At 49.0% G+C, this 40,925-nt stretch carries 37 protein-coding genes, 2 tRNA genes and 1 riboswitch (1 of these 40 only partly in view); of the genes, 22 read left to right on the plus strand and 17 right to left on the minus strand.

From position 1 onward, the window contains the following. A tRNA-OTHER gene (locus HMPREF3091_RS06085) sits at positions 1–33 on the plus strand (it extends 53 nt beyond the left edge of the window). Positions 34–136: 103 nt separating this feature from the next. On the opposite strand, the gene HMPREF3091_RS06090 is transcribed toward HMPREF3091_RS06085, so the two are convergent. Beyond that, a complete protein-coding gene (locus HMPREF3091_RS06090; protein WP_035502616.1) occupies positions 137–427 on the minus strand; it encodes a DUF1435 family protein in 291 nt (96 codons plus the stop codon). A 301-nt stretch (positions 428–728) separates the two neighbouring features. Here HMPREF3091_RS06090 and HMPREF3091_RS06095 point away from each other — a divergent pair, with 301 nt between their 5' ends. The 9 genes from HMPREF3091_RS06095 (at position 729) to HMPREF3091_RS06135 (ending at position 11,889) form a co-directional block, all read left to right on the plus strand. Continuing rightward, positions 729–1,793: a GGDEF domain-containing protein gene (locus tag HMPREF3091_RS06095; protein WP_070714792.1), complete on the plus strand. Its 1,065-nt coding sequence runs from the start codon at positions 729–731 to the stop codon at positions 1,791–1,793. Positions 1,794–2,062: 269 nt separating this feature from the next. After that, positions 2,063–2,854: a siderophore-iron reductase FhuF gene (gene fhuF / locus HMPREF3091_RS06100; protein WP_083321375.1), complete on the plus strand. Its 792-nt coding sequence runs from the start codon at positions 2,063–2,065 to the stop codon at positions 2,852–2,854. A gap of 113 nt (positions 2,855–2,967) precedes the next feature. Beyond that, positions 2,968–3,357 (plus strand): DUF805 domain-containing protein, encoded by a 390-nt coding sequence (locus HMPREF3091_RS06105; protein ID WP_070714793.1) that lies wholly within the window; start codon positions 2,968–2,970, stop codon positions 3,355–3,357. A gap of 106 nt (positions 3,358–3,463) precedes the next feature. Continuing rightward, on the plus strand, positions 3,464–3,841 hold the full coding sequence (locus HMPREF3091_RS06110; RefSeq protein WP_035502615.1) for a DUF805 domain-containing protein: 378 nt from the start codon (positions 3,464–3,466) through the stop codon (positions 3,839–3,841). A 462-nt stretch (positions 3,842–4,303) separates the two neighbouring features. Next, the gene (locus tag HMPREF3091_RS06115; protein ID WP_070714796.1) at positions 4,304–6,478 is read left to right on the plus strand and encodes a TonB-dependent siderophore receptor; all 2,175 of its coding nucleotides are present in this window, start codon (positions 4,304–4,306) and stop codon (positions 6,476–6,478) included. 189 nt (positions 6,479–6,667) lie between these two features. Then, positions 6,668–8,008, plus strand: a complete 1,341-nt coding sequence (locus HMPREF3091_RS06120) for a lysine N(6)-hydroxylase/L-ornithine N(5)-oxygenase family protein (protein ID WP_004846702.1) — start codon at positions 6,668–6,670, stop codon at positions 8,006–8,008. Beyond that, positions 8,005–8,607 (plus strand): GNAT family N-acetyltransferase, encoded by a 603-nt coding sequence (locus tag HMPREF3091_RS06125; protein ID WP_070714798.1) that lies wholly within the window; start codon positions 8,005–8,007, stop codon positions 8,605–8,607. The genes HMPREF3091_RS06120 and HMPREF3091_RS06125 overlap by 4 nt, the downstream gene beginning before the upstream one ends. Continuing rightward, positions 8,604–10,439, plus strand: coding sequence for an IucA/IucC family protein (locus HMPREF3091_RS06130; RefSeq protein WP_070714799.1), 1,836 nt, complete (start codon positions 8,604–8,606; stop codon positions 10,437–10,439). Before HMPREF3091_RS06125 ends, HMPREF3091_RS06130 begins: the two co-directional genes overlap by 4 nt. A 229-nt stretch (positions 10,440–10,668) precedes the next feature. Next, positions 10,669–11,889 (plus strand): MFS transporter, encoded by a 1,221-nt coding sequence (locus HMPREF3091_RS06135; protein WP_070714800.1) that lies wholly within the window; start codon positions 10,669–10,671, stop codon positions 11,887–11,889. Between the two features lie 115 nt (positions 11,890–12,004). Here the strand turns inward: HMPREF3091_RS06135 and ygiD are convergent, their stop codons facing one another. Continuing rightward, the gene (gene ygiD, locus HMPREF3091_RS06140; protein ID WP_070714802.1) at positions 12,005–12,790 is read right to left on the minus strand and encodes a 4,5-DOPA-extradiol-dioxygenase; all 786 of its coding nucleotides are present in this window, start codon (positions 12,788–12,790) and stop codon (positions 12,005–12,007) included. A 252-nt stretch (positions 12,791–13,042) separates the two neighbouring features. Here ygiD and zupT point away from each other — a divergent pair, with 252 nt between their 5' ends. Continuing rightward, on the plus strand, positions 13,043–13,816 hold the full coding sequence (gene zupT, locus HMPREF3091_RS06145; protein WP_004846692.1) for a zinc transporter ZupT: 774 nt from the start codon (positions 13,043–13,045) through the stop codon (positions 13,814–13,816). A 61-nt stretch (positions 13,817–13,877) separates the two neighbouring features. Here the strand turns inward: zupT and ribB are convergent, their stop codons facing one another. Then, positions 13,878–14,531 carry a 3,4-dihydroxy-2-butanone-4-phosphate synthase gene (gene ribB / locus HMPREF3091_RS06150; RefSeq protein ID WP_004846689.1) on the minus strand — a complete coding sequence of 218 codons (654 nt, stop codon included), beginning with the start codon at positions 14,529–14,531 and terminating at the stop codon, positions 13,878–13,880. Positions 14,532–14,650: 119 nt separating this feature from the next. Then, positions 14,651–14,830: riboswitch (FMN riboswitch) on the minus strand. Between the two features lie 206 nt (positions 14,831–15,036). Here ribB and HMPREF3091_RS06155 point away from each other — a divergent pair. Further along, positions 15,037–15,312: a ubiquinone biosynthesis accessory factor UbiK gene (locus HMPREF3091_RS06155; RefSeq protein WP_035502660.1), complete on the plus strand. Its 276-nt coding sequence runs from the start codon at positions 15,037–15,039 to the stop codon at positions 15,310–15,312. A gap of 92 nt (positions 15,313–15,404) precedes the next feature. On the opposite strand, the gene yjeH is transcribed toward HMPREF3091_RS06155, so the two are convergent. Together yjeH and hldE are read right to left on the minus strand one after the other, a co-directional pair. Next, complete coding sequence (yjeH, locus tag HMPREF3091_RS06160) at positions 15,405–16,649, minus strand: L-methionine/branched-chain amino acid transporter (protein WP_070714804.1); 1,245 nt, start codon at positions 16,647–16,649, stop codon at positions 15,405–15,407. Between the two features lie 30 nt (positions 16,650–16,679). After that, positions 16,680–18,110, minus strand: a complete 1,431-nt coding sequence (gene hldE / locus HMPREF3091_RS06165; protein ID WP_008814969.1) for a bifunctional D-glycero-beta-D-manno-heptose-7-phosphate kinase/D-glycero-beta-D-manno-heptose 1-phosphate adenylyltransferase HldE — start codon at positions 18,108–18,110, stop codon at positions 16,680–16,682. Positions 18,111–18,217: 107 nt separating this feature from the next. On the opposite strand from hldE, the gene HMPREF3091_RS06170 reads away from it, so the two are divergent. Further along, positions 18,218–19,147 carry a Kdo(2)-lipid IV(A) acyltransferase gene (locus HMPREF3091_RS06170; RefSeq protein ID WP_004846680.1) on the plus strand — a complete coding sequence of 310 codons (930 nt, stop codon included), beginning with the start codon at positions 18,218–18,220 and terminating at the stop codon, positions 19,145–19,147. Between the two features lie 57 nt (positions 19,148–19,204). Here the strand turns inward: HMPREF3091_RS06170 and HMPREF3091_RS06175 are convergent, their stop codons facing one another. From HMPREF3091_RS06175 to HMPREF3091_RS06190, 4 genes are all read right to left on the minus strand, one after another. Continuing rightward, positions 19,205–19,525, minus strand: coding sequence for a CcdB family protein (locus HMPREF3091_RS06175; protein WP_004846678.1), 321 nt, complete (start codon positions 19,523–19,525; stop codon positions 19,205–19,207). Then, on the minus strand, positions 19,525–19,770 hold the full coding sequence (locus HMPREF3091_RS06180) for a type II toxin-antitoxin system CcdA family antitoxin (RefSeq protein ID WP_070714805.1): 246 nt from the start codon (positions 19,768–19,770) through the stop codon (positions 19,525–19,527). The genes HMPREF3091_RS06175 and HMPREF3091_RS06180 overlap by 1 nt, the downstream gene beginning before the upstream one ends. Before the next feature lie 78 nt (positions 19,771–19,848). Beyond that, a complete protein-coding gene (gene glnE, locus HMPREF3091_RS06185) occupies positions 19,849–22,698 on the minus strand; it encodes a bifunctional [glutamate--ammonia ligase]-adenylyl-L-tyrosine phosphorylase/[glutamate--ammonia-ligase] adenylyltransferase (RefSeq protein ID WP_083321376.1) in 2,850 nt (949 codons plus the stop codon). A 124-nt stretch (positions 22,699–22,822) separates the two neighbouring features. Then, positions 22,823–24,127 (minus strand): CYTH domain-containing protein, encoded by a 1,305-nt coding sequence (locus tag HMPREF3091_RS06190; protein WP_210403546.1) that lies wholly within the window; start codon positions 24,125–24,127, stop codon positions 22,823–22,825. 159 nt (positions 24,128–24,286) lie between these two features. Here HMPREF3091_RS06190 and HMPREF3091_RS06195 point away from each other — a divergent pair, with 159 nt between their 5' ends. The 4 genes from HMPREF3091_RS06195 (at position 24,287) to HMPREF3091_RS06210 (ending at position 28,545) form a co-directional block, all read left to right on the plus strand. Next, on the plus strand, positions 24,287–24,967 hold the full coding sequence (locus HMPREF3091_RS06195; RefSeq protein ID WP_004846674.1) for a TIGR00153 family protein: 681 nt from the start codon (positions 24,287–24,289) through the stop codon (positions 24,965–24,967). A gap of 52 nt (positions 24,968–25,019) precedes the next feature. Then, the gene (locus HMPREF3091_RS06200) at positions 25,020–26,285 is read left to right on the plus strand and encodes an inorganic phosphate transporter (RefSeq protein WP_004846673.1); all 1,266 of its coding nucleotides are present in this window, start codon (positions 25,020–25,022) and stop codon (positions 26,283–26,285) included. A 220-nt stretch (positions 26,286–26,505) separates the two neighbouring features. Beyond that, positions 26,506–27,123: a TIGR04211 family SH3 domain-containing protein gene (locus HMPREF3091_RS06205; RefSeq protein WP_004846672.1), complete on the plus strand. Its 618-nt coding sequence runs from the start codon at positions 26,506–26,508 to the stop codon at positions 27,121–27,123. Positions 27,124–27,294: 171 nt separating this feature from the next. Continuing rightward, on the plus strand, positions 27,295–28,545 hold the full coding sequence (locus HMPREF3091_RS06210; RefSeq protein WP_070714809.1) for a multifunctional CCA addition/repair protein: 1,251 nt from the start codon (positions 27,295–27,297) through the stop codon (positions 28,543–28,545). Positions 28,546–28,608: 63 nt separating this feature from the next. Here the strand turns inward: HMPREF3091_RS06210 and bacA are convergent, their stop codons facing one another. Then, a complete protein-coding gene (gene bacA, locus HMPREF3091_RS06215; RefSeq protein ID WP_070714811.1) occupies positions 28,609–29,427 on the minus strand; it encodes an undecaprenyl-diphosphate phosphatase in 819 nt (272 codons plus the stop codon). A gap of 137 nt (positions 29,428–29,564) precedes the next feature. Next, positions 29,565–29,921, minus strand: coding sequence for a bifunctional dihydroneopterin aldolase/7,8-dihydroneopterin epimerase (gene folB, locus HMPREF3091_RS06220; protein WP_004846669.1), 357 nt, complete (start codon positions 29,919–29,921; stop codon positions 29,565–29,567). Positions 29,922–30,074: 153 nt separating this feature from the next. Between folB and plsY the strand changes: the two genes are divergently transcribed. Continuing rightward, positions 30,075–30,734, plus strand: coding sequence for a glycerol-3-phosphate 1-O-acyltransferase PlsY (gene plsY, locus HMPREF3091_RS06225; protein ID WP_070714813.1), 660 nt, complete (start codon positions 30,075–30,077; stop codon positions 30,732–30,734). Positions 30,735–30,791: 57 nt separating this feature from the next. On the opposite strand, the gene tsaD is transcribed toward plsY, so the two are convergent. After that, positions 30,792–31,805: a tRNA (adenosine(37)-N6)-threonylcarbamoyltransferase complex transferase subunit TsaD gene (gene tsaD / locus HMPREF3091_RS06230; protein ID WP_035502604.1), complete on the minus strand. Its 1,014-nt coding sequence runs from the start codon at positions 31,803–31,805 to the stop codon at positions 30,792–30,794. Positions 31,806–32,085: 280 nt separating this feature from the next. On the opposite strand from tsaD, the gene rpsU reads away from it, so the two are divergent. The 3 genes from rpsU (at position 32,086) to rpoD (ending at position 36,363) form a co-directional block, all read left to right on the plus strand. Further along, positions 32,086–32,301: a 30S ribosomal protein S21 gene (rpsU, locus tag HMPREF3091_RS06235; protein ID WP_001144069.1), complete on the plus strand. Its 216-nt coding sequence runs from the start codon at positions 32,086–32,088 to the stop codon at positions 32,299–32,301. 215 nt (positions 32,302–32,516) lie between these two features. Then, positions 32,517–34,265 carry a DNA primase gene (dnaG, locus tag HMPREF3091_RS06240; protein ID WP_004846663.1) on the plus strand — a complete coding sequence of 583 codons (1,749 nt, stop codon included), beginning with the start codon at positions 32,517–32,519 and terminating at the stop codon, positions 34,263–34,265. Between the two features lie 265 nt (positions 34,266–34,530). Beyond that, complete coding sequence (gene rpoD, locus HMPREF3091_RS06245) at positions 34,531–36,363, plus strand: RNA polymerase sigma factor RpoD (protein WP_004846659.1); 1,833 nt, start codon at positions 34,531–34,533, stop codon at positions 36,361–36,363. Between the two features lie 66 nt (positions 36,364–36,429). Here rpoD and mug read toward each other — a convergent pair whose 3' ends face one another. Continuing rightward, positions 36,430–36,924 (minus strand): G/U mismatch-specific DNA glycosylase, encoded by a 495-nt coding sequence (gene mug, locus HMPREF3091_RS06250; RefSeq protein WP_004846656.1) that lies wholly within the window; start codon positions 36,922–36,924, stop codon positions 36,430–36,432. 139 nt (positions 36,925–37,063) lie between these two features. On the opposite strand from mug, the gene HMPREF3091_RS06255 reads away from it, so the two are divergent. Next, positions 37,064–37,139, plus strand: a tRNA-Ile gene (locus tag HMPREF3091_RS06255). Between the two features lie 172 nt (positions 37,140–37,311). Here HMPREF3091_RS06255 and HMPREF3091_RS22110 read toward each other — a convergent pair. The 4 genes from HMPREF3091_RS22110 to HMPREF3091_RS06270 all read right to left on the minus strand — a co-directional run. Further along, positions 37,312–37,530 (minus strand): ogr/Delta-like zinc finger family protein, encoded by a 219-nt coding sequence (locus tag HMPREF3091_RS22110; RefSeq protein WP_083321377.1) that lies wholly within the window; start codon positions 37,528–37,530, stop codon positions 37,312–37,314. Positions 37,531–37,596: 66 nt separating this feature from the next. Continuing rightward, positions 37,597–38,697: a phage late control D family protein gene (locus HMPREF3091_RS06260; RefSeq protein WP_070714815.1), complete on the minus strand. Its 1,101-nt coding sequence runs from the start codon at positions 38,695–38,697 to the stop codon at positions 37,597–37,599. After that, complete coding sequence (locus tag HMPREF3091_RS06265) at positions 38,694–39,158, minus strand: phage tail protein (protein ID WP_070714817.1); 465 nt, start codon at positions 39,156–39,158, stop codon at positions 38,694–38,696. The genes HMPREF3091_RS06260 and HMPREF3091_RS06265 overlap by 4 nt, the downstream gene beginning before the upstream one ends. Then, positions 39,158–40,925: phage tail tape measure protein (locus tag HMPREF3091_RS06270; protein WP_246839959.1), on the minus strand; the 1,768-nt coding region annotated here is incomplete at its 5' end. The genes HMPREF3091_RS06270 and HMPREF3091_RS06265, both read right to left, overlap by 1 nt.

A 40,925-nucleotide genomic window follows, 5' to 3' on the forward strand; every position in this document is an offset into this window, starting at 1 on the left:
GACGTGAGGGTTCAAGTCCCTCTCTTCGCACCAACAGATTGTTTCTTTCTTATCCTGCCTTATCCTTGCATATCCCAGAGCTTTAACAACTTCCCTCTCCTCTTTGTACACATGTATTTCAGTCTCCTCCCAGCAGTTAGACACCAAAGTAATTGTAATTTAAAGAAATTGTCGCAAGTCCTCCCGCCAGAGCTAAACCGGACGGCAGTAAAATATAATCGCGCAAGCGTGGATTAAACAGCATAGCCAGCGTTGTTAGCATAGCTAGAACCATCATGCCTTTTAAAAAAGATAAATTCAGATTCGAGACGATCAGCAAGGGTAAAACCAATGTTGGTAGACTAATCCCCCAAATCCCGCTCAATGATCGCCATGCCCATAGGCTTATCCCCCACACCGCCAGCAACGCTATCGATACTATCAGCATAAATCGCACCATAGATGATAATGATTCCCAATATCATAAACTGAGATTTTTTAATTTTCACCCATGAATTCTGTATGTGTACCCACTCTCATCGCGCATAGAGGCAAAAAAGTGATGATTTTTTATCCACTTCATTTCCCTGTAACCCACATTAATTACAAGCACATGACTTCTCCGATCAAAACTGTTACTTTTATCGCCGAATAAGAATAATCTCAGAAGATTTTTTCTAATACTGAGAACATCCAGTCATTTCAAATTCCTAATCCGAGCAATATTGACAGCCACGAGCCCATTTTTAATGAACGCAAAAAGTTACGATGAGTTATTAAATAGCAAAAGCCATATGACCTTCCTGCTATTTATTCTGTTAAATGGTGCGACATCATTTTATGCGTTGCTGAACCCATTACAAACAGATCCACCGTATACGATTGCAGGAATCGGCATTTTCGTTTTTTGCCTATTTTCTGCCATATCGCTGATATGGCATCGTGAAAAATACCTGTTAAAGCTCAATATTGCTGCACTGTTATTGGGGGTACTGTGGTCATTTCATATTGCAGTAAAATATCGGCACGTCGATGTAAGCGGGCACGAATTTTTATTAATCAATTTGTTTAGCGTTTTTTTTATTGCTGCGGTGACTCTTTCTGACAATTTATTGGCCTTTTGCCTAAATGCTATCCCTGTGGCGATTACCGTTATTATTTTGGAGGACTTCCATAATATGACGCGTATCTTATTCGTGCTGGCATTACCAATTATGGCGCTATCCCTTCACCACGCCATAACCCGCAGACGCGAGGCTTTCACTCGTCAATTAGTAAACCAACTTGAACGCGATAAGGCCCGCTTCAGCGACCTCAGCATGATTGACCCACTCACTGCGTTACTCAATCGTCGTGGTCTGGAGTTTCAATTTCATCACATGAGCAACGACTGCACTGCTGAACACAAACATTTTGTTGTGATGATAGACATCGATTTTTTTAAGCTTTATAACGATCATTATGGCCATCAGTATGGTGATACCGCATTGACGGCCATTGCTCAGATTATCAAAGAAGCCGTACGCAGCAGAGATTTAGCTGTTCGCTACGGCGGCGAAGAGTTTTTACTTATTTTACGCGATGCTTCTGAGACGTTAGCCATCCAAATCTGTGAACATATTCGTTCACATGTGGAACAATTAGCACTGATAAATGAATACCAGCCAAATGGGTACAGCGTAGTCACCGTTTCAGCGGGTCTTTCAGAGATGTACAATAATAATTTAGAGAATGCTATCGCTCGCGCCGATCAGGCACTGTACCTATCTAAGCAGAAAGGTCGTAATAGAGTTTCACTGCAAAAAGAGGCCTAACTGTTTATATACGCTACGGATATGACAGCGAGTCAATCGATCAAATATAGACTGCGGCACCGACGCTTAAATTATTCTATTTTGTATAATACCAAATAGAAATATGTCTACTTTTTCTATATCCGCAGCGCTATGCGGCCAAGGACACACTCTTAGCCGCCAATCTTTCTCCTTTTCTACCCTCACCGCATTTTTCGCTTCGCATTCTTGCGATTGATAATAGTTATCAGTATTATTGCGTTTTTATCCCTGCTATCTAGGATGCTTTGGTGAAGATAACTGCGCTGACTGAGCTCGATGCCTACCTTCCTGCGGTATTTCCCGCTTTTCCGCCAGAAGCGGAAGAGTTAACCGCGCTTTTCAGCCAGCATTATCCTCATTTCCTGACAACGTTTTTGATTGATGAAACTGCATCTAGCCATGATTTATCCGCAATGCAGTGGTCCGCTACGGGAACGTACGCCAAGCTTATGTCGCGTTATCAGCATGAACACTACGCCGAGTTTCCAGACAAAAGCCCAGAAGCCAAACCGTTAGAATCACTGTGGGCTCAGTGGTATTTTGGGTTGCTGGTGCCGCCCATGATGCTGCTGTTACTCCAGCATTCTGCCCCTTTAGATCCACATATCCGCCAGTTCAAAGTTCGCTTCCACGAAAGTGGACGGCCTGAGGCATTTATCTATTATCCAAAACTGATATCCAGCGAGACTCGCAATAGCACACCTCTGCAGAGGATCGTGTCACTGGTTGAACGTCATTTGCTTCCGGCAGTCAATGCGATTGCACGGCAGGGTGTTTTAAACGCCAAGCTCATGTGGAGCAACATTGGTTATGTGATGCATTGGTATTTGGGGGAACTTCGCCCTCTGCTCGGCGACGTCACCTTTTCTCAGCTAGAACATGCGCTATTCTTTACGGCGGTATTCCCAAATGGGCAAGAGAATCCACTCTATCGTACTGTTCTGATGCGTAACGGTACGATTCAGCGCCGCACCTGCTGCCAGCGCTATAAGCTGCCTAAAATGAAAGAGTGTGGTGATTGCCCATTAAATTTAGGGTAATTATTTTTGCGTTAAAAATGCCATTATAAATAGCGGGCTTATTGATCAATATCAGGCTTATTGGTTACCTGTCGAGTATCCTATCCCCTCTTTAAATCAAGGGATTTGATTCAATGAATTCGTATATTCATGCGTTGAAAAATTACGCAGAGTTTAATGGCCGTGCTAGCCGTAGAGAGTACTGGATGTTTTCACTTTTCCATATGCTTATACTGGCACTCATTCTATGGCTTTCTATAACAATTGAAACTGATATTTCGGGTCTCACTGCTATTCTCTCCATACTGTATATGCTTTTAACGCTAATTCCACATCTAGCCGTTCTCGTCAGAAGGCTACACGATACAAACCAGTCCGGTTGGTTTTACTTAATTTCTTTCATTCCATTTATTGGCCCTATCGTTCTGTTTGTATTTCTCTGCAAAAAAGGCACATGCGGCGATAATTGTTATGGGCCCGATCCAAAAGCAGAACGTCCAGAAACTAACTTTATCGTTCAATAAGATATGGTTATTTAAGCATTGCTTCACGTTGAAATAAGCAAAACTTCTTTAAAAAAAAACTATTATATCCATGATATTTCAACTTACTCGCAAGGAAGTTTTGTACATGGAATGGTTTCTCAAAGTAGTCAAAGAAAATTACGCTAATTTCAATGGTCGTGCTCGCCGCAAAGAATATTGGATGTTTACCCTGTTTTCATCCATTATCAGCGTTGTGTTATTTGTGTTAACGAGTATATTCTCAGATAGTATGCTGGGCATTATCTTTAGCATCTTAGCGATAATTTATGCATTAGCCATACTTGTTCCAAGTATAGCTCTCATTGACAGAAGACTGCATGACACCGACCATTCAGGCTGGTTTTATTTCATTGCTCTGATACCACTTGTTGGCCCTATCATTCTACTGATTACTCTTTGCAAAGAAGGTACTCGTGGAGACAACAAGTATGGTGCCGATCCAAAAACAGGTGATTTGATCTAGTCAGACTGGCATCTCTGAGCTCTTGTTCATTCAACGGTGAACTAAGCTTGCTTTGATATAGGTTGATATCGTCAACCTATATCATCGTAACTCGTTTATATTTCGTATCTCCCCCCTTCTCTTGTTAGTTTATCTCCCAGCATGCATTTCCTCAGCTAAAGCCATATTCCCTTAGATTAAAAACACATTAAGATATCGCGTTTTAATGACAGCAACTCATTAAATTCAATGATATTTATAAGGTTAATCATGATAAACAATGATTAATATGTGACAAAGATCACAAAGAAAAATAGTTTTCCCCTTTTTCCCTGAAGAAAAGCTACCAAAGCTAACGAGAATAATTATCATTCTGTATCGCATTTGATGAAGCGATGTCATTGACTGGTTAACAACCAGTGATGACCAGAGTGCTCACAATTAATTATTAGATTTTCGTGCTTTTCAAGCAGGGATCATTAGATGAAATACAATGCGTTTATTTGCTCTTCGTTAAAAGCCGCGTTACCTATCGGCTGCTTATTTCTCCCTTTGAGCGCCTTTGCCGCTACAGAAACTGATACAGCAACCTCTGGCAACGAAGACAAAATCGTCGTTAGCGCCAAATCCAGTCTTCCTCCTCTAGGAAGCTATGAAAACACCGGGACTAAATCAGATCTGACCGCGCAGGATACTCCTCAGACCATCAATACCGTTGAAGGACAAGAGCTGGACGAGCGTGGGATTAGCTCGCTCAACGAAGCATTGCGCTATGTGTCTGGTGTCACTACCGAAAACCGTGGCGGGGCAATCACCCGTTTTGACGAATTCACCATTCGCGGTTTTAAAAACAGCGAAAACTACCTTGATGGCTTACAGCTGCCTTACAACGAGTGGAACATTCAGGGTCAGGTAGATACCTACATGTTGGACCGCATCGAAGTGATGAAAGGCCCAGCATCCGTTTTATACGGTAACGCCTCCCCTGGCGGTATCGTGAATATGATCAGCAAAAAACCGCAGAAAATCCAAAATACCGACGTTGAATTCGATACCGGCAGCGATAATCGCCGTGAGGGAAAAATCGACTCTACCGGACAGATTGGCGACAGCGATGTTAGCTATCGTTTTGTTGGTTTAGCTGGCGCATCTGATGGACAGGCTGAAGGCTCCAAGAACGAACGTTATCTATTAGCGCCTTCGCTGCGTTGGGATATCGACGATAATAACAGTCTGTTAGTGCAGGCATTCCTGCAAAACGATCCTAAGGCGGGCGTATATACGTCCCTGCCAGGTGAAGGCACATTTAAATACTCGCCTTATGGCAAATTGCCTACGGATGTCTATTTAGGTGACCACAACTGGGAAGCGTACAAGCGCAAGCAAGAGTCTGTGGGCTACCAGTATGACCACCGCTTCAACGATGATTGGTCATTCACCCAAAAAGCTCGTTTCATGCACATCACGGCTTATCAGGAAAATACTTACAGTACTGGATTGGCTGATGATGGCCGTACTCTAGGCCGTCGTATGTATATGACTGACGAAAGCATGGACTCCTTCAATATTGATAACCAGATTGCCGGTAAGTTTGATACCGCATTCCTGCGCCATAACGTACTGTTGGGCTTCGATTACCAATGGCAGAACAACAAGACTGAATATCAAGATGCCGTGGCACCAAGCATCGATATCTTTGACCGCGACAACAGCGAAATTAATCGTGGCAACATTGCATGGGATCCCTCTCTGGCAACCAACGTGCGCTACAGCATGCATCAGAATGGTTACTACTGGCAGGATTCAATCGATCTCGACAAGCTAACAATTCTCGCCGGTGGTCGCTATGACCAATACGAAAAACGCACCTACGGCCTGCAATACGGTGCCGATACTGACGAAACCTTCAGCCAGAGTAAGTACACCCAACGCTATGGCGCGATGTACCACTTTGATAACGGTATTTCTCCGTATGTTGCCTACTCCGAAGGCTTTGAGCCTTTAGCGGGACGTAACAAAAGCGGGGGTTCTTACAAACCTGAAACCAGCAAGATGTGGGAAGGTGGGGTGAAATTTGCAACACCAAGCCAAAACACTATCTTCACGGCCGCTGTGTTTGATATCAAAAAAGAGAATGCGCTAACCTCCAATCCGAACGGCGTTGACCCTTACGAGAAATACCAGAGTGGGGAAATTGAGTCGAAAGGTTATGAATTCGAAATTCGTACCTCGCCGCTGGAAAACCTGCTGTTAACGGCAAACTATGCCTACACCGACGTGAAAATTACCGAGGATGCCAACAAGTCACTCATTGGTAACCGTCCGGTACAAACAGCCAAAGATAACGCCAGCGCATGGGCTAACTACACCATTGATGACACTTTCCTTCGTGGTCTCACCATTGGTGCGGGTATTCGTTACATTGGCCGTATGGAAGCCAACCAGAGCAATACCGAGCAACTGCCAGCCGTGACGCTGTATGACATGGCTGCGTCATATGAGCTTGGTAACCTAACGCCAGCACTCGATAACGCCACGCTCAAAATGGCCGTGAACAACATCACTGACAAACGTTATGTCGCCAGCTGCTATGACAGCAATAACTGCTGGTTCGGCGCAGAACGCTCTGTGGTCGTCGGCGTGAAATATTCCTTCTAAGCACCTTCTAAAACAGGGATGCCGGATATACCGGCACCCTTTTATAAAAACTAACTCTTTTAAATTAACGTCATGGCGTCATTTAACGCCAGCTCCACCGCCCGTATCCGAAATCTAGAACGCTGGAAGAATGCTGAGCATCGATTTTGTACTGTTACCACTCGTGAATACCTAACTAAGGTAAGATCTATGACCCAGTTCTCCTTATCCTCTCAGACCGGCGCGGCAACGCAGCCTTACGATTTTATCGCCATCGGTATTGGGCCATTTAATCTGGGACTGGCCTGTTTGACTCAGCCGCTATCGCAGGTCAATGCGCTTTTTCTCGACCAAAACACGGGCTTTGATTGGCACCCTGGCATGATGCTGGAAAGTGCTCATCTGCAAACGCCTTTTATGGCCGATCTGGTGACGCTGGCAGATCCGACGCACCCATTGAGTTTCCTCAATTACATCAAACAGCAGGGACGACTCTACTCATTCTACATTCGCGAAAGCTTCTTCTTGATGCGCAAGGAGTACAACCAGTATTGCCGTTGGGCTACTGAACGCCTGAGCAATCTGCGATTTAATACCAAAGTTGAACGTGTGGAATACGATCAAGATAGTCATTGCTATCACGTTCATTGCAGCGATACTCGCAACGGTCAGAAACTGAAGTTTGAAACTCGCCGCCTAGTTCTTGGCACTGGCCCTTCCCCTGTCATTCCCGACTGCTGCCAGCCAATGGCTGAACGCATGGTGCATTCTGGCCAGTACCTGCACCACAAAGAGGAACTGCAAACCCGCCGCTCAATTACGGTGGTCGGCAGCGGGCAAAGCGCGGCCGAGATCTATTACGATCTTCTCTCCGAAATTGATAAATATGGTTATCAGTTAAACTGGGTCACGCGTGCACCTCGCTTCTTCCCGCTGGAATACACCAAACTCACGCTTGAAATGACGTCACCAGAATATGTGGATTACTTCCACCAACTGCCTGCCGAAAAGCGTGACCAGCTCAATATGCAGAGCCAACAGCTCTACAAAGGTATTAATAGCAGTCTGATTAACGACATTTTCGATCTGCTGTATATCAAACGTCTCGATGGGCACGTGAACACCCGCTTGTTCACCAACACGGCATTAACCGGCGTACAGAACACAACCAATAGCAAAGCCTTGAATCTGGCGCTACATCAGCATGAACAGGATCAACACTTTGCCATTAACAGCGAGGCTGTGATCCTGTGCACCGGATATCGCCACCAGCCACCAGCGTTTTTACAACCGATCCACGACCGAATTGCATGGGATGAAAAAGGCCGCTACGACGTGGCTCGAAATTATTCGATCGACACCCAGCACAATGAGATTTTTGTCCAAAACGCCGAGTTACATACCCACGGTTTTGTCACCCCCGATCTCGGCATGGCCTGCTATCGCAATTCATGGATCCTGCGAGAAATAACCGGTACTGAGCACTATCCCATTGAAGAACAGATTGCCTTCCAACAGTTTGCTGCTCCGCAAACCGGAGATTTGTTATGAGTTATGTTTTTGAACATCAGGTGGCTGACGTCGGGGATTTCGCACTTCGCCCGTTGGACGCCATTCAAGATGCCGAGCTTCTACATAGCTGGGTCAGTCAACCTTATGCACGCTATTGGGGCATGATGGAACAATCAGTAGAGCAGGTGCGAGATTTCTATCTGGATCTGCTCAAGCACCACCCTGACGGCGCGTTTATCGGCCTATATCAAGGTAAACCTACGTTTTTATTAGAGAGATATCAGGCAATCCACGATCCGGTGGGTCAGTGCTATCCAGCACAAAGCAGCGATTACGGTATGCACATTTTGGTCGCTCCGGCGGATAAACCCGTCAGCGGTTTTACCTGGGCGGTCTTCCAGACCATCGTTGCCTTCATGTTTAGCGACGAACGCGTAGCCCGTATCGTGGTAGAACCCGACGTGCGCAACGAGAAAATTCATCGCCTAAATAAACGTGCCGGATTCGTCTACCAACATAAAATCGAGCTGGCAAACAAAACGGCATGGCTGGCCTTCTGTGACCGTGACCAGCACGCCGCCGCTCTGCGCCATGACGCGCAATATCACTCTGTTTCCCGTCAGGAGACTCACGCATGACCGCTCATACTCAATTTTCTCATTTGCCCGTATCTGAACAAAACCGTCACGTTATCGCGCATCTGACCCCAGAACTGTGGAGCAAAGCCAATCGCCTACACGTTCGCAAAGCCATTGCTGAATTTGCTCACGAGCGTTTGATTACGCCAAAATGCATTAGTCACCCTGCGTCTCCTGAAGAACTTGCCGACTACCAGCTTGCTGCGCCACAGGGCGACGTGGTTTATCACTTCCGCGCACGTCGTCTAGCATTGGAGCATTGGGCCATCAATGCCGAATCTCTGCGTAAGACCCAGGCAGGCGTTGAGCAGGAATTAGACTCTCTGTGCTTCATCATTGAATTCAAAGATGTGCTTGGTATTCCTCAAGAAATGCTACCGACTTACATGGAAGAGATCACCAGCACGCTTTACAGCAGCGCATTTAAACATCTGCGTGAAGGCGTTTTGATTGAACAGCTATTGGACGCCGATTTTCAAACGTTGGAAGGTGCCATGATGGAAGGCCATCCCGCCTTTGTGGCGAACAATGGCCGTATCGGTTTTGACGCTTTTGACTACCAAGCCTACGCGCCAGAAGCCGCCGCCCCCATCAATTTCGTCTGGCTCGCCGCGCACAAAAGCAAAGCCCATTTCGCCAGCATTGAAGAACTAAGTTATCAGCAATTGCTGGAAGAAGAGCTCACCCCAAGCGTGGTGAATGATTTCCGCCAACAGCTCATGGCACAAGATTTGGATCCTACCGATTATATCTTCATGCCGGTTCATCCATGGCAGTGGCAGAACAAGCTGACAGGGATTTTCGCACCCGATATCGCTAAACGTGAGTTGGTTTATTTGGGTATCGGTGATGATAACTATCAGGCACAGCAATCGATCCGTACCTTCTTTAACACCAGCGCCCCCCGCAAGCGTTATGTCAAAACCGCATTATCGATTCTGAATATGGGTTTCATGCGTGGCCTATCGCCGTATTACATGGCAACCACTCCGGGCATCAATGAATGGCTGGCCGAGCTCATCGATAACGACGCTTGCCTGCGCGACTATGGTTTCCGTATGCTGCGCGAAGTAGCCACCATCGGCTATCGCAATCACTATTACGAAAGCGCAGTAAGCGGTGATACGCCATACAAAAAAATGATGGCAGCGCTGTGGCGCGAAAGCCCACTGGCGCTGATCCAGCCAAATCAACGTGTTATGACGATGGCGGCGCTGCTGCATCAAGATCGTGAAGGTAACGCTCTACTACCTGCAATGATTCAAGCTTCTGGCCTCGAGACGGGCGAATGGCTGAAACGCTATCTGCAAAGCTACCTTAGCCCGCTGTTGCACTGCCTATACACCTACGATCTAGCTTTTATGCCACACGGTGAAAACCTGATTCTAGTGCTGGAAAACCACACGCCGGTACACGTTTTCATGAAGGATATCGCCGAAGAAATCGTGGTGATGGATCCCAACGCCGATCTGCCAGAAAAAGCCAAACGCGTGGCGGTATTTGTTCCCGATGAGCTGAAGATTCTGTCGATCTTCACCGACGTTTTCGACGGTTTCTTCCGCTTCATGGCCGCGATCTTACACGAACAAGGAGACTATTCTCAGGAGCAGTTCTGGCAACGAGTCTCAGAGTGTGTGACTGACTATCAGCAGGCGCATCCTGAGTTAGCGGAGCGCTTTGCACGTTACGATATGTTCAGCCCCGCGTTTACGCACTCTTGCCTGAACCGCCTACAGTTAGCGAACAATCGCCAGATGATCAATCTCAGCGATCCATCGCAAAACCTAAAGTTTGCTGGTCAGTTAGATAACCCGCTAGTGGTTTTTAAATAACGGGTTTAAATACTATAAAGCCCTTAGCCTATAAAGGGCGGGGCTATTCTTCCGGAGTCTTATATCCTAAATAATGGATATATATCCAAAATAATGGGAGTTGCACCAAGGCGGCAAGCGAGATAACCCCGAATCACTTATTCTAGTAAGTGATTCGGGTGAGCGAGCACAGCCAACACAGATGCAGCTTCAAGTATGACGGATATAAATAACCGAGTAATCACCCGAGATGTCATCCTATATTGCTGCTTCTAAGCTCACTCGCCGCGCCGTGCTGTTCCCTCTTGCACTGGTACTTTTCGAGTTTGCGACCTATATCGCCCACGACATGATCCAACCGGGCATGATCCATGTCGTGCGTGATTTCAATGCTGATGTGAGCTGGGTTCCAACCTCATTAACCGCGTACTTATTTGGCGGCATGATGCTGCAATGGTTGCTTGGGCCGCTATCTGACCGGATTGGCCGCCGGCCAGTCATGCTCACTGGTGTCATGCTATTCGTTGTCGCCTGTATCGCGACCCTGTTTACCACCAGCATTGAGCAATTTATCCTGATGCGCTTCATTCAAGGAATCAGTCTGTGCTTTATCGGTGCAGTAGGCTATGCCGCTGTGCAAGAGGCCTTCGACCAAACGCTCAGCATTAAGCTAATGGCGCTAATGGCAAACGTGGCCCTGATTGCACCGCTGATTGGCCCCCTGGCGGGTGCCGCCTTCATCCAATTTGCGCCATGGAAAAGCATGTTTGCCGTATTCGCGCTGGTTGCTTTTGTCGCATGGTTGGGTCTGTGGAAAGGCATGCCGGAAACCGCGCAGTCTCAGGGAGAAAAACTACGTCTAAAGTCTCTCTTGGCTGATTACCGTCATATATTTGGTAATTTACGCTTTGTCTGCGGCGCCACATCAATTGGCTTCTCTGCTCTGCCGTTGTTGGCCTGGGTGGCTATTTCGCCCGTCATTCTGATCGACGGAGAAGGTCTGACACCAGTAGCTTACGGCTGGCTACAGGTGCCAATTTTCATTGCGCTCATTGCCGGAAATTTAGTGCTGGCACGCATTGCTGGCAAAATGCCGATTGAAAAACCGCTTTGGCTTGGCGCTCCTCCTATCATCGCAGGACTAGCGCTAGCGGCTTTTGGCACCGTGTTTACACCGCATGCCTACCTTTGGACTATCGCTGGCCTAAGTCTCTACGCGTTCGGTACGGGTCTTATCAACGCAGGGCTTTATCGCCTAACGCTGTTTGCCAGCGATATGCGCAAAGGTACCGTCGCGGCGGCACTGGGTATGACAACCATCGGCATCTATGCATTGGGAATCGAGCTGGCAAAACGTATTTATCTTTGGGCAGGAAGCGGCGTATTTAATGTGTATGGGCTTATCAGCGGGTTGGTTTGGTTAGGACTGATGTGGATGTTCCTGAGAAAAAAGCCTGATGCGCCAGCATAAAGTTAATATGCAATAACTCACAAATTCGTCGTTCTAGCCTTCAGGCAAATTTCTTCAAATGCCATGATTGCAAGATTTGGGCGCGCACCCCGCGCGCCCAAACGATAAACAGGGCTCACTCTCCGACGACGACAGATAACATACTCAGCGACGCCATCACGATACCGTCAATAGGGACACGGATTGGCTCTTCACCGTCCCAAGCACCTAGGACATAAAGCAGCGGCAGAAAGTGTTCTGGCGAAGGGTTGGATAATTCCGCTCCCTCATGCTGCATAAAGTTAACCAGTGGATGATCCTCACCTTTATACGCCAGATTCTCGCGCACAAAATTATCAAAGCTGAATGCCCACGGATAAGGTTCAGCGTCGCCTTGCCATTTCACCATACGCAGGTTGTGCACCACGTTTCCGCTCGCCACAATCATCACGCCCTCATCGCGTAAAGCCGACAGTTTTTTACCTAAGGCAAAGTGATAAGCCGCAGGCTGTGTTCCGTCGATGCTAAGCTGGATCACTGGAATATCAGCATCAGGATACATTTTAATTAACACGCCCCAAGTACCGTGATCCAATCCCCACTCACTGTGATCTAAATGCACCATTTCCGGTTCGAGCAATTGCTGAACTCGACGAGCCAGCTCAGGGGCCCCCGGAGCAGGATATTGAGTATCAAACAACGCCTGTGGAAATCCGCCAAAGTCATGGATAGTGCGCGGTTGTTCCATCGCAGTAACGAAAGTGCCGTGTGTAAACCAATGGGCAGACACGGCAATAATCGCTTTTGGACGCGGTAACGTTCGACCCAACTCGCGCCAAGCCGCCGTGTAATCATTTTCTTCCAGCACGTTCATCGGGCTACCGTGACCGAGAAACAACGCAGGCATACGAGAGGTCGTCATAACATTATCCTTTTCTTATCTACTGGAGGGCGCTGCCTCCGAATCCCTCTACAGTACTCACAATTCAACAAATCGTCTGCCAGATAACCATGATGATGATTGTCAGTAAATTTGAATATTCTCTGCCAGCCAAAGTCTTTCGTCTCACGATGAGGTTGAGTTATTAATTCTATTGGTAATAACTTTGTATTCGCTATTTACTTACTGATAGGTTAAAACAATAATAGGAATCATTATCAACAAGGAGGCGCTATGTCAGTACCACTCATTCTGACTCTGCTTGCTGGCGGTGCCACGTTTGTCGGCGCGTTGTTAGCCATCGTCGGGCAAAAACCATCTAACCGGGTTTTAGCCTTTGCGCTCGGCTTTGCAGCAGGGATTATGCTGCTGATTTCGTTAATGGAAATGCTACCCGCCGCGCTAGATACCCAAGGCATGTCGCCTATGCTCGGTTACGGCATGTTTATCATTGGCTTAGTGGGCTATTTCCTATTGGACAGGATGTTGCCTCATCAACATGCTCACGATCTGATGGATGTTCCTAAAGCGGGGAAAACGCGTAACCTGCGCCGCACGGCGATGCTGCTGACATTAGGCATCAGCCTGCACAACTTTCCAGAAGGGATAGCCACCTTTGTCACCGCAAGCTCCGATCTCGAACTCGGAATGGGAATTGCGTTAGCCGTTGCTATTCACAATATTCCAGAGGGTCTTGCGGTAGCTGGGCCGGTTTACGCCGCAACAGGTTCGAAAACTAAAGCGTTGTGGTGGGCAAGTATTTCAGGTTTTGCTGAGATTTTAGGAGGGCTGCTGGCATTCTTCCTGCTGGGACCGGCTATCTCTCCAGTATTCATGGCATCGATTATGGCGATGGTGGCCGGGATTATGGTCGCGCTGTCAGTCGATGAGCTCATGCCGTTGGCGAAAGAAATCGATCCGCAGAATAACCCGAGCTATGGCGTTTTGTGCGGTATGACCGTGATGGGATTTAGCCTAACGTTGCTTCAGAGCAGCCCATTAGGTTAATCCAGTCTCAATAGCAAAAAGGACAGCCTAGGCTGTCCTTTTTCGTTTGGCTAGCAAGCAATTAGCTCGCTTTTTTCTCTTGAGACTGACGATATGCAACCAAATCGTCGATAGTCACAACGGGCATATTATGTTTGTTAGCAAACACAATCACCTCTGGAGCACGAGCCATAGTGCCATCGTCGTTGGTCAGTTCGCACAGTACACCCGCGGAACGGAAGCCAGCCAAAGTGACTAAATCAATAGTGGCTTCGGTATGGCCACGACGCGTCAACACACCGCCGTTTTGCGCACGCAGTGGGAATACATGACCTGGGCGATGCAAATCAGAAGGCTTAGCGCCTTCTGCACTCGCCGCACGCACGGTGGTCAAACGGTCTTTGGCAGAAACACCGGTAGTAACGCCTTCGGCGGCTTCGATAGTCACGGTGAACGCGGTGCCGTAGTGGCTGGTGTTATTGCTGACCATCATTGGCAGATCTAACTGCAAACGACGCTCTTCAGTGATGCACAGACACACAATGCCGCTACCGTGACGGATGGTCATCGCCATCTGTTCTTCAGTCATGGTTTCAGCAGGGAAAATCATGTCGCCTTCGTTTTCACGATTTTCATCGTCGAGCACCATCACACCACGTCCTTCACGCAGTGCAGTCAGCGCACGTTCAACACGTTCCATCGGAGTACCGAAATCGGAAAGTAAAGTCTGATTCATGGTAAAAAAACCTCATTAATTATATGGATTACCAGAATCAGGGCAGCTTTGAGGAGTGGCAAACGCAAGCCTACGGCCTACGCGCCTAATAACGCGAGTGGGATAAACCCAACAGGTATCGTTACTCTCTCCCATCCGGACTCTAACCGTCGGCTCTGGAATTACACCAGATCTGCTGTCCTTACACTTTGCAGCGTAAGCGCTCGCGGGCTTTTTATGATTTCGCCACGCCTTTAAAGGCATGCGTTATGCATAAATTTACCGCCGGTGGGGACTTCCACCCCGCCCTGAGAATAAGCAAGCCAACTATAACGCTAATGACTAATTTGGGCAATCGGCTTTCCTGATTATCCAAGAACGATCACAGAGGTTTATCCGTTAGCCAACTCGCATTACACTATGGGCTTAAAGCATCACGGCTATGCCGCAGCTCAATATCATCGTCATTCGTTCTGATCGTGGTGTGAAGCCACAACGCATGACCATAACGACCAAGGAACACTCCATGATTGACCCGAAGAAAATTGAACAAATTGCTCGTCAGGTGCATGAATCTATGCCAAAAGGACTGCGTGAGTTCGGGGATGATGTCGAGAAGAAGATCCGCCAAATCCTACAAGCACAGTTCAACCGTATGGATTTAGTCAACCGTGAAGAGTTTGACGTGCAGACTCAAGTTCTTATGCGTACCCGCGAGAAACTCGCCCTGATGGAACAACGCCTCGCAGCACTAGAAGAAAAACTGGCAGCAACAGAAACGACGACCAAAGACGCGGAATAATCCAACTTAGACTCAAAACTAAAACGGAAGCTTAGGCTTCCGTTTTTTTGTTTGTTCGGTATGCAGGAGAAAACAACGGTATTAATACGAATCTAAGCGCTCGCGGTGGTGCGCTTCGGCAGGAAAACCCACAGAGCGGCTAACATAACGATGGCGTACACACTTTTCCATCCCACCATGTACAACAGCAGTAAGCATAATACTCCACCTATTGCCGCCATCAGACGTGAACGCCCTTTAAGCAATCGACACCCCGCCAGCATGCACAGTAGATAGATCATAATAAAGATGCCATTGGCATAGATGATCAATTCATCTAAAGCGATGCCTAGAGTAAAAATGCCAACCGCACATACCAAGCAGCAGCCAAGAACCACATTTAACGCATTAACCGGCGCCTGACGTACAGAAAGTTTCGCCAGACGACTGCCCTGTTGTAGCTGCGCCTGTGACCACACTAAACGTGCAAAACTTTGAGTATAAATATTCAGGCTGGCAAAACAGGCGAGATAGCCAATAATACAGGCGACCCAAAGCGCTTTCTGTCCAAACAGTTGAACTACAATCCCCGGCAATGACGCAGCCGCTGCTTTTTCCGCTCCGAAAGCATTGAAGTGCAGCACGGCGACCGTACATCCCCAATAGACAATCCCAGCCAACACCAAACCGATGATCAGCGCCCGCGGGAAATCACGTTCAGGATGCTTAAATTCAGAAGCCAAATGAGCAAAGGCTTCTAAGCCAACAAAGCACCAAAACATCACTGCCAAAGCGGAGAATAAATTACCAGGGCTAACATCAGACGGTTGAGGGAATGGAATTTCGGCAGGAGAGATCCCCCCGCGCCACCAAATAGCCACTACAAGAGCCACAACCAGTGCAGCAATCAGCGTCTGAAGGTTAGCGCTAGAACCGGCGCCTCGCGTACCGAGAAACCACACCGCGCTCAGAGTGCCGACCTCGACCAGCAGTAGCTGCCAACCATGCCAGCCAAACATGGCCTGCCAAAAGCCTGCCGCGATTTGTAACGCCGCTGGCAAACCAACAGGGATAACCGAGAGGAAAAGCCAGCCCGTTACCCGAGCCATATGCGGCCCAAATGCCATACCGACGAAATGAGCAGCGCCGCCGGCGCTAGGAAAATGACGTCCCAGCGCGGCAAAGCCAATAGCAATCGGAAAAACGAGCACAATCAGAATGGGCCAAGCCCATAAGCTATCATCGCCCGCCACTAATGCCGCCAACGCAGGAACGGCAAATACGCCCGTTCCTAACAAGGAAGTCGACAGTAGCCCCACGCCCTGAGCCAATCCCAGCTCTTGCTTTAATCCACTCACAGTGTGTTCCGATTGTCGTGCGTCAGGCCTTTACTCGTGCCCCTGACGAATGGTTTTTATAATATTGGTGGTTGAGCAGCCATCTTCAAAATTCAGCACACGCACTTCACCACCTGCAGCGATAACCTCTTTGCCACCAGCAATATCTTCCGGCTTGTAGTCGCCACCTTTGACCAGCAGGTCTGGCAAGATTTCAGAGATAATGCGCTGCGGAGTATCTTCTTCAAACGAGATAACCCAATCCACCGCTTCCAACGCCGCCAGCACAATCATACGCTGTGCCAACGCATTCACCGGACGCTCTTCGCCTTTTAGGCGTTTAGTTGATGCATCGCTGTTAACCGCGACAATCAGGCGATCGCCAAGCTTACGCGCATTAGCTAAATAAGAGACATGCCCCGCGTGGAGAATGTCAAAAACGCCGTTGGTCATAACGACTTTTTCACCACGTTGGCGAGCATTGGCGACAGCCACTTTTAGCTCGTCTTGACTCATTACGCCAAAGCCCGTCTCGCTGCGTCCACGAATGGCATTTTCCAGTTCAATCGGAGAAACCGTTGACGTCCCCAGCTTGCCAACCACGACACCGGCACCAGCATTAGCCAAGAAGCAGGCTTCTTCCAACGAAGTGCCTGCGGCAATACACGTTGCCAACACGCCAATAACCGTATCGCCCGCACCGGTCACGTCATAAACTTCCTGCGCCTGCGTCGGCATGTGTAAAGGTGGCTGGTCGTGCTGTAGTAACGTCATTCCCTGCTCAGAACGCGTCACCAACAACGCCGTCAGCTCAAATTCACGCATCAGTTGCAAACCACGCTCAACCAATTCTTCATCGGTTTTGCAGCGGCCAACAACGGCTTCAAACTCAGACAGATTTGGCGTTAACAGCGTAGCACCGCGGTAACGCTCAAAATCGGTACCTTTTGGATCAATCAGCACGGGAACGTTCGCCGCACGCGCTAATTGAATCATCTGTTGGACGGAGTTCAGGGCGCCTTTCGCGTAATCGGATAAAATTAGCGCACCTAATTTTGGCAATACGTGCTGAATTCTGTCGAAGATCGGTTGAGGATCAATACTGCTAAAACCCTCTTCAAAATCGAGACGAATCAGTTGCTGGTTACGCGATAAAACACGCAGTTTTGTAATTGTCGGATGCGTCGGCACCGAGACAAAATCGCATTTAACATTCACTTCACCCAGCTTCGCACTCAGCGCTCTGGCCGCATCATCGATGCCGGTCAAACCCACCAAACGGGCGTTTGCACCAAGGGATGCAATGTTCATGGCCACGTTAGCCGCACCGCCAGGACGCTCCTCAACGGTATCCACTTTTACGACAGGCACTGGCGCTTCCGGTGAAATACGGCTAGTTGGTCCATACCAGTAGCGATCTAACATTACGTCACCCACAACCAGTACGTTGGCATGACGGAAATCAGGTAGGGTTACTTTCATCCCCAGGCTCCAAAACAGACTAAGATGGCGGCGATATTATCACAAGCGCCGTTATTTCTATTACAATAGGCTCTCAATTCATTGACCGAGGTTCTGGTTTCTCCGTTATGGCTGACAATCACGTTTACCCGAAATTCGAGCGCGAACTACTGCACCCACGTTACTGGTTAACTTGGCTAGGGCTAGGAGTGCTATACATTTTAGTCCTCTTACCTTATCCGTGGCTGTTTAAATTAGGAACGTGGTTAGGCAGAACTGCGATGAAGTTTATGAAACGCCGGGTAAAAATTTCTTTACGTAATTTGGAGCTCTGCTTCCCTGAAATGCCAGAGTCTGAGCGTAAAGAAAGAGTTGCCAAAAATTTTGAGTCCGTGGGTATGGGACTTATTGAAACCGGTATGGCTTGGTTTTGGCCAACGTGGCGAATTAACCGCTGGTGTAAAGCCGAAGGGTTAGAAAACATCACCAAAGCACAACAGGAAGGAAAAGGTGTTTTGCTGATTGGTTTGCATTTTCTCACGCTGGAATTAGGCGCTCGCATTTTTGGCGTTCACAATCCCGGCGTGGGTGTTTATCGCCCGAACGACAACAAAGTTGTCGACTGGATGCAAACTTGGGGACGTCTACGATCTAACAAATACATGCTGGATCGCAAAGACGTTAAAGGCATGATCCGGGCGTTGAAAGAGGGTGAAATTGTCTGGTATGCGCCCGATCACGATTACGGCCCACGCAGCAGCGTATTCGTTCCACTATTTGCCGTAGAACAGGCTGCGACCACCACCGGCACATACATTCTGGCACGTATGGGAAAACCTGCGATTATTCCGTTCAATGCCATTCGAGCCGAAGATGGCAGTGGCTACACCATGATTATTCAGCCACGTTTGGAAGATTTCCCGCTGGAAAACGAAACCGTAGCGGCAGCAGCGATGAATAAAGTCGTTGAGCAAGAAATTTTACGCGCGCCGAATCAATATATGTGGATGCACCGTCGCTTCAAGACTCGCCCGAAAGGAATGCCTTCCCGCTATTAGCTGCCAGATAATTAACGGATAAATAGATACACGGCAACGGTTTCAAGGACGAAACCACTAATACCCAAAGACTAAGAAATCCATCGCCCCGACAATATCATCTCGGCAGTAACCCAAGTCATCAACTTGCTCACCCAGTTGGGACAGGGCAACACCCGCCATCTGCGGCGTCATCAACAGCACCTCTTGCCCTTCGATCTTAAAGCTCAAGATCAAACGCTCTTGCTCAGTCAATGGCGATGATGGATTTTTCAACCCCAGCGGGATGACCATCCGAGTGGACAGAGATGACAAAAAATCGTGCTGAACATCCAGAAGATAGGGAAAGCGCTTTGCCGACGCGCGATCCCGGTTTTCATATACGCAAAACTGGCTCATCAGAAAGACCTCAGGCCATCACTGAATACGCCATGCTCTTCCACATCCTGATTGTACGCAGCAATGCTTTGACGATTATTTGCCAGCCACTGCTGTTGACCCTCGGCAATCACTGCCCGTTGCAGTGCATCCTCCATCACTGCAGATAAATTGATATTGAGTGCCTTTGCCTGCTGTATCAGTCCTTGATCGATGCTCACATTAACCGCCTTTTTGCTGCCCGTTAGAAGCGTTTTACGTTTCATACTAAAATTCCATGCGCATAAATTATGCGCATTATAGAACAACAAAAAGACAAATGAATAAAATTTGCGCACAACTTCTCAAAGATTATATTTCTCACCCAGCCACTTGGCCCAGCTTTGACGAACCTGCTCACGCTCGGCAACAAACATATCCAACCCAACCGTTCCTGACTGCTCTTGCAGAGCCAAGTGATGGATCGCATCACGCATCGTGACATATGCTTTGGTCAGCGCCGCGGCCTCATCATCAGGCATGATGTTGTAGTTTGCCATCAACTCGAAAATACGTACGTTATCAGACCAGCGCGTAAGCCGAGGTTCTTGGGCCGCATAGTTCAACACGAGATATTGTGCAATGAACTCAATGTCAGTGATGCCGCCTTCATCAGCTTTAATATCAAACAGCTCGCGATGCTTACCTCCTAAATGCTGACGCATTTTTTCGCGCATCTCACGCACCTCGATCTTCAGCGTATCGCCGACTCGAGGGCGGCATAGGATCTCATGTCGAATGGAATCAAACTGCTGATGGATTTGTGTATCGCCGTAGACTGGGCGAGCGCGCACCAAAGCTTGATGTTCCCATGTCCAAGCCTCGTTACGCTGATATTCTGCGAAAGACTCCACGGTACTAACCAACATTCCCGATGCCCCCGATGGGCGCAGGCGAGCATCCACTTCATATAAAATGCCAGAGGACGTTCGGGTACTGAACAGGTGCATGATGCGCTGCGCCAAACGCAGATAGAACTGACGCCCATCAATGCTACGTTCTCCGCTGGTCATCACATCAGAAGGGCAGTCCAACAGGAAAACCAGATCCAGATCAGAACTGTACCCTAGCTCCCAGCCACCTAGCTTACCGTAGCCAAGCACCGCAAACCCACGCCCTTCTCGTCCTTGCAAGTGAGTCGGTTGCCCATAGCGCGCAACCATATGAGTCCATGCCTGTTGTACTACGGCATCAATCATCGCTTCGGCCAAATAGGTGAGATGATCGCTAACTTTCATCACCGGCAACGCACCAGATATATCACTAGCAGCAATTCTTAGTTGATGAGCATGCTTAAACTGGCGCAACGCCTCAAGATTTTGCTCTTCATCATCGGCGGGAACACGCATCAAATATTGGCGCAGTTCATCTTGGTAAGCATCCTGCGGCACGGGTTTATACAGCGTGTTGGGATCAAGTAACTCATCCAGCAACAGCGGATAACGAGCCAATTGCGTCGCCACCATCGGCGATGCCGCACACAGGCGGATAAGCTGGCTCAGCGCAGCACGATACTCCACCAACAGTTCCAGATACGTAGTACGCGTTACAATATTTAATAGCAAAGGTGTTAGGCGTTGCAGCACACGTACGGCGTCTTCTCGGGCGCAGACTTCACCTAACAACTCTGGCATCAGTTGGCCTAGCACTTCTCGACCACGCGGGCCAATGGTGCGTTTATCCACGTCACTACGAAAATCATTGATGCATCTGAGCAGTAACTGACGCGATTCGCCCTCTAGCTGCGGGGTAAAAGGGTCAAGATCGCTTTCATCAAGCGAATCCTGCCACAGCGCAGCAAACTGCTCGCTAAATGCCGTCTCACTGCCTTCATTTCCTTCGTCATCGCCAATAAGCTCGTTAAAAATTAAACGAACACTGCGCATATGCTGATCTAGCTGTGCCATGAGTTCCGGCCAATCACCAAACCCCATTCCCCACGCTAAACGCGCCTGATTCAGCTCATCTGTCGGTAACGTTTGGGTTTGCTCATCATTGATGGCCTGCAGAAGATTTTCCAGACGACGCAAAAACAGGTAACTGCTGAGCAAAGATTCAACCTGTTCCGGCTGGAGCAGACCAAGCTGGCCAATAGCACGTAAAGAAGGCTGCAACGCCCGTTGTTGCAAACTGGGCTCGCGACCACCGCGGATCAGTTGGAAAACTTGGGTAATAAATTCAATCTCACGAATCCCCCCCGCCCCAAGCTTAATGTTATCTTTCAAACCTCTGCGCCGTACTTCACGGGCAATCATGCTTTTCATGTTTCTCAGCGACTGAATCACGCTGAAATCAATATAACGGCGAAAGACAAACGGGCGCAAAGTACGGCGTAGCTCTTGGCTGTAGGCATCTTCACTGCCCCCCATCAACCGTGCTTTCACCATGGCATAACGTTCCCAGTCGCGCCCTTGCTCCTGATAATAATCTTCCAGCGCAGCAAAACTCAGCACCAAAGGACCACTATCGCCAAACGGACGCAACCGCATATCAACGCGATAGACAAACCCGTCTACCGTGGGCTGATCGAGCGCTTTGATCAAACGCTGTCCTAAACGGGTAAAGAACTGCGCGTTATCTAACTCACGCCGTCCTCCCTGAGTTACGCCGCTTTCTGGATAAGCAAAAATCAGATCGATATCCGAGGAGAAATTTAGTTCTCCACCGCCCAATTTTCCCATACCTAAAATCAACAGCGGCTGTGGCTCGCCCTGGGAATTACACGGCGTTCCCCATTCAGCACAGCATGTTTGATACAGGCGATCGCGAGCAGTAATAATCAGCGTTTCAGCCAGTTCGCTTAGTTGGCGCAACGTATCGCTCGTTTCACACAGATTAAGCGATTGCATCCATGAAATACGCGCCAGCATATGTCGGCGAAACAGCCGTAGTCCGCGCATTAGGCTGGCTTCATCGAGAGCGTTTACTAATTGTTCGTCTAACCAATTAGCATAATTTTGCCACTCGTTAGACGTTGGAGGGGTGTCATGCAGTTGCTGCCACCATTCGGGATGCGTAATGAAATTTTCACTCATGAAGTCGCTTAGCGCGAGAGCACAAAGCTCTTCAGTGGAGGAAACGGCCAAACGCTCCGAGATTTGCGTGGCCTGAGCCTGCAACAAAGAGGGAAGCGGGCGGGAAGCAAACGCAGACATAGACACTCCCTTGAACATTCGCCTGTATTCAGGCGGAAAACGGTGCAGAACTCTCCTTCTTTGCTCTCTCCAGCGCTCACTGGAGAGGAGGCGTATGACTCAATGCCTAAGAAGGAGCGACGAATCAATGAGTACCATTCAACCAAAATACGGGCTGATCCATGGCATGCTTACGGGTAGATTCAATATATGCTTCCTGTTTCTGGATGATGGCTTGTTGCAGCGTCTGCCAACCAGATAAATATTGCGCAACATCCTCATCGGGATACGCACCTGACAGCACATGAAACGACAGCAGTTGGCGAACCAAACGCGTATATTTATCCTGATATTCGCCGCCATGATGCACATGGTCAAAGGCTTCCTTCAGCTCAGCACCGGCACGACCTAACATGATGTCGGCAAAGCGCTTGAAGGACGCATTCAATTTAGTTTGAGTTTTCTCATTCACAAAAGAACGCCAGCCTGCGGTCGCTATCCAGCAAGTAAGTGCTAACTGGGTATTCAGATACAACGGGCTAAAACAGACCTTTTGTGCATCTAAACGCGGCGTCGCCAATTGTTCTTCCAGCGCGGTCAGCCCCGCACGCAGCTCAGTGCTTGCCTTACGCGGTACTAATCCACCGAACAGCACAAAAATCTGTCGCAGCAGTTCAACCGCTTCAAGTACGGTTTTCTGCGCTTTACGGTCACCCTGTAACCAAACTTCCTCGTTGGCTTGCCAGTGACGTAGTGCAAAGGTAAAGGCGTCAGTCATGCCCTGCTCGACGCTGGCTTTAGGTGCTACTTTCAGTATTCCAAGCGGAACAATTTCACGCTGCGGATTGCCTTTTTCCAGATGATAACCCCGCGCTGCTTTGCTTAAACTTCCTAAGCGAAGTCCCCCTTCGGCGGTAATTTCCTGCGCAAAGGCCAGTAAATCTTCGCGACTACCAGATTTCAACTCCAGCTCAATCTCATATAGCGGCTCGCTCAGCTCGCCGGCTTTGACCTCGCCTTGATCCAACGCAACCTCTATCTCGCTGGAACGGTAAGTAACCACCCACTTTTCACGCGCAAAATGCGTGCTAAACACGGGAGATAGTGCAGCTTGCAATACATCAACATCGCAACCCTTCGGCCAAACTTCTGGCGGAAGCAGACGAATATCTAAATCGGCGCCTTTCAGTTCAACGTTAAACTCAGGTCGCTGGTGCAGGCCACCAATGGTTTTCCCCGCCGTTTTGAGCGTCATCTCATAGCGATCGCCATAGCCACGAACGCGTAATCCCATGTCATAACCACGTAACGTGTTATCAGACGTCTCATAATAGATGTTGGTCAGTTTTTGAGCCGCCGTATGTACATTTGGCCACGGAGCCAAACGCGCAGAAAGTTGTTCCGCGACTTCTGGCGTAGCGATGAATTTTAGTTCGATTTCTACGGTCATAGCTTCGGTCATAGTTTCATTCACATTAAGGTTTTACCGAACTATATCAATAAGTTCGGCTTGAAATACAAAAATTGTGTGCAACACAAAACACATCAGTTAACATGCGCACCCTTCTGACAACTTTTGCGCAGAAAACCATCAAAAGGTGCATGAGTGATGCCAGTAAATACTATTTTAGGATTGTTTGCCAAGTCTCCCCTGAAACCGCTTCAGGAACATGCTAGCCGCGTGCATGAATGTTGCTCGCTGCTGGTGCCTTTCTTTCAAGCCACCGCTCAACAGCAGTGGGATGAAGCCCAACATATTCGTGAGCTGATTTCTACTCTGGAAAAGCAGGCTGACGTGCTTAAACGGGAAATTCGCCTCAAGCTACCGCGCGGCCTGTTTCTCCCGGTTGACCGCACTGACATGCTTGATTTAGTTACCCAGCAAGATCGTTTGGCCAATCGCGCCAAGGATATTGCGGGTCGTGTCATTGGCCGCAATTTGCAGGTACCACAGCAGATGCAGGCAGATTTCATGATCTACCTACAGCGCTGCCTAGATGCTACCACGCAGGCGAATAAAGTGATCCACGAACTGGACGAACTTTTGGAAACCGGCTTTCGTGGACGCGAAGCATCCTTGGTCGAGCAAATGGTGATGGAGTTAGATCACATTGAAGATGACACCGATCATCAGCAGATCCTACTACGTCAAGCATTGCTCGTCCTCGAGCCACAGCATAACCCTATCGACGTGATGTGCCTGTATCAGGTCATGGAGTGGATTGGCAGCCTTGCCGACGAATCTCTGCGCGTCGGTTCTCGCCTTGAGCTGATGCTGGCTCGCGGCTAACCCTTGGTTTCTTATTGTTAACTTTAATCTTTTATATTTTGGACTCACATAAATGGCAATTATTGCTGACCACGGCACTTTGCTGATCCTCATCGCTGCATTTTTTGGCTTGCTGATGGCGATTGGTATCGGGGCTAATGACGTTGCAAACGCCATGGGCACCTCCGTTGGCGCCCGCGCTATCACCGTCCGTCAGGCGATCATTATCGCCATGATATTTGAATTCGCCGGTGCCTATTTGGCCGGAGGTGAAGTCACGCAAACTATTCGTAATGGCATTATTGATACCAGCGCGTTTAGCGCCCAGCCGGACGTGCTGATATTCGGCATGATGTCATCGTTGCTAGCCGCCGGTATCTGGCTTATTTTGGCCTCGATGATGGGCTGGCCGGTATCGACGACCCACTCCATCATTGGTGCAATTATTGGCTTTGCCTGCGTATCCGTCGGGCCTGATGCCGTAGAATGGGGCGGCGTGAAAGGTATTGTCGGCAGTTGGATCATTACACCTCTCATTTCCGGCGTAGTGGCCTACGGTATTTTCCTCAGCGCTCAGCGCCTGATCTTTAATACTGATAAACCGTTTGCCAACGCCCGCCGCTATGGCCCTATTTATATGTTTTTGACGTCGTTGGTCATTTTGCTGGTGACCATCAAAAAAGGGTTAAAACACGTTGGGTTACACCTAACCAACGGAGAAACGTGGCTTATCTCTATCGCCCTCTCCGTACTGGTGATGGTTGGCGGCTATTTCTATCTCGCGCGGAAGTCCTTCGTCGATAACGCCGATGAAGAAGACCATTTTCGCGGCGTAGAAAAAGTATTTAGCCTATTAATGGTGATTACCGCCTGTGCGATGGCCTTCGCCCATGGCTCCAATGACGTCGCCAACGCTATCGGGCCACTTTCCGCCATCGTTGCTATTGTGCATGATCCCATCGCACTCGCATCTACCTCACCTATTGTTTGGTGGATATTACCGCTGGGCGGAATTGGTATCGTGATTGGTTTAGCGCTGATGGGCCGTCGTGTCATGGAAACCGTAGGTAGCGGCATCACCGACCTCACGCCAAGCCGTGGGTTCGCCGCGCAGTTTGCCACCGCGTCAACTGTGGTTATCGCATCAGGAACCGGGCTGCCAATCTCTACCACGCAAACTCTGGTGGGTGCCGTGTTAGGCGTAGGTTTTGCTCGCGGTATAGCGGCGTTAAATCTCAACGTTGTGCGAAATATCGTCGCATCGTGGATCATTACGCTGCCAGCCGGTGCAGGACTATCGATCGTTCTGTTTTATATTTTGCAGGCGCTTTTTGGCTAATCTGCACTTTTAGTTAATCCGCTACTGAAAGCCAAATAAATAGATAAAACCACAGGTCTGATAATCAATTATTAGGCCTGTTTATTTTTAGCGGCGGGCGTGGAACGTTGTCACTGCCAGCGTTAGAAGTCAGAAAGTTCCCATTTCGGATTTTTCATTGCGTCGCCACACTGTTCCCCGTAGTATTTTGTCTCTTCATCCACTTAAAAATGAAAATCAGATGCATAAATTTCGCTTAGTTTGTTTAACACTACTCGCCGCCTGCTTTACGCTGAACGCCCATGCTGAAGAGAAGCGCTACATTTCCGACGAACTGAATACTTATGTCCACAGTGGCCCAGGCAACCAGTATCGTATTGTCGGAACACTGAATGCGGGTGAAGAAGTTGAACTGCTGAGCGTTAATGCAGATAACAAATATGGTCAGGTGCGCGATGCTAAAGGTCGTACCGTGTGGCTACCGATGGAACAGTTGAGCACCGAACCCAGTTTGCGTAGCCGAGTTCCAGAGTTGGAACAGCAGGTCAAAACCCTAACGGACAAGCTGACCAATATCGATAACAGCTGGAACCAGCGTACTGCCGAGATGCAGCAAAAAGTCGCCAACAGCGACAACACCATCAACGGCCTAAAATCAGAAAATCAAAATCTGAAAGAACAACTGGCTAGCGCTCAAAAAAAGATGAGCGTCATCGATACGCAGTTGGATGATAAAAAACGCGCCATCTTCATGGAGTGGTTCCTCTACGGTGGCGGCGTCGCAGGTGGTGGCCTGCTGCTAGGCCTGCTTTTACCGCGCCTAATCCCGCGCCGGAAAAAAGATCGCTGGATGAACTAATCACTCATGATAAAAAACGCCGCTTGCGGCGTTTTTTGTTTCTGCACTCGTAAGGTTTGTCGTAACCTATAGTTAACAATCATCTGTTCCAAACAATTGTTTTATCCCTTTCATATCTTGAGTGACGATAACGTTACAGCAAGTATGCGGGCTATCTCTGAGGAAGTAAGCTTGAAGATTTTCTTGGTCGGCGGAGCCGTACGCGATAAACGATTAAATTTACCGGTTTATGATCGCGACTGGGTGATTGAAGGTGCAACCCCAGAAGAACTTATTGCGCAAGGGTTTGAGCAAGTTGGGAAAGATTTCCCCGTTTTTCTACACCCAAAATCTCACGAAGAATATGCTCTGGCGCGTACCGAGCGTAAGTCAGGCCGTGGTTACACTGGTTTTGTCACCTACTTCGCTCCCGATGTGACGCTAGAGCAGGATTTGCTGCGCCGCGATCTCACCATAAACGCTATGGCTGAAAGCGCTGATGGTACGCTTATCGATCCCTATGGTGGCCTAGACGACCTGAATAACAAAGTGTTACGCCACGTCTCGGATGCGTTTCATGAAGACCCTCTCCGCGTTTTGCGCGTCGCACGTTTTGCTGCTCGCTTTGCCCATCTAGGATTCCATGTCGCAGCAGAAACCATGGCGCTGATGACGCAAATGACTGCTGACAACGAGTTGCAAAATCTCACGCCAGAGCGCGTCTGGCGCGAAACTGAAAAAGCATTGATGACGCAAAGCCCGCAGATCTATTTCCAAGTGTTGCGTGACTGCGGTGCGCTGGCCATTTTATTTCCGGAAATCGATAATCTGTTTGGCGTACCGGCTCCAGAAAAGTGGCACCCAGAAATTGATACCGGAATACATACGCTGATGGCGCTAGCCATGGCCGCTAAACTCACTGAAGAGGTTGATGTACGGTTCGCCACGCTAACGCATGATTTAGGCAAAGGCCTAACACCGCCTGAACTCTGGCCACATCACCATGGACACGGCCCTGCGGGTGTGAAACTGGTGGAAGCACTTTGCCAACGAATGCGCGTACCTAATGCCGTTCGAGAGTTAGCAAAAATTGTGGCTGAATATCACGACCTTATCCATACCGTGGAAAAATTACGGCCAGTTACGCTGCTAAAGCTATTTGATTCTATTGATGTATGGCGCAAACCACATCGTTTGGATCAGATGATTATGACCAGCGAGGCCGATGCGCGGGGCAGAACCGGTTTTGAAAATAATCCCTACCCACAAGGTGATTACCTACGGGCAGCCTATAAAGTGGCCGAAGGCGTGTCTGTACGAGACGTCGTGGATGCGGGATTCAAAGGACAGCAAATTCGTGAAGAGTTACAGCAACGCCGTTTACATGCGCTAAAAACCTGGAAACAGGAAGTTTCGCCTCAAGAAGACGCAAATAGTCGCTAGAACTCCTGATAAAAAAGGCCTCGGTATAAACCAGAGGCCTTTTTTCATCTCATTAGACGTTCCTTACAGGAACACCACATAGACCACTGCAGCGACAATAAAACGATAAATCGCGAATGGTACAAAAGAGATACGTTTAATCACGCTGAGGAAGGTTTTAATCGCAATCAGCGCCACGATAAACGCCGTGACGAATCCCACCGCAAACATGGGCAAATCAGCCACTGAGAGAAACGGCAGACTTTTATACAGCTCTAACGCCGTTGCACCCATCATCATTGGTACAGCCAAAATGAAAGAGAATTCAGACGCAGCAAAGCGGCTCACGCCCATCAGCATACCGCCGGAAATGGTGGCTCCTGAGCGGGAGAAACCGGGCCAAAGCGCAAGACACTGAAAACAACCGATCATAAACGCCTGACGATAGGTAATATCATCCAGCCCTACCGCTCTCGGCTGCTTCGGCTTGAGCCATTCTGCGGCCAGCAGTAGAAAACCGCCGACAACCAACGCATACACAACGGTTCGTGGCGCAAAGAGCGTCTTAATCGCATCGTGAAACACTAACCCCATCACCACCGCAGGGATCATCGCCAGAATAATGTGCCCTAGCGTCAAATGCCCCTGAGTTTTCCCTTCATGCAAGGGAGGCTGACCAAAGTGGATGCCGATCAAACCAAACAGGCGACGCCAGAACATCACTACAACGGCTAAAATCGAGCCTAGTTGAATGATAACTTCAAAGGTTTTCGCTTTATCACCTTCAAATCCCAACCAGTGGCCGACAATAATCATATGTCCCGTTGACGAAACGGGCAGAAACTCAGTAACACCCTCTACAACCCCAAGAATAAACGCATTGATCAGCAAATGCAGATCCATAAAAGCACTACCCTTTTTAAACGCGCAATAAACGCAAAAAAGTGACGCTATTGCGCCACTTATGATGTAAGACTGTGACTAGGCTAAATCAATAAAGTTTCGCCAATATGACATTAAAATCATACTGTTCTCACAAATTAAATCCGCTTTCCGCGTTCAATCTGTACGCCAACGCTTTTGGCGTGGGCAACCGCCCCTGGCTTACTCACTTTAATTCGTACCCAAGGGCTATTAAATCTATCCATCAGCATCACAGCCACTTCTTCCGCAACTCGCTCAACCAAAGCAAACTGATTCGGCTCAACATGCTTGATGACGGCTTCACTGACATCGGCGTAACTTAAACAGTCAGACACATCGTCACTCAGCGCTGCTTTGCGATTATCCCACGCCAGCTCTATATCAAATACCAGCTTTTGGCGAATGGTTTGCTCCCAGTCATAAACACCAATTGTGGTAATGACGGTTAATTCTTCAATAAATACGATGTCCATCACGTGATTCTCGGTTTTTGCCTTTGGTTGGATACCACTTCTGTTTGAATGTGCGTATTATCCACAGATATGGTTGTTAAAACGACCCTTAACCTTTATACCCTTTTATGTCTTTTGATGTAAAAAACAACGAACGTAAGACGGAGCTGAGTTATGAGTGCGACTGCGTTAGGCATGATTATTCTCGCATACCTGTGCGGCTCCATTTCCAGCGCGATTGTCGTCTGTCGAGTGGCGGGTCTACCCGATCCACGTGAGAACGGCTCTGGAAATCCGGGAGCTACCAATGTGTTACGCATTGGGGGCAAAACCGCCGCCGCCGCTGTGCTAATTTTTGATGTGCTCAAAGGTATGCTGCCCGTTTGGCTAGCCTATAAATTTGATGTTGCACCTCTTTACCTTGGATTGACCGCAATAGCGGCCTGCCTAGGCCATATCTACCCAGTGTTTTTTCATTTCCGCGGTGGGAAAGGCGTGGCGACAGCATTCGGAGCCATCGCACCTATCGGTTGGGATCTTACCGGTCTCATGACCGTAACATGGCTGCTCACCGTGTTGCTGAGTGGTTATTCTTCACTTGGCGCAATCGTCAGTGCGCTGGTTGCTCCGTTTTATGTATGGTGGTTCACCCCCCAGTTTACGTTTCCGGTTGCGATGCTTTCCTGCTTAATTCTGATGCGCCACCACGACAACATCCAACGTTTGTGGCGCGGGCAAGAAAGCAAAATCTGGAAGAAACTCAAAAAACCTACGAAAACAACTGACACCACCACTGAAGACTCGGTTTCTGAGAAAAAGCATACCGACCAATAGCAAAATGGCGACCTACAGGTCGCCATTTTCAGATTCACATATTGCTATCTATAAACGTTACACCGCTGGCAGCTCAGCTAAAGGCCAGCGTGGGCGCACGGAAACACTCAGGTCAGCATTTACACCGCTCTTCAGTCGCACCATTCCGGCGTACGCAATCATCGCGCCATTGTCAGTACAAAACTCAGGGCGGGCATAAAAGACTTCACCACCGCGCTTTTTCATCATTTCGGCCAAACGAGCTCGCAGCGTACGGTTAGCGCTGACGCCACCGGCCATCACCAAACGTTTGAATCCTGTTTGCTCTAATGCGCGTTTACATTTAATCGCCAGCGTATCGACCACGGCATCTTCAAATGCGCGGGCAATATCTGCGCGCGTTTGATCGTCGGCCTCATTATTACGGATAGTGTTCGCGGCAAAAGTTTTCAAACCGGAAAAACTGAAATCAAGGCCGGGGCGATCGGTCATTGGGCGAGGGAACACAAAGCGTCCGGCCTCTCCCTGCTGCGCCATTTTCGATAACATTGGGCCACCCGGGTAGTCTAACCCCAGCAGTTTAGCGGTTTTATCGAAAGCTTCACCGGCGGCGTCATCAATAGATTCGCCTAACAATTCGTATTGCCCCATACCGGTTACGCTGATGAGCTGGGTATGCCCGCCAGAAACGAGCAGAGCAACAAATGGAAACGCCGGAGGATTATCTTCCAGCATTGGAGCAAGCAAATGGCCTTCCATATGATGAACAGGAACCGCAGGTAAATCCCATGCAAATGCCAACGCACGTCCCACGGTCGCGCCCACCAATAACGCACCAACCAGACCTGGCCCTGCGGTATATGCGACGCCATCGAGATCTTTTGCCGTTAAATTGGCTTCTTTTAGGGCCGCCTGAATCAGGGGAATGGTTTTGCGCACATGGTCGCGAGATGCCAGTTCAGGGACAACGCCACCGTAATCAGCATGTAGTTTTATCTGGCTATACAACTGGTTAGCCAAAATACCTTGTTCATCGTCATAAATGGCGATACCGGTTTCATCACAGGATGTTTCGATGCCCAGAATGCGCATGGCGGCTCCAACAACTTTTCTCCAACAACTAAGGTGGCGCATAATAGCACAATTCAGCTATACTGTTCCGCTTTCGTGCTGTGGCAAATTAACCGACTAAAAACCACCTGCTATCCTTGCTGTAACAAGTCAACGTAACAGTTGGATAGTGAAAATCCTGTGGACATTAGCGCATCATTGCTTTACAAAGCGGTGCTGTTCGGATTAAAATTCCGCACCATTTTTGAACAGCTGACACTAGGTCAGCGAAAAGACCGATTTATATCGAGGTGAGAGGCACATGCCGGTAATTAAAGTACGTGAAAACGAGCCGTTCGACGTAGCTCTGCGTCGCTTCAAACGTTCATGCGAAAAAGCGGGCGTTTTAGCTGAAGTTCGTCGTCGTGAATTCTATGAAAAACCGACTACTGAGCGTAAACGCGCTAAAGCGTCTGCAGTAAAACGTCACGCCAAGAAACTGGCTCGCGAAAACGCACGTCGCACCCGTCTGTACTAGTTTGTTCGGGGTGAAAGCCCCAACAAATGGTTCACAGACCATGTTGTTGTCTGTCGTAGTAGTGTTTTAAGAAGCTCTATTTTGATGTGCAGCAACATACGAAGGCCGTGCCTTCCGAAAGGAATGCGCGGCTTGTTCTCGTTTATAGGCTGAAAAATTGTCAACGCTGCTGGCGGTTTTGCAGTCGCGCAAACAGACTAATAATGTAAGGGCTTATGGCAGGACGAATCCCACGTGTATTCATAAATGACTTGCTAGCTCGGACCGATATTGTCGATCTGGTCGATGCGCGTGTGAAATTAAAAAAGCAGGGCAAGAACTACCATGCCTGCTGTCCATTCCATAACGAAAAAACACCTTCATTCACCGTTAACGCGGACAAACAGTTCTACCACTGCTTCGGCTGTGGGGCACATGGTAACGCCATCGATTTTTTGATGAACTACGACAGACTTGAGTTTGTCGAAAGCGTCGAAGAACTGGCCACTATGGCAGGCCTAGAGATTCCTTATGAAGCAGGAACCGGCCCCAGCCAGATCGAGCGTCACCAACGTCAGAATTTGTATCAGTTGATGGACGGCCTAAGCGATTTCTATCAGCAGGCTTTACGTCAGCCGAGCAGTCAATCGGCGCAGCAATATTTGATGCAGCGCGGACTGAGCCAGGAAATTATTGATCACTTTGCTATCGGCTATGCCCCTGCAGGTTGGGATAACGCACTCAAGCGTTTTGGCCGTGACCCTGCTAGCCGCACTGCGCTTAATGATGCGGGCATGCTGGTCAATAATGATAATGGCCGCACGTACGACCGTTTCCGCGACCGCGTGATGTTTCCTATCCGCGACAGACGCGGGCGGGTTATTGCTTTCGGTGGCCGTATTTTGGGTGATGGTACGCCTAAATACCTTAACTCCCCTGAAACCGATATTTTCCATAAAGGCCGCCAGCTATTTGGCCTGTATGAAGCACAGCAGCGCCATCCTGAATTGGCTCGCCTGCTGGTTGTTGAAGGTTATATGGATGTGGTGGCACTGGCGCAGTTCGGCATCGATTATGCCGTAGCCTCGCTAGGAACCTCGACCACATCAGAACATATTCAGTTAATGTTCCGCACCACCGATACCGTGGTGTGCTGCTACGACGGCGATAACGCCGGACGTGAAGCCGCATGGCGTGCGCTGGAAACCGCGCTGCCGTTTCTATCCGATGGTCGGCAGTTGAAATTTATGTTCCTGCCCGATGGTGAAGACCCGGATACGCTGGTGCGTAAAGAAGGCACCGCTGCATTTGAACAACGCATTGAGCAAGCCCAGCCGCTGTCAGCATTCTTATTTGATACGTTGATGCCACAGGTCGATTTGAGTACTCCCGATGGGCGTACTAAGCTCAGTGCTTTAGCTTTACCGCTGATTGGACAGATCCCAGGTGAAACCCTAAGGTTGTACCTACGGCAGTTTTTAGGGCAAAAATTAGGCATTCTCGACGATAGTCAGCTTGAAAAACTGCTGCCGCGTCAGGCCGAGACCGGAAATAGTTACCAGCAGCCTCAGCTAAAACGCACGACTATGCGTATACTTATAGGACTACTGGTACAAAATCCATCGCTGGCGGCTGAAGTTCCAACGCTTGAAGGTTTACGGGAACATCCACTGCCGGGATTGCCATTATTTATTGAACTGGTAGAAACCTGTTTGGCGCAGCCGGGGCTAACTACCGGCCAGTTGATTGAGCTATACCGTGATAATAAATATGCTCAACAGCTTGAAACTTTGGCAACTTGGAACCACATGGTTGTTGAGGACATGGTTCATCAAACGTTCGTCGATACATTGGGCAGTCTCTACGACTCCATGCTCGAACAGCGTCAGGAAGAACTCATCGCGTTGGATCGAACCCAAGGCTTAAATGCCGATCAGCGACGAGAACTGTGGGCCCTCAATCAAGCGCTGGCAAAAAAAACATAATCAGCAAGACATAACGAAACCTATTTATTTTAAGCGCAACACCTTGTTTTAACTAGGAATGGCAAACACTTCCCAAACCTAAAAAAGCAAGATTAGCGTTTAAAATCTGAATTACGGCTTAAGTGCCGATGAAAAGCGGGGACAAGCCCCCGCATAATGCCGCAATACCGGGGAGCGGCGCGCAATCAAAAAAACCCGTGTCAGTTATTGTTGGCGGTTCTGCTGCCCAACACCGATTTAAACTCTGAAGTGTGGATACCGTCTTATGGAGCAAAACCCGCAGTCACAGCTAAAACTTCTTGTTACCAAGGGCAAGGAGCAAGGCTACCTGACCTATGCTGAGGTCAATGACCATCTGCCGGAAGATATCGTCGACTCCGACCAGATCGAAGACATCATCCAGATGATTAATGACATGGGTATTCAGGTGATGGAAGAAGCACCTGACGCCGATGATTTGATGCTGGCAGAAAACATCGCTGACGAAGATGCCGCCGAAGCTGCTGTGCAGGTGCTATCAAGCGTAGAATCCGAGATCGGCCGCACTACTGACCCCGTCCGCATGTATATGCGTGAAATGGGTACCGTAGAACTTCTGACCCGTGAAGGCGAAATCGACATCGCTAAACGTATCGAAGACGGTATCAATCAGGTTCAGTGCTCTGTTGCCGAGTACCCAGAAGCCATTACCTACCTGCTTGAACAATACGATCGTGTTGAAGCAGAAGAAGCGCGTCTGTCCGATATCATTACCGGCTTTGTCGACCCTAACGCAGAAGAAGATTTGGCGCCAACCGCGACCAACGTCGGCTCTGAACTCTCTTCAGAAGATCTGAATGACGACGATGAAGAAGAAGACGAAGACGACGACAGCGAAGATGACAACAGCATCGATCCAGAACTGGCTCGCCAGAAATTCTCTGAACTGCGCGAGCAGTATGAGAAAACACGCGTAGCGATTAAAACTCATGGCCGCAGCCATGCGAAAGCGGCAGAAGAGATCCTGAATCTTTCTGAAGTTTTCAAACAGTTCCGCTTAGTGCCGAAGCAGTTTGACTATCTGGTCAACAACATGCGTCAGATGATGGATCGCGTTCGTACTCAAGAACGTTTGATCATGAAGCTGTGTGTTGAACAAAGCAAAATGCCGAAGAAAAACTTCATCACCCTGTTCACCGGCAACGAAACCAACACCACTTGGTTCGACGCTGCGTTAGCAATGGCTAAGCCATGGGGCGAGAAGCTGAAAGACGTGCGTGAAGACGTTGAGCGCAGCCTGCAAAAACTGCATCAGATCGAAGAAGAAACCGGTCTGACTATCGAGCAAGTCAAAGATATCAACCGTCGTATGTCTATCGGTGAAGCGAAAGCGCGCCGTGCGAAGAAAGAAATGGTTGAGGCGAACTTACGTCTGGTTATTTCCATCGCGAAGAAATACACCAACCGTGGCCTGCAGTTCTTGGATCTGATTCAGGAAGGTAACATCGGTCTGATGAAAGCGGTTGATAAGTTCGAATACCGCCGTGGTTATAAGTTCTCAACTTATGCTACATGGTGGATCCGTCAGGCGATTACTCGTTCTATCGCGGATCAGGCTCGCACCATCCGTATCCCGGTACATATGATTGAGACAATTAACAAACTCAACCGTATTTCCCGCCAGATGCTGCAAGAGATGGGCCGTGAGCCGACGCCGGAAGAGCTGGCTGAACGCATGATGATGCCGGAAGATAAGATCCGTAAAGTGCTGAAGATCGCGAAAGAGCCGATCTCAATGGAAACCCCAATCGGTGATGATGAAGATTCACATCTGGGCGATTTCATTGAAGATACGACGCTGGAGCTGCCGCTGGACTCTGCCACTTCCGAGAGCCTGCGTTCTGCAACTCGCGACGTTCTGTCTGGCCTCACAGCGCGTGAAGCGAAAGTCCTGCGTATGCGTTTCGGTATCGATATGAACACTGACCATACTCTGGAAGAAGTGGGCAAACAGTTCGACGTTACCCGTGAGCGTATTCGTCAGATCGAAGCGAAGGCACTGCGTAAACTGCGCCATCCTAGCCGTTCTGAAGTATTGCGTAGCTTCCTGGACGATTAATGTCTTCCGCTTAGGACTAAAAAACCCGCCTTGAGCGGGTTTTTTATTATCTGAAATAATGACTAATCAGCCTAGAGCTTCGTTTAGCACTCGATAGCTCGCCACCAGTTCATCTACGGTAATACGGCTTAAGCCACTCGGATTGGGTAACACCCAAATTTGCGTGTTTCCTATCGTCTTTTCTTGACGACCCCAATCAACCTTACGAATACCAAATGCCTGCGTGTACGCCTGCTTGCCGAGGATAGCGATAGATTGCGGCTGGTAGCTCAGGATTTTCTCTTCGAGCGCTTCACCGCCCGCACGTAACTCCTCGCGGGTAACCTCAGCCGCAGTGACGGTTGGTCTTGATACCAGCGCCGTAATACCACAACCAGTATCGAGTAAATGCTTCTCATCCTGCGGAGCTAACTGACGCTGAGTAAATCCTGCCAGATGAATCACCTTCCAGAAACGATTAGTGGGATTAGCGAAGTGAAATCCCTGATGTGCCGAACTCAACCCAGGGTTAATGCCACAAAATACAACACGCAGATCGGGAGCTATTATGTCCTGAATCATCTGTCTTACATCCTATTCAATTTCAGAATGATTAAAATCTTACAGAAATTACAACGATCTAGCTATGCGCAAAAAAACCGCAACCACAACAAAGCCACTGGATCTCATGCCCTCTTTTACTCTATAATCCCCGCCACTCGGCCCCTTAGCTCAGTGGTTAGAGCAGGCGACTCATAATCGCTTGGTCGCTGGTTCAAGTCCAGCAGGGGCCACCAAATTTTAGCTTTAGATTCAGTCATTTAGGCCACTTCCTGCGAAGTGGCTTTTTTGTTTCTAATACCTAATTGGCAGCAAAATGGCAGCACATTTTTTTCTATCTGCTCCATTTCTACTTACGTGCAAAAAAAAACCCACTCAACAGTGGGCAAAAATAAGAATCAAAGAGGGTTAAAAGGCTAAAACTGACTGACCATTTTTAGCTGGATGCGGCTCAACCATATTTATTAGTTGCGGTTTAGATATGAGCCTAACCACCGTTTCATGAGAAACAAATGTCAGGCTACAATTGATATTTGTGCACTGGTGATAGCGTTCTTTAGTTTCGCTAGTGACGGTAAAACTGCTTCGCGTATGTGCTGGACACCCGCATAGTGGACAATTCATCATGATAGCTCCCCCAAACAAATCCCAATTGTGAATAATTTTAAACCATAATCACAAAATGGGACATATCTATTCCATATCTAGATCATCAATCTTCACTTCCAGCTCTAGCGCCGTTGTGTACCCGCCACCGCTTAAAGAATGGGTGACCGTCGTTAGCAGCCAGTCCGCTGCGTCGATTTCCGCTTTGAATCCCTGAACCTTAACCGGCATTTCTGGGTATAACTCGGCACGGCCACGGGCCAACTGGATAGAAAATGTTGCCACCCCGCACTGCAACTTTTGCCATGCTGCCTTTGCCGCTCTCTCAGCGTTCCCCTTATTGGCATAGGTATGGCCCAACACCAACACATTGCCTTCGGTTCCCATCAAGTAATCCCCTTGCTTAGCCTCCGGCTCTTTAGGTTTGGCCTTACTTTTGGTTTTACGTTTACGCTTGACCGCTACCTGCTCTTTTTTCTTTGGCTCTCGCGTATTTAACCAGCTCGCAGTAACGCCGGTATAAGCCCCACGATCAGCCAATCCAAAGCGGTGTTGGTCACCATCACCGCGCACGATAGTGACTGCAGGGATAGGTTTTCCACTGGCCGTTCTGCCCTGTCCTTGGCGAATAAACAGCAACTTTCCCCCTTTCACCGAGGCCACAGCGCCTTCTTGTTTTGCCAATCTCGTCAAAAAACTGCCGTCTGATTCATTGGTTTGATCGACATGGGGGATTTTTACCTTCTCCAGCGTGCTATCCAATGCCACGTCCAGCTTGTTGCGCTTGGCAATGGTCGTCACGATATCGCCCAGCGTTTTGTCGTGGTACGAGGCCTCGCGTTGGATATTTAGGGTGTCCCGAAAGTCGGCACTACGCGCACGCAGGGTCAGCTTATCCGGCGCACCGGAATGCTCGATCTCATCCACCACAAATAAGCCTTTGGGGGTTAACGGTTTGCCTTTCCATCCAAGAGAGAGCGTTAATCCAACACCACGGCGCGGTAACGCTAGCGCGCCGTCGGTATCGTCCAGCTCAATATCCAACTGGTCAGCTTCAAAGCCACGGTTATCTGTTAGTGTCAGGGACATCAGGCGCTTTTCAATTTTTGCCGTGATGTCATTGCCATCCATCTTCAAACTAAATGCGGGTGCATTATCCTGCCCGCTTACCCAGTCCGGTGCGATCATGACAACATCCCGCTTAGTGCATCCTTTGCACTGTCTTTCATCTGATTAAGCTGGTCACCCAGATCGCCAAACATTTCAGCCAGTGATTCATCCACGCGCTTTAACGTAATGGTGAACTCAATCTGGCGCGCCGAGCCGTCACGAAAGAAAACCTTTTTAGTTTGGTTAATACTCTCGATCACGAACATACCGTAAATCGTTCCCGCACCATCCAGCAAAGACCACGCCTTGCCGGTTTCCGCCATCATCTCAAGTGTAAGCATTGAGAGCCGCCCACCGGTTAAGGCTGGGAATAGCTGCCCTGTCAGCGTCACGGTGTCAGTATCCGGCCCCAAAAACTGCGACGAGGGACGCAGACCCACTCGGCTATTCGTCGCGTGACGCCATGCCTTTTGCAGCTGTAGCTCCTGATAAGGCACCGTTTGCAACATAAACACAAATAATCCCAGCGTTAGCATCATCAGAATATCCCCCTGTCACTAAATCCACTACGCGCTCGCGCCTGCTCTTTACGTTCCCGTTCATCCATTGCCTGCATCACCATGCGTGCAATATCCTGCGGCGATTGATTTGGTGCGGCATGAATATGGATCTCGGTGTGATTACCCGCCGCCGATGATGTCGTGGCCGCCTTGACCGCTACCACCGGCGCAGACCGATACTCTGCCGCCGGTAGACTGAACGGATGAAGAGGCGCAGCTGCCGCAGGAACAACCGCACTCATCCCTAGCGCAGCCACTGCCGCCATAACCGCCGTTTGTTTTCGCCCTGTAACACGCGCTGGGCCGTTAACCAATTCAGGCCCACGCTCGCCAACGATGCCAAACTGACCTGATGGAATGGTGCCACCACTGTCATACATTCCCGCAAAGCCCAGCCCCGACGGACTCGGGATTGGCGCACCATGCGCCCCGCTCACCGGTCCCACTGCTTTATCTGATTTCATCCAATCAGGCAGATAGTTGGATAACGATGTCAGTTTGGCTTTCAGGGTTTCCCACTTCTCATTAATTCCCGCCATCAGGCTGTCGATCATATTGCGGCCAGCCTCGACAAACTGCGCAGGTAGCGCTTGTACACCGGCCACAATTTCCGCCCATTTATTCGCGATAAACAACGTGATGGCGTTCCATGTTTCACTTGTCCATTGGCTAATACTGGCCCATAGCGCCTTGATTTTGGGTCCCAACGTGTCCCAGTTCTGCCAGATATAAATTGCGGCCATTGCAATGCCCGCCAGAATAGCTAGCAGGGGGTTAGCTAACATCGCTCGCCCTAACCACAACACCGCCGTACCAACAAAACGAAAGGCTTTAGCTAGCCCCCCCAATAGACCAATAATGCTTGGCAGCTTCATCCCCAGTAAACTTAGCCCGAAACGTAAAACAGCATAGGGCCCCAGTAACCCCGCCAACGTAATGGCTAGCCCACCAAACCCAGCTAAAAGCAAGGCAGCACCGGCTGCGGTTTTCACTAGCCCTCCAGCCAGCCGTGGGTTTTCTTCAACAAAACGACGAAAGGCACCGGTGGCACGCTTTGCTAGGTCGATCACTTCTAGAAGTGGATCACGCAACGTTTCACCCAGTGAAGCAAAGGTGTTTTTGACGCCGGTTTGCAACAGTAAGAACTGGGAAGAGAGAGAATTTTTATCAATGTCAGACTCACGCTGCATTGAACCTTTGGCCCCTGATTTCTGCGTTAGGCCGAGCTGGCGAATAAATTCATCAATGTTTAGCCCCAGCTTCTGCGCATCGTCGCCAAACTCTTTGCCAAACAGCTGCGTCATCACACTGAGCTGTTTCTCTTTTGACAATCCCTTGATGCGCCCCAACACATCCTGAATGGTCGCTACCGCATTATGGGCAATCCCTTTTTCCAATTTATTCGCATTCAGGCCCAGCGTATTCATCCCCTCAATAAAGCGTTTGCTCTGCATGGACGCGATCCCCAATTCACGTACCATTGCCTTACTCGCTGATGCCGCCACCTCTGGCGCAGCACCTAGGGAAAGGAATGTCGATCCCAACGCTGCCGCCTGCTTGTAATCCATCTTGTCGGCAATATCGCCCATGCGCTGCATCACGTTGATGATGTCCGCGCCTTTAGATTGCGCGTTATCGTCCAGATAGTTGAGCGTGTCGCCCAGCTCTTCTAAATTGCTGATAGGGATTTTGTACAGAAACGCAATCTTGCCGAGATCTTCCGCTAACTGGTCGGCGGGCATTTCA

The sequence above is a fragment of the Hafnia sp. HMSC23F03 genome (genome assembly GCF_001816025.1).
Lineage (GTDB): Bacteria > Pseudomonadota > Gammaproteobacteria > Enterobacterales > Enterobacteriaceae > Hafnia > Hafnia paralvei.

Bases quoted from the DNA above. Each gene is read 5' to 3' on its own strand.
- HMPREF3091_RS06090 (WP_035502616.1), bottom strand. From the start codon at position 427: ATGCTGATAGTATCGATAGCGTTGCTGGCGGTGTGGGGGATAAGCCTA.
- HMPREF3091_RS06095 (WP_070714792.1), top strand. From the start codon at position 729: ATGAACGCAAAAAGTTACGATGAGTTATTAAATAGCAAAAGCCATATG.
- HMPREF3091_RS06105 (WP_070714793.1), top strand. From the start codon at position 2,968: ATGAATTCGTATATTCATGCGTTGAAAAATTACGCAGAGTTTAATGGC.
- HMPREF3091_RS06110 (WP_035502615.1), top strand. From the start codon at position 3,464: ATGGAATGGTTTCTCAAAGTAGTCAAAGAAAATTACGCTAATTTCAAT.
- HMPREF3091_RS06115 (WP_070714796.1), top strand. From the start codon at position 4,304: ATGAAATACAATGCGTTTATTTGCTCTTCGTTAAAAGCCGCGTTACCT.
- HMPREF3091_RS06120 (WP_004846702.1), top strand. From the start codon at position 6,668: ATGACCCAGTTCTCCTTATCCTCTCAGACCGGCGCGGCAACGCAGCCT.
- HMPREF3091_RS06125 (WP_070714798.1), top strand. From the start codon at position 8,005: ATGAGTTATGTTTTTGAACATCAGGTGGCTGACGTCGGGGATTTCGCA.
- HMPREF3091_RS06130 (WP_070714799.1), top strand. From the start codon at position 8,604: ATGACCGCTCATACTCAATTTTCTCATTTGCCCGTATCTGAACAAAAC.
- HMPREF3091_RS06135 (WP_070714800.1), top strand. From the start codon at position 10,669: ATGTCATCCTATATTGCTGCTTCTAAGCTCACTCGCCGCGCCGTGCTG.
- ygiD (WP_070714802.1), bottom strand. From the start codon at position 12,790: ATGACGACCTCTCGTATGCCTGCGTTGTTTCTCGGTCACGGTAGCCCG.
- zupT (WP_004846692.1), top strand. From the start codon at position 13,043: ATGTCAGTACCACTCATTCTGACTCTGCTTGCTGGCGGTGCCACGTTT.
- ribB (WP_004846689.1), bottom strand. From the start codon at position 14,531: ATGAATCAGACTTTACTTTCCGATTTCGGTACTCCGATGGAACGTGTT.
- HMPREF3091_RS06155 (WP_035502660.1), top strand. From the start codon at position 15,037: ATGATTGACCCGAAGAAAATTGAACAAATTGCTCGTCAGGTGCATGAA.
- hldE (WP_008814969.1), bottom strand. From the start codon at position 18,110: ATGAAAGTAACCCTACCTGATTTCCGTCATGCCAACGTACTGGTTGTG.
- HMPREF3091_RS06170 (WP_004846680.1), top strand. From the start codon at position 18,218: ATGGCTGACAATCACGTTTACCCGAAATTCGAGCGCGAACTACTGCAC.
- HMPREF3091_RS06175 (WP_004846678.1), bottom strand. From the start codon at position 19,525: ATGAGCCAGTTTTGCGTATATGAAAACCGGGATCGCGCGTCGGCAAAG.
- HMPREF3091_RS06180 (WP_070714805.1), bottom strand. From the start codon at position 19,770: ATGAAACGTAAAACGCTTCTAACGGGCAGCAAAAAGGCGGTTAATGTG.
- glnE (WP_083321376.1), bottom strand. From the start codon at position 22,698: ATGTCTGCGTTTGCTTCCCGCCCGCTTCCCTCTTTGTTGCAGGCTCAG.
- HMPREF3091_RS06190 (WP_210403546.1), bottom strand. From the start codon at position 24,127: ATGACCGTAGAAATCGAACTAAAATTCATCGCTACGCCAGAAGTCGCG.
- HMPREF3091_RS06195 (WP_004846674.1), top strand. From the start codon at position 24,287: ATGCCAGTAAATACTATTTTAGGATTGTTTGCCAAGTCTCCCCTGAAA.
- HMPREF3091_RS06200 (WP_004846673.1), top strand. From the start codon at position 25,020: ATGGCAATTATTGCTGACCACGGCACTTTGCTGATCCTCATCGCTGCA.
- HMPREF3091_RS06205 (WP_004846672.1), top strand. From the start codon at position 26,506: ATGCATAAATTTCGCTTAGTTTGTTTAACACTACTCGCCGCCTGCTTT.
- bacA (WP_070714811.1), bottom strand. From the start codon at position 29,427: ATGGATCTGCATTTGCTGATCAATGCGTTTATTCTTGGGGTTGTAGAG.
- folB (WP_004846669.1), bottom strand. From the start codon at position 29,921: ATGGACATCGTATTTATTGAAGAATTAACCGTCATTACCACAATTGGT.
- plsY (WP_070714813.1), top strand. From the start codon at position 30,075: ATGAGTGCGACTGCGTTAGGCATGATTATTCTCGCATACCTGTGCGGC.
- tsaD (WP_035502604.1), bottom strand. From the start codon at position 31,805: ATGCGCATTCTGGGCATCGAAACATCCTGTGATGAAACCGGTATCGCC.
- rpsU (WP_001144069.1), top strand. From the start codon at position 32,086: ATGCCGGTAATTAAAGTACGTGAAAACGAGCCGTTCGACGTAGCTCTG.
- dnaG (WP_004846663.1), top strand. From the start codon at position 32,517: ATGGCAGGACGAATCCCACGTGTATTCATAAATGACTTGCTAGCTCGG.
- rpoD (WP_004846659.1), top strand. From the start codon at position 34,531: ATGGAGCAAAACCCGCAGTCACAGCTAAAACTTCTTGTTACCAAGGGC.
- mug (WP_004846656.1), bottom strand. From the start codon at position 36,924: ATGATTCAGGACATAATAGCTCCCGATCTGCGTGTTGTATTTTGTGGC.
- HMPREF3091_RS22110 (WP_083321377.1), bottom strand. From the start codon at position 37,530: ATGATGAATTGTCCACTATGCGGGTGTCCAGCACATACGCGAAGCAGT.
- HMPREF3091_RS06260 (WP_070714815.1), bottom strand. From the start codon at position 38,697: ATGATCGCACCGGACTGGGTAAGCGGGCAGGATAATGCACCCGCATTT.
- HMPREF3091_RS06265 (WP_070714817.1), bottom strand. From the start codon at position 39,158: ATGATGCTAACGCTGGGATTATTTGTGTTTATGTTGCAAACGGTGCCT.